This is a genomic window from Acetoanaerobium noterae, from assembly GCF_900168025.1.
Lineage (GTDB): Bacteria > Bacillota > Clostridia > Peptostreptococcales > Filifactoraceae > Acetoanaerobium > Acetoanaerobium noterae.
This window is the reverse complement of record NZ_FUYN01000003.1, coordinates 230,687-288,357: the sequence shown is the minus strand read 5'-3', so window position 1 is coordinate 288,357 and position 57,671 is coordinate 230,687. Positions and strand designations below refer to the sequence as shown.

Here is a 57,671-nt window from a genome sequence, read left to right as displayed (position 1 = left end):
CAAGTTTGAAGGCGATGTATCGAGTGTAAAGGATGCTTTAGAAATAGCTAAAGCAACAGCTCTTAAGTACATCGATGAAAAAGATATTCTAACTCATATGATATCAAGAAAAGCAAGTGAAATTGATTCGATATTAAAGCTTGGAAAATTTAAAATGAAATAGGAGGTTTGGCATGAAAGCATTAGGAATAATTGAAACAAGAGGATTGGTTGCACTTATAGAGGCTACAGATGCTATGATAAAATCTGCAAATGTAGAAGTAGTAGGAACAGAAAAAATAGGTTCAGGTCTTGTATCTGTAGTAGTACAAGGAGAAGTAGGAGCGGTAAAGGCAGCAGTTGAAGCTGGAGCTGAAAGCGCTCAAAGATTAGGTGAGGTTGTGGCAGTTCATGTAATTCCTAGACCATCAATGGGACTTGAGCAATTACTGCCTGCAATTAAGTAGGTGTTTGCGTGAAAACATATGAAGCAGTAGGCGTTGTAGAGACGTTATACTTTACTGTAGCAATTGAAATGCTAGATGAAATGTTAAAATCCTCAAACGTAGAATTTCTAAGAAAAGAGACTACTCTAGGAGGCAAACTGATAACCCTATTTGTAGGAGGATCTGTTTCTGAAGTGTCAAACGCTATAGAGTTAGTAAAAAAACTAGGAGAAGGTAAGCATATAAATCACCTCAAAAATGCAATTGTGATTTCTAAACCTCATCCTGAAATACTAAAATATGTAATATCGAGTGAAAAAATTATAAATGAAGAAACTTTGAAGGTAAATAATTAATTTACTGTATCTGAGAGGAGATAAATAAATGGAAGCTTTAGGAATGATAGAAACTAGAGGATTAACTGCAGCAGTTGAAGCGGCAGATACAATGCTAAAAGCAGCAGATGTAAAGGTGATTGGAACTGAGAAAATAGGCTCTGGACTAGTTACAATAGTAGTGCAAGGAGATGTAGGAGCAGTAAAAGCAGCGGTAGAAGCTGGAGCTGAGAGTGCTCAAAGATTAGGAGAAGTAGTAGCTGTCCATGTAATACCTAGACCATCTGAGGATGTAAAAAAGGTATTACCTATAATAGGATAGTGATATATCATGGATAAACATGATTTGAAAAAGGAAATTGCAAAGCTGGTTATGCAAGAGCTAAAGACCAGTGGCTTACTAATAAATGAGTATAATAAAGTACCAGTTTCAGTATCTGCAAGGCATCTTCATCTATGCAGGGAAGATTTAGAAGCTTTATTTGGAAAAGGCTATGAGCTTACAGTTGAAAAGGAAATCTCTCAACCAGGTCAATATGCAGCAAAGGAAAAGGTTACCTTGATAACTGATAAAGGAAAAATAGAAAATATCAGAGTTTTAGGGCCTCTAAGAAATAAAACTCAAATAGAGCTCACGAAATCAGAAGCTAGAACGCTAGGACTTAATTTAGAGGTTAGAAACTCAGGTGACTTAGCCAACACCTCTGGAGTGACTATAAAAGGTCCAAAGGGTAGTATTGAGCTAAGAGAAGGGGTAATCATAGCGGATAGGCATATACACATGACTCCAGAGGATGCAGAAAATTATGGTGTAAAAAATGGACAAAAGGTATCAGTGGTTGTCAATGGTAAAAAAGGCGGAGTGTTATCAAACGTTACTATACGTGTAAATCCACGCTATAAGCTGGATTTTCATATAGATACAGACGATGCCAATGCATTTTTAATCCAAAACGGCGATTTACTAGAGCTGGTGAAATGAGAGGAGGGCAAGATTCATGTTACTTGGTAAAGTAAAAGGAAATATAATTTCTACCAGAAAGCATGAAAGGCTTGTCGGATATAAACTACTGATTGTAGAGCCTTATTACGGAAATAAAAAAGATACACTAATTGCGGCAGATAGACTAGGAGCGGGACTTGGAGAGTTAGTTCTTTTAAGTCAAGGAAGCCCAGCGCTTAAAGCTCTTGACAACGATGCACCTATAGATGCCGTAGTGGTTGGAATTGTAGATTCAGAGCCGGACAAAGGGTGATTCTAATGATGGAAAATTTAGTGAAGGTATTGGCTGTTGCTGATCCAGCAGTAAATGTATACGTGAAATCAGAATATTCGATTCTAAATAAGTTTAAGGCCACTCATGGAATTGATGTAGAATTTGACATTATTCCTTTTGAAAACTATTATGAAAAGCTCATGAAAGCATTTGCTGGCGAGCTGGATTATGACATAGTTATGGTGGCTGGACATCTATGGCTTAAGGATTTTGTTGCAAAGGACTATTTAGCTCAGCTAACAGAGCCCTCAGATAAAGCTTATGACGAAATGGATATAACTGAGGTTGTAAGAGATGAAATGAAGATAGATGGGAAAAAATATCTTTATCCTTCATTTTGCGATGGACATATAATGCTATATAGAAAGTCTATGATAGAGCCTGTATATGGAAAAATAAATAAAAAATCCATAACTACAGATGAATATCTAGATATAGCAAGAAAATACTATAAGGAAACTTCAAAGCCTTCAGTGGCTATGAAAGCTCATGAATCTGAGATATTTTTAGATATTCTTCCTTTTATAAGAAACGAAGGAATTGAACCGTTTGATGAAAATACTCATATGCCACAGCTAGATGATATAGGTTGTCTTAACGCACTAAATAAATATTTAGAACTTAAATCCTACGCAGTGTCAGGGACAGAAAATTTTGCAAATGATGAAGTAAGAAAAGCATTTCAAAATAAAGAAGTCCCTATGACAATCACCTGGGGAGGACAACTGGGTATGGTTATGGATGAAAACTGTATAGATAAAGAAGATGTTGGATTCTTAGCCCTAAATACTAGCTGGAACGTAACCTGGAGCTTTGGAGTATCAAAAGCTTCATCTAGAAAAGACAAAGCAATAAAACTACTTGAATATCTTACTAGTAAAGAAGTTGATAAGTATGTTGGAAGCTATGCAGGCTCTCCTGTTAGGAAATCAACATATGAAGCAGATAAAGATAATTATCCTTGGTATGAAATTCATTATGATTTGGTAACTAAATATGCAAAGCCTTTGCCAAAGATGCTAAATGCTGGAAAGCTCATGGAACCTATATACAAAGGAGTATATAGTGTGTTTACAGATAAAGCTTTGCCTGCGAGTGCTTTAAAGAATATGCATAATCAAGTTATGAAGCTGAAAATGGAGGAATCTAAATGAAACTTATAGTTATAGGTGGTGTAGCTGCAGGAATGTCTGCTGCATCAAAGCTAAAAAGATTAGATCCCCAAGCTCAGGTTGTAGTTTATGAAAAAGGAAGTTTTTTATCTTATGGAGCCTGTGGTCTTCCCTATTATGTTTCAGGAGTCAATGACGACTACAAAAAAATGATAATAAGAACTCAGGAAGATTTTGAAAAAGCTGGAATTAGTACATTTACAAATCATGAAGTAATAAAAGTAGACCCTCAAAACAAAACTATAATGGTAAGAGATTTAATCTCAAAAAGCATGTTTATAGATAAATACGACAAGCTCATGATTTCTACGGGAGCTCATCCTATAGTTCCAAACTTTAAGGGAAAGGATTTATCTGGAGTATTTGTACTCAAAACCTTAGAAGACGGAATAAAGCTAAGAGAAGCAGCTTCAAAAAGCGAAGTGAGAAATGTAGTCATAGTAGGCGGAGGCTATATTGGAATAGAACTGGCTGAAGCGATGGTAGAGCTTGAAAAGAATGTAAAAGTGCTTGAAAAAAGTGAGAGAATTCTAACCTCTTTTGATAAAGAAATTTCTGAAATTGCAGAAAAAACTCTAAAAAATCATGAAGTAGAGCTCTTGCTAGATGAAGAGCTTGAAATTATAAAAGGCACAGAAACTGTAACTGGAATAAAAACATCTAAAGGTGACTACGATGCAGATATGGTGATTTTATCAATAGGAGTAAAGCCATCTACAGACTTTCTAAAAGGCTCAGGTATTGATTTAGCTAAAAATGGTGCAGTAATTATCGATAGAGAGATGAGAACAAGCGTAAGTGACATCTACTCTGCTGGGGACTGTGCGGAGGTTTACCATATGGTAAAAGAAGAAAATTCCTATATTCCACTGGGAACTACAGCAAACAAATGCGGTAAAATTGTAGGAAATAATTTATCTGGTCAGCATCAGAAATTTATTGGAGCTTTAGGTTCAGCAGCTATCAAAATAATGGATATGGAGATGGCAAGAACAGGTATAGGAGAAAGCGAAGCAAAGGCTATGAAGCTTGATTATGATACGGTTTTTGTAAAAGACTATAACCATCCTCCATACTATCCAAATAGAGAAGCATTATATATTAAGCTGATATATGAAAAGCGAACTCATAGGATACTTGGAGCTCAGATTGCAGGAAAGCAAGGAGCTGTTCTTAGAGTGGATATGTTTGCTATAGCTATCCAAGCAAAAATGACAGCAGAAGATATAGGGATGGCTGATTTATGCTATGCACCACCATTTTCTGGTGTATGGGATGCTGTAAATATAGCGGCAAATGCTGTAAAGTAGGTGAAAAATGACAGCAAATAAAATTAAAACCTTGAAAGAGGCAGTAAATTTAATTGAAGATAAGATGACGATAGCAATAGGAGGCAACGTGCTTCACAGAGCTCCGATGGCTTTTGTTAGAGAGATAGTTAGAAGCAAAAAAAGAGACTTAAGAATAGTAAAAACAGCAGGAGCCCATGATGTGGATTTACTTTGTGGCTCTGATTGCGTGAGTATAGTTGATGCAGGCTTTATAAGCTATGAAACTGAGTTTGGACTTGCTAATCATTATAGAAAAGCTGTGGAAACTGGAAAAATAAAAGCCAATGAACATGCTTGCTATACTGTTATGTGCGCTCTTAGAGCTGCTAAAGCAGGACTTAACTTCATGCCAGTAAAAGGATTAGTTCATAGTGATTTAATTGCGGAAAACGATTATTTTAGAAAAATAACAGATCCTTTTAGTGGTGAAAGCGTGACTGTAGTAAAAAGTATAAATCCAGATGTTGCAGTTATTCATGTTCATGAATGCGACAAGGAAGGAAATGCTGTTATTTATGGTCCTAAATTCGATGACGAATTAATATCTCTTTCAGCAAAAAGAGTAATTTTGACAACAGAGAAGCTTGTTAATAAAAGCAAATTTTCTAAGCAAATGCAAAATATAGCTATACCTGGTTTTCTCGTAGATTCTATAGTTGTTATTCCAAAAGGAGCATCACCATGTAGCTGTCCTGGACTATATGACATAGACGAAAAGATTCTAAAGGACTTTACAAGTAATTGTTCTAAAGAGCATATAGAAAAATATTTAGCATATTATGAAGCTAAAGATTCTGTAAAGGGGGCGTTTTATAGTGTATAGTACCTCGTATACTGCAAATAAGCCTCATCATCCAGCAGATATAATGATATGTGCAATAGCTAGGATGCTGAAAAACGATGAAACTATCTTTCATGGAGTTTCCTCTTCGCTTCCTATGGTGGCTATGAAGCTAGCAAAAGCTTTATATGCTCCAGATGCTGTACTTTTAAATATCCCTGGCGGAGTGAATTCCTCATCATTTAAGACATCTGAGTATTCATCAGCAGGAGAAGAGCTTTGGGATAATTCTGAAGCAATATTTCCACTAGAAAAAATATTTGACCTTTCTATGAGAGGTGGCTTAGATGTAGCTTTTTTAAGCGGAGTCCAGTTCGATGCAAGTGGCAATGTCAACGCATCTGTAATCGGAAGCTACTCAAAGCCTAAGGTTAGATTGCCAGGTGGAGCTGGTAGCGCTGTACTTATCCCAACAGCAAAAAAAGCTATAATTTGGAGAACTAAGCATGACAAAAGAACCTTTGTAGAAAATGTTGATTTTGTTACTACAAGAGGAAATATTCATAAAATAGTTACTCCACTTTGTATATTTGGTTATGAGAATTCTAGATTATATCTAGATAGCATCAGCCCAAATACTACGATAGAAGAAGTAAAAGCTAATACTGGATTTACAATATTTGAAGAAACTGTTCCAACCATTATGGAGCCTACAAGAGAAGAGCTAAGCTTAATAAAGCGTATTGATCCAAAAGGTGTGCGTTATAAGGAGTTTTCTAAGTAGGAGATGTAGCATAAGCTACTATTACTTTGATGGATACTTAAATTTATCCATAGATAATTACAAGGAGGAATAAAAAGTGAAAAGAAAATTATCGTTTTTACTAGTATTGGTAATGGCAGTAGCATCTCTAGCAGGCTGCTCAGGCGGCGCTAGCACAGATGAAGCAAGTGGTGATTCAGCTGTAGCAATGTACGAAGGTACACCATTAGCTGAAAAAGGCGACATAAAAATCGCTGTAATTAGAAATCTAGGCGCTGACGAGCATACAGCTCAGTTTTTAGCTGGAGCAGTTGAAGAAGGTAAGTCATTAGGATTTGGTGTTGATACATTTACAACAGATGGAAACAACGCAAAGTTTGAAGACATATTCAACCAAGTTTTACTAGGTGACTATGATGGAATAGTTGTATCTCATGGACAAGACAATGCTCAGGCTTTAATCGAGCAAGCAACAGAAAAAGGTATACCTGTAGTAGCATTTGATACAAATGCTGAGGTTGAAGGCGTAACAACTACAGCTCAAGATGATTTTTCACTAGCAAAGTTATCTTTAGATGCACTTATTGCAGCTAACCCTGGAAAAACTCCAAAAATTATCAAAATGTGGGTAGCTGGATTCCCTCCAATGGAGAGAAGAGAGCAAATCTATCAAGAATACGTAAAAGAAGGTAAAATTGAAGAAGTAGCAGTTGTAGGTGAAGTAGGAGACTTTACAAACGTTGCAGGGCTTAATGCAAATGCTATAGGCTCTTTATTAACAAGATTCCCTAAAGGCGAAGTAGATGCTATCTGGGCTAGCTGGGATGCATTTGCTACAGGGGCGTTTACTGCACTTAACGAAAATAACAGAACTGAAATCAAAATCTTTGGTATCGACGTTTCAAATGCTGACCTTCAGATGATGCAAGCAGAAAACTCTCCATGGGTACTTACTGCAGCTGCTGATGCTAAGCTTGTAGGAACACTTAACGTTAGATTACTAGCTAAGAAAATTGCAGGAGAAGAAACACCAGCAACATATGAAATACCAGCAACTACTATAGCACAAGAAGATTTAATGAAAGCAGGCGGACAAGTTACAGTTGAAACTCTAGCAGACGTATACGATACTTGGGGTAAATCAGAGACATTTAACGAAGATTGGATGAAACAAATCAAAGGAAGCAATTAAATTTGACTGCGGAGAAGGAGGAGTTATTCTTTCTTCTCCTCTATTTACTATTTGGATAAAACGATTTCTTACACTTTTAGAACCTTGATATTAAATTGAATTTAATTGGTCTTATATATAAAATAAGATATTAATATAAAGTTTCAAAAATATAATTTGAGGTGATTTAAATTGGAAACCTTTAAAGTAGAAATGCAGGATATTTCTATTGAGTTTCCAGGAGTAAAGGCATTAAAGGGAGCAAAGTTTGCCACACATGGAGGAACTGTTCATGCCCTTATAGGTGCCAATGGTGCTGGAAAATCTACACTTATGAAAATTCTATCAGGTGCCTATTCTCACTGGAGCGGCAATATAATGATTAATGACAAGCAAGCTAATATTAGAACGACAAAAGAATCAAAAGATTATGGGATACAGATAGTTTATCAAGAGGTAGACGTGGCACTTATTCCTTACCTTACTGTAGCTGAAAACATACTGCTAGATCAGATGGTAAATGAAATGGACCATAAGCATTTTGTAAACTGGAGAGAAATAAACAGAAAAGCTAAAGAAGTTTTAGAGCATCTTAACTTAAATATCCCAGTAAGCAAAAAAGTTGAAGAGCTTTCTCTTGCTCAAAAGCAAATGATTCTAATTGCAAGAGCCATAGCACAAAACTGCTCACTTCTTATACTTGATGAACCAACTGCACCATTGTCAAAATCTGAAACAGACGAGCTTTTTAAAGTAGTAGCTGAGCTAAAGGAAAAAGGAGTAGGAATTATATTCATATCTCACCGATTACCTGAAATTTTTACAATCTGCGATGATATAACAATAATGAGAGATGGCCAGTTTATTACTCAGATGAAAATTAAGGATACAAATGAAAAGCAAGTGGTTGAATATATGCTTGGAAGAAGCTTAGATGAGAGCTACCCTAAGTATGATGCCAACATCGGAGAAGTGTGCTTTAGCGTTAAAAACCTTCAGGATAACAAAACACTAAAAGGCGTTAATCTTGATATTAGAAAAGGTGAAATAGTAGGAATAGCTGGTCTTGTTGGAGCAGGAAAAACAGAGCTTTGCAAAGCATTATTTGGAGCTGAGCAAATAACTGCAGGAGAAATAACTCTAAATGGAAAAAAATTAAATCTGAAAACTCCTTATCATGCTGTTAGTGAAGGAATAGCACTAGTACCAGAGGAAAGAAGAAAAGAAGGAGTATTAGTTGAGGAGTCGGTTGTAACTAATTTAACTCTACCTAGTTTGGAGAATTTTTCTAAAAACAATTTTGTACAGTTTAAAAAAGAGCACGATGTATCGCTTAAAACTATAAAGGATTTAGGAATAAAAACTCCTCATGAAAAACAAAAGGTAGCTTATCTTTCTGGAGGGAATCAGCAAAAGGTAGCAGTAGGAAAATGGCTAATAGCAGATGCTGACTTATATATATTTGATGAGCCTACAAAAGGAGTAGATGTAGGAGCAAAATCAGATATATTCGAATTAATAGGAAGATTAGTAACTAAAGGCAAATCAGTAATATATGCAACATGCGAAACTCAAGAAATACTTGGTATTTCTGATAGAATATACGTAATGTACGATGGAAAAATAGCAAAAGAGCTGGTTACAAAGGATGCTTCTGAGGATGAAATCCTATTTTATTCAGCAGGAGGGAATTAATAATGAACACTAAGACAAGTTCAAAGCAAAATAAAAAATTTAGTTTTTTTGATTTTCTATACAATTATGGAACACTTCTAACAATTGTAGTGATTTTTGCATTTTTTACAATTGCTACTGATGGAAGATTCATGCAGGCTGCCAATCTAGTAAATATACTAAGAGCTATGTCTATAACAACTGTAATAGCTACAGGTGTTATGATTTCCCTTGTAGTTGGAGGATTTGATTTATCAGTAGGCTCAGTTGCATCTATGACAATGGCAGTATCTACAGCTATGTTTGTTTGGTATGACCAGAATATATTTGTAGCTATAGCAGCTTCTGTAGTAATAGCGGCAGTAATAGGTTATTTGAACTCTATTCTTATAATCAAAGGAAGAATTCCAGATATGCTTGCAACCTTAGCTGCAATGTTTATATTCAACGGAGTTTCTTCAACTTTTTCTCAAGGTAAAATCATATCTCAAAATATGATAATGGCAGATGGAACTACTTCTACTGGACTTATAGCTCCAATGTTTAGAGAGCTTGGAAAAGTTCCAACAATAATAATTATAATGGCATTAATAATGGTTGTAGTACATATATTCCTAAAATATACTAAGCATGGAAGATATATGTATGTAGTAGGTGGAAACAAGGAAGCGGCAAGACTATCTGGAGTAAAAGTAAATAAATATATTATTGTTGCCTATGTTATGTCAGCTATATTAGCTGGAATAGGAGGAATTTTACTTGCGGCTCGTATAGGACAGTCAAATCCGTCAGGTGGAGCTGGATATCTAATGGAATCAGTAGCTGCGGCATATATAGGTTTTTCTGTAGCAGGAGCTGGAAAGCCAAATGCTATAGGAACTTTCTTTGGAGCACTACTTATGGTTGCACTTTCAAATGGTCTAGTTATGCTTTCAGTTCCATATTACTCAATGGATATAATTAAAGGAGCAGTTCTAGTACTAGCACTTGGATTAACATATTATAAAAACGAAGCGTAGAATGGAGGAAATACGATGAATTTTGATAAGTATTTTACTATGAGCGAGGCTGATGCAGCACTATACGCTAAAACAAAATTGGATTTCTTTGGAAAAGACGAAGAACTAGTTTGTAAGGAAATTGGAGATGGAAATCTAAACTATATATTCAAAATCGATTCGCTTTCTACATCGAAATCTCTAATTATAAAGCAATCTGGTCCAGTTGCAAGAATTTCAGATGAGTTCAAACTATCAGCCGATAGGAATAGAATAGAATATGAAATTCTAAAATATCAGAGCACTTTAGCTCCAGGATTAGTGCCAGAGGTTTACAGCTATGACCCTATTATGAATTGCACATCTATGGAGGATTTATCTGACCATGTGATTATGAGAACTGAAATGATTAATCATAAGCAATTTAAAAAATTTGCTGATGATATTACTACATTTATGGTAAATACACTACTTCTTACTTCTGACGTGTGTATGGAGCATAAAGCAAAAAAAGAGCTGGTTAAAAACTTTATCAATCCAGAGCTTTGCGAGATATCAGAAGATCTAGTATACACAGAGCCATTTAGTGATATAAACAATAGAAATGATATCTTTGCTCCAAATGTTGAATGGGTAAAAGAAAATATATATTCAGATGAAGCTTTAAAGCTAGAGACAGCAAAGCTGAAGTTTGATTTTATGAACAATGCTCAGGCTCTTGTTCACGGAGATCTTCATACAGGCTCGATATTTATTAAAGAGGACTCAACAAAGGTAATCGATCCAGAATTTGCTTTTTACGGACCGATGGGCTATGACATTGGAAACGTAATAGCTAACCTTATGTTTGCTCTTGCAAATGCTCAGGCTTATGAAAAAGCTGAGCAAATTAAATGGCTAGAGAATACAATAGTAGAGGTAATAGACCTGTTCAAAGAAAAATTCTCTAAAGCATGGGATGAAAAAGCATCAGAATATACAGCAAAATATAAAGGCTTTAAGGAATATTATCTAGATACTGTACTTCGCGATACTGCAGCAGTTGCAGGATTAGAAGGAATAAGAAGAATCGTAGGAATAGCTCATGTAAAAGATATAACTTCAATTCAAGATGAAGAAAAGAGAACCAAAGCAGAAAGACTATGCATGCTTGCTAGCAAAAGCTTTATCATGAAAAGAGAAGAATTAAAAACAGGTAAGGATTTCTTGGAAGTAATAAAGCAAACTACAGTGAAGCTTTAATAGGAGGAAAATATGTCTAATAATGTGCTTAACTTTCAGTCTGTAAGACTGGATGAAGATAAAAATGTACTTGTGATTTTAGATCAAACAGTGCTTCCTAATTCCACTTCGTACCTTGAGCTAGAGACAGTTGAGGATGTGTGGGATGCGATATATAAGCTACAAGTAAGAGGAGCACCTGCTATTGGAATAGCTGGAGCGTATGGAGCTTATCTTGGAATAAGCAAAAGCACCTGCGAAAATTATGAAGACTTTTATGCTGAGTTTATGAAAGTTAAAGAAAGAATTGCATCATCAAGACCAACTGCTGTAAATTTATTTTGGGCACTAGACCGTATGGAAGCTTGCCTAAAGCAAAATAAAGATAAAGCTGTACCAGAAATTATCAAAGCACTAAAAGCAGAAGCTCATTTTATTAGAGATGAAGATGAAAAGGTGTGTAAAGCAATAGGAGAATATTCACTTTCACTTTTAAAACCTGAGATGGGCATTCTTACTCATTGCAACGCTGGAACTATAGCTACGGCAAAATATGGTACAGCACTTGCACCACTTTATCTTGGAGCTGAAAAAGGATATAATTTCAAAGTATTTGCTGATGAAACAAGACCTCTTCTTCAAGGAGCAAGACTTACTGCTTGGGAGCTAAATGAAGCAGGAATAGATGTTACACTGATTTGTGACAACATGGCATCAATAGTTATGAAAAATGGATGGATAGATGCAGTGGTGGTAGGTTGTGATAGAGTGGCATATAACGGAGACACTGCAAATAAAATAGGAACATCAGGAGTGGCAATACTTGCGAAAGAATATGGAATTCCTGTATATGTTCATGCTCCACTTTCTACTATAGATTTAAATACAAAAACAGGAAAAGATATTCATATAGAGCTAAGACCTGGGGAAGAGATATACAAGACCTGGTATGAAAAGCCAATGGCTCCAGAAGGTATCAAAACCTATAATCCAGCTTTTGATGTAACAGATGCAAAATACATCACAGCTATAATAACAGAAAAAGGAATTGCATACCCTCCATATGAAGAATCACTTCCAAAGCTTTTTGAAAAATAAACCTTATTTTGAATAAACTTAGATTCTAGGAAGCTCTACTAACAATCTGAGATTGCAACGATTAGTAAGGCAATATTAAAGGACTATCGAAAATAAAAGAAAATTAAAATATATTGTTTGATTCTTGATCAAGAGCCACAATATATTGAATTTGCCTTTCTTATATTCGATAGTCCTTTTTGATTTATTATAGCTAGGCATGAGATATGGAATTTCTTCCTATTTTTTTTGCCTCATATAAAGCGAAGTCTGCTTTTTGAATGAGGTCTTCACAGCTTACATTGCAATCTTTTGTAAAAGTTGCTATGCCAATACTCACAGTCACATAATCAGAAATAGTAGATGTCATATGCTCTATTTCTAGATTTTCAATATTGGTTTTGATATTATCTGCCAATATATTAGCGGAGTACTTGTCTGTTTCAGGAAGAAGGACTACAAATTCCTCTCCTCCATATCTTGCTACTAAATCAGTTTGTCGTTTAACGGTAGATCTTAAAGTAGCTGCTATAGTTTTCAAACAAATATCTCCTTGAACATGCCCGTAAGCGTCATTGTAAAGTTTGAAGAAATCTACATCTATCATAATGATAGATAAATTAGACCAATTTCTTTTCATTCTTGCGTATTCATACATTATGCGTTGCTCTAGGTATCTTCTATTTGCGAGTCCGGTCATAGAATCAATCAAAGAATTTTTTTCTGCTATTTCTTTTTCTATTTTTAGCTTGTTAGCAAGCTCAGATGCTTTTAGCTCAGCTTTTTTCTGATCTGTTATATCGATAGTACTTGTCCTATATCCACTAAAAACATTATTCGAATCATAAATTTTTTTCCAGGAAATCAAAATCCATCTTTCTCCAAATATTTTATGATTAATTAAAAATTCATTTTTACCAGAAATTCTACTACTCAAGGCATACTTATATTCTTTAGCAAGGCTAGCTAAATTGTCTGAGATAACGATGTCTTTAAAGATGTCTTCAAGCTTAGTGGCTTCATTAGGCGAATATCCGATTATATGCTTTATCATTTCGTTAGTCCATATTAACTTTCCATTTTCATTAAACCAAGCCTCCCAGCTAGCAGAGGAAAGAGCGATAACTTTGTATTTTTGCTCGCTTTCGATTAATTTCTTTTCAGTTTCTCTTAAATCACTTACATCCCTAATTATTGATATCACATATTGCTCATCTTCGATTACTATTTTACTAGATGAAATACTTCCTAAAAAGGGCTCTCTTTCTTTGGTATATAAATAGGCTTCATAGTTTTCTAGAGTTTCACATTCCACAAGGGCATTTAAGAACAGATTCCTTGCTGAATTGTCATTCCAAATATTTAGTTCCAAAGTAGATTTATTTTGTATATCTTCAAATCTGTAGCCAAGCTTATCTATGAACTTCTTGTTAGCATGAAAAATTTTACCATCATAAAGTTTAGTTACCACAACTAAATCTGGACTGATATCTATTATATTAGAAAATTTTATTTTTTCTTTTTCGAGCATAGAAGAAAGCTTTTGATTTGTTAGAAGGATAATACCAAAGCTTCCTAGTACTGATGGCAGTAAGGCAGATAAGTCAGTCAACAGGACTATAAACTCATATAGTTCAGGTTTAGAAGGAAGAACCATGATAGTAAACAATACTCTAAAAATCCAAAATGAAATATTTATCCAGTATGTAATTATCAAAAATGAAATACTTCGATGTATCTCTGAGGTTCTATGAGAATATAAAAGTCTTAACACGAATGCTGAAAACATCAGTAAAACAATAGAAGTACTAAACATTCTAAGCGTAGTGTTGTCTGAAAACACAGATATATAAATTAATAAAAAAGAAAAAAGAGCTGATCTGTAATTACTAAACTTAAGTTTATCTTCAAAAAAACTTTTTAAAGAAATATAATAAACACCTTGACCTAGAATCAGCAATAAATTACTAGACATAATGGCATAGGGTCTAAAGGAGGGAACACTTGCAAATAAACTTAGTACGAAACCTAAAATTACCATCCCAGTCCCTGCTACCCATATTTTAAGAAAGCTATGGTTTTTATATAGCTTAATGTGATAAAACAAAACAAAAAACAACAGTACTATAGATATAATTACGCCCATTAAAAAATCATATATATTTAAATTCATACTATCCCCCGATTATTCCAAGAAAATAATCTTAAGTTATCACAGTCATGTATAAATATTAATAGTTTATACCTAGTGTACTATGTATTATATCATACTATGTCAAAAAGATTATATTATTTTATGAGAACATAGACCTATAAATTTACCTTATGTTTAAATTTAATTTAATATATATGAAAAAAATTTGCGTGAACTGTAATGATTTATAATTAAATATTCAAAAATAGTGTATATTTTTTAGATGGTTTTGAAATATTTGTAATTATTTTGTATAGAATTTCCAGATATATTTATGATAATCTCTCTAAGTGATATTAATGATTACTTAATAAATATACAGGGAGCAAAATCAATGAAAAGTATAAAAACAAAATTAATTACATTATTTTCTATTTTAATTTTGATTTCATCAATGGCAATAGGAGCATCATCGATTATTCAATCATCAAATGCTATATCTAAGGAAGCTGAAAATGGTTTAAAGCTTTTACTACATGAAGGGGCACATGTAATTGAAAGCAGAGCACTGGCTCAACATAAAGTATTAAATACACTAACTGGACTTCCAGAAATTCAAAGCATGTCATGGGAAGTTCAAAATGTATTTATAAAAGAACATTTAAAGGATACTGACTTCTTAGCCTTAGGAATAGTTTATCCAGATGGAAAAGCTTATTTTTCAGATGGTAGCATTAAAGATTATTCAAAAATGGATTTTATTCTGAAAGCCCTTGAAGGAAAAGATAGTATATCAGATGTTTTATTAGATAACTCAACTAAAGAACTTAATTTAATATATGCCTCCCCTATCAAAAAAAATGGACAAGTGATTGGCGCTTTGGTTGGAGTGAGAGATGGAAAAGGACTTAGCGCTTTGACTAATGAGCTGCATTATGGTGAAGAGGGATATGCCTATGCCATAAATAAAGAGGGTACGGTTGTAGCACATACAGACATGAACTTAGTGATAAATGGATTCAATCCCATAGAATCTGCGAAAACTGATTCAAGCTTTGAGTCAGTAGCAAATCTATTTGATAAGATTTCAAAAGAGTCAATTGGAATATCTACATATGACTACAATGGAAAAAAATTATATGCAGCCTTTACTCCCATAGAAGGAACACCATGGACTTTGATATTGACTGCGGATGAAGAGGAAGTTCTTTCTTCAGTTCCAACTATTCAAAAATCAATATTAACAATTACTTTTATAATATTGTTAATAAGTATAGTTATCACCTACTTTATAGGTAGGAATATTGCAGATCCTATAATAAATATAAAGAATTGCGCTAAAAAAATATCTGAGCTGGATATTACTGAGGATATAGAGGATAAGCTATTAAAAAAATCAGACGAAATAGGAATATTAGCAGTGTCTATGCAAACAGTAATTTTGAATTTAAGAGAAATACTAGGTAAAATGAGTATATCATCTCAAAGCTTGACCTCAGCTTCAGAAGAGCTGACAGCAACTGCTTCACAATCTTCTTATGCGGCTGAAGAAATTGCAAAAGCTATAGAACAGGTTGCACTTAGCGCATCAGAGCAAGCTCAAAGTACTGAAAAAGGAGTTTATAATGCTGTTAATTTAGGTCAGACAATAGAAACTGACATAAAATATATGGATGACCTCAACATTGCCTCTAAAAAAGTTAATGTAGCTGTAACTGAAGGGATAAAGGATATTCAATCTCTTACAGAAATTACTAATGACAGCAGTATAGCTATAAAGGCTATTCATGATGTAATAATTAAAACTAATCACAGCTCAGAAAAAATAGGTGAAGCAAGCCATGTTATAGCATCAATCGCTGAGCAAACCAACCTATTAGCTCTAAATGCTGCAATTGAAGCGGCAAGGGCAGGAGAAGCTGGGAAAGGATTTTCTGTTGTAGCTGAAGAAATTAGAAAATTGGCAGAGCAGTCATCATTATCAACGAAATCAATAGATGGTGTGGTAAAAGAGCTTCAAAGTAACGCGCAAGATGCTGTAAATACTGTGGAAAAAGTTTTAGTAATTGCAAAAGAGCAGTTTAAAGTTGTAGATAAAAGTAAAGTTAAATATGAAGAAATTGGAGATTTTATGGTTATTGCTCAAAGCTGCATTGATAATCTGAACTCTTCATGTAGAGAAATGGAGATAATGAAAAATGTGATAGTAGAAGCGTTTGAACATTTATCTGCTGTGGCTGAAGAAAATTCTGCATCCACTCAAGAAATCTCAGGCTCTATAGAAGAGCAAACAGCATCTATAGAAGAAATATCCAGTGCAAGTGAGTCGCTTGCAGAGCTAGCAGAAAACCTTCAACAAATTATTTTGAGGTTTAAAATATGATTTTTATCTTAATATAATGTGATAAATCAGTAAAATAACAATCTCGATAAAAAGCTCTATTCAATTATAATAAAATTGGCTAGAGCTTTTTTAATAAAAAGAGTTTAGCGAGATTCGTGAACAGGATTTATTGATTTAATAGGTTTAGGTATTAGCATAATGAGTGACATTAAATTATCATGAATATACATTTTTTGGAGTATAATATAAGTAAATGATTTTTTGAGATTTGAGATTAAAAAATATAAAATTTGAATAGTAATGCAATCTATTTATGCATAAGATTTGTTACAAAAATCAGGAGGTTTAAAAGCATGAATATCCATGACCCATTTGATTTATTAAGAACGAAAAAGCAATCTATCGGAACGCCTCCTGGAACTATTGATTATTCAGGAGATTATTCAGATGTAGATATAAAAATAGAGGTTATTAGATATAACAAAGATAAATTTCAAATCGATGCCGAGGCAGATATTAAAAATATAAGTAAAATAATTTCTGGTAGCGATTTCGAAGAGGAAATTATTTGGATTAATATTATAGGGCTTCACAATAAGAAGATAATAGAGCTGATTGGTAGTTCTCTAAATATCCATCATATGGATTTAGAAGATATTGTCCATGTTTCACAGTGGAGTAAAATAATAAACCATAATGATTATTTGTTTTCTATATTTAAAATGATATATCTAAATGAAGAGGAAATTATTCATGAACAGGTTTCAGTCATTGTAAAAAATAATTTAGTAATCACTTTTCAAGAAACGCCAGGAGATGTATTTGACCATATAAGAAGTAGATTAGAAAGTCAAAAAGGTCAGCTCAGATTCGAGGATTCAAGTTATCTATTTTATTCTATACTCGATGCAATAGTTGATGAATATATGCTTGTTATAAATTATATTTCTCTTAGATTTAATGAAATTGAGATGCAAATTATAGAAGAAAGAAGCCCAAATAAAGAAGAACTATATAGGCTTAGAAAAGAGCTTTTATATTTCAGCAATTCAATTTCTCCACTTCAAGATACCTTGAGAAGATTTGTAACTGAGGATAGTGCTTTTTATACTCAGGATATGTTACCTTATTATTCAGATATAAAGGACCACCTCAGCCAAATATCAGATTCAATTATGGGTTATAGAGAAATGAGCAATAGCCTTCATGAGGTTTCGATGTCAAACGTAAGCATGAGAATGAACAGAGCTATGATGACACTTACTATTTTTTCAGCTATCTTTATTCCTTTATCATTTTTGGCAGGAGTATTTGGTATGAATTTTAAGTATATGCCAGGCTTAAATGAACCAAAATCCTTTATTTACTTTGCTATATTTTGCATAACTCTAGCCTCTGGGATGATAACATATTTCAAAGCTAGAAAATGGTTTTAAAGGATATAATAAATCTACAAAAAACAATCTTAGAAATATAAATAAGGGTGGGTTAGGGATAATGAAGCAAACTACAAATACAAAATACGTTATGATGGCTATAGCGGCGGCATCTTTATATGGAGTTAGCTCTCCTGCATCAAAGCTATTGCTTGAAAAGCTAAGCCCAACAATTATGGCGTCCATGCTATATTTAGGAGCTGGAATTGGGATGCTTACACTTCAAATTATCAAAAAAATATCTAAAGCTCAAAGCTATGAAGCGAGCTTAACAAAAAAGGAGCTCCCATATATTATAGGTATGATAATCCTAGATATTGCGGCTCCTATATTTCTGATGATAGGACTTACAAAAACCACATCATCAAACGCTTCTTTATTAAATAATTTTGAAATAGTTGCAACTGCAATGATAGCATTATTTATCTTTAAGGAAGCTGTAGGAAAAAGAATGTGGACAGCTATTTTCTTTATTACATTATCGAGTATAGTACTGACCTTTGAAGATATAAGTAGCTTTACTTTTTCTGTAGGATCAGTTTTTGTTTTGCTTGCATGTGTGAGCTGGGGACTTGAAAATAATTGCACTAGAATGCTTTCAATTAAAGACCCTGGACAAATTGTAGTAATAAAGGGGTTAGGTTCGGGCTTTGGGGCTTTATTAATTGCTTGGTTATCAAAGGATATAAAAATTGATATTTCATATGCTTTGATTGCTTTGCTTTTGGGATTTGTTGCTTATGGTCTTAGTCTGCTTATGTATATTAGAGCCCAAAGAGAGCTTGGCGCGGCAAGAACAAGTGCATACTACGCAGCCGCTCCTTTTATTGGAGTGCTAATATCTTGGATAGTGTTAAAAGAAGCTATTACTCCATCTTTTCTCACAGCACTATTTATCATGCTAATTGGAACTTATTTTGCAGTGACCGAAGACCATGAGCATGCCCATATTCATACCTTAGAAACTCATGAACACAAGCATAGGCATGATGATAACCATCACACACATACCCATGCTCCAGAATTTATAGGTGAGCACAGTCATGAGCATATACATGAAGAAGTAACACATAGTCATTCACATACGCCAGAGGTTCATCATAGACACCAGCATTAGAAAGGAAAATTATGGAGCTAATAATTGCAAATTCTAAAAAAGAAAAAAAGGATTTTCTAAATTTTTATATATCTCAGTACCATAATCATGAGCTTAGAAGAGACTCTCTTTCAGGACTGCTAAAGGGCATTTTATTTGAGCAATCTGTGATGAGTAAATCAATTGAAATCGTGCCTCTTATTGTAAAAAATAATGATGAGATAGTCATGTGCTGTTTACTAGCAAAAGCATCTAGAATGCAAGAGTATTTACAAATGAGTTTTTTTGAATCCAAAGAATATTGTATAGAAGGATTCAATCTTGTATACGAAAAAGCTGAAGAAATATCAAAAAAATGGCAGACTAAGTTTATTTGCGCATCTTTAAATATACATGTCAACTATGGGCTAGGCTATTTAAAGGACTCGTATTCAAAACCCCAAAGCTTTGGTATGGCACATAATGAACCTTTTATTCACGATTACTTTGAAAGTTATGGGTTTAGCGGTATTGATATGGTGACTTTTCATAAAAATATGGAAGCTGATTTTACTTTGATTAGCGATAAATTAAGGCAAAAGCTAAAAAGTAAATACTCAGTTAGGCATGCTGATTTTAAAAATATGGAAAGAGAAGCTAAAATCTATACTAGAATTAACAACGATGCATTTAGGAATCATCCATTTTATTATAAAAGAGTAGAAGAAGAGGATTTAGAGCTTTTTAAGGATTTCAAAATGCTATTAAGACCAGAAAATCTTTTGTTTGTATTAAAAGACAATATAGAGGTTGGGTTTATGCTTTGGTATCCTGACTTTCATCAGCTGATGAGTAGCAAAGAGACAGTAGGATTAAAAACTGTAATTAATAATAAGCTCTTCAATCATAAAATTGATAAGTTCAAAATTGTTGAGATGGGCATAATAGAAGAGGAGCAAAAAAAAGGAGCCATATTAGCTTTGTTTGACTACTGCTTTACCCTTACGAAAGGGCGATATAAGTCCTTTGAGTCAGGCTGGGTACTTAAAGAAAATATAATGTCGGGAAATTTTGGCTATAAATGGGCAGATGGAGTTTGCAAAAATTACGTTGCCTATATTAAGGAGCTTTAGCATGAAAATCTACACCAGTATATCTGATGTAAAATCAAGCGAAATAGAAGAAGATATTAAGGAATTATTATTACTTTTGGAAAAAGTGAATAGTTGTGGACAACAATACTATAGCTGTGATAAAACACTGGCAGTTACATATTTGCATAAACTAAATATTTTCAATTTCAAGAAAGGCTTAAAGCTAGAGCTCCCAGTTAGAATAGTAGCAATGCCTATTTCTATGGAAATGAGCTCTGTTTTTGGAGATGAAGCTAATCTCGATAAGATATTAAAGAACATAAGTGGGTTAAGTCTTGTTTTAAACAGCGATACACCTTTTACTAATAGAGGAAGAACGCTTTCAAATTTTATGTTATATAATAAGTTCAATACCTTTGAGGATTATATGAGTTCTCTAAGAAGTAGCTATAGAAGAAGGCTAAACCTAGCGATTGAAAAAGGAAAAGACCTAAGAATAACAAGACTAGAGCCAGAAGCTTTCACTTCAGATCACTATAAGCTTTATGAGGATGTATATAAGCGCTCTGATAATAAGCTAGAGCTTCTTCATATTGAATTTTTTAGGGAATTTGACAGCGAAATGTATGAGTTTAGAAACGCTGAAAATGAAGTACTTGCGTTTGTGCAGCTACTAGAAAGAAATAATCAGCTATTATTTATTTTTTGCGGATTTAAAGAAGAAGATGTAAAAACCTATGATATCTATTACAACATGCTTTTATTTATAGTAAATCAAGGCATTAGTAGAGGCGTTTTTAGTATTAATTTTGGGCAGACTTCAGAAGAATCAAAATCCAAAATAGGCTGCAAAGAGATACCTAAATACCTATATCTTCACCATAATAATCCAGCTATTAGAGGTATATTAAAAATTCTTACTCCATATTTTTCATACAAGGGATACTCAAAAAATCACAGGGTATTTAAGGTGAAGCAATGATAGTTTTTTTAGAAAAAGTAAGAGAAAAAACCATATTTTCATTCTTTGAGCCTATAGTGACTGAACCGCTTGAGCTCATGTATATCCAGGCTATATTAATGCAGGAGAAAATAACCTCCTATATTGTAGATGATAAATTCAAGCTAGATAAGCCTAAAGGAGCTATACCGGATTTAGTAATTTTAACTGGCTACAACGTAGCTGAAAATTTAATAATAAGCAAAGCTAAAGCCTACAAGAATAAATATCCCACTGTAAAAATCATGGTCTCTGGAGTCCATGCTCAGCTCAATCGTGAAGTATTTAGAACTGAAGGGATTGACTACGTATATTTTTCTCAAAGCTTAGAGACATTTAGAACCTTTATAAAAACAGCTATAGATTTAGAAATAGATTATGAAAAAGAAGATAATAAAGATATAAATAATAAAGATATAAATAATAAAGATATAAATAATAAAGATATAAATAATAAATATATAAATAATAAAGATATAAATAATAAAGATATAAATAATAAAGAATTTAAGAGCAATTATTTTCGAAAAGGTGTAGATATTTACGATAAGCTGACTGATTCTTGGCAACTAGGGCAAGATGACGTATTGATAAAAAGTGAAAACATTTTTCCAGATAGACTGGTATTTAATGACATAAAATCACAGACAAGATATATTGATAAGACTCAGGTAGCTCTAGTAAAGTCAAGCCATGGATGCCCATATAGCTGTAGTTTTTGTTATTGCAGACTTCTAAACAATGGAATCTATCTTAAACCTGATTACAAAAGACTTATAAGTGAAATCAAGGAAATAGACTCAAGCTATATCTGGGTTATAGATGATAGCTTTTTTATAGCTAGAGAGGATGCTCTTGATTTTATTGTTAATGCAAAAAATGAGTATCTAAATAAAAGCTTAATTATATATCTTAGAGCTGATTTTATAGTTGAAAACGAAGACTTGATGAGCGAACTTAAATCCTGGGGGATAGATGAGGTTATAGTTGGCTTTGAATCAGAAGATGAAAGTATGCTAAGCGAATATAATAAAGGTCAGACTGCAAATATTTATCAAAAAGCTGTAAACATCTTAAAAAAAGAAGCTATAGAGCTTACAGCACTTTTTATAGTCGATCCTGCATATGAAATAAAAGATTTTTTAAGGCTTTACAAATATATTAAAAAGCTAGATTTAGACCTTTACACTATTTCTATAATGACTCCGTTAAAAGGAACTTTAGATTACGAATTAAGAAAGCATGAGCTTATAGAAACTGATCCAAGAAAATTTGATTTTCTTCATTTGGTGCTCAAATCGAAGCTACCAAAGTGGCTATTTTATACTTTGTTTTACCTATGTCATCTAAGGTTAATAAAATCTAAGAGAATTAGAAAAATGATAAGAGGAAATTATGAAAAGTAAAATTTGGGATTTTTGGGCAAAGCATTATCATAAGCTATGGGTGCAGAAATATTCTCTAGGACCAACTAGAAATAAAGTTAAAAAGCTTATAGAAGAGCTTTATATAAAAGAAGAGGCTTCACTTTTGGATATAGGCTGTGGAGTAGGGGAACTACTTTATGAGCTACAAGATATTAATAATATCGAAAGGCATGGCTTAGATTTTTCTGAGAAAATGATAGAGGTATCTAAGCTAAAAAATCCTAAGGTGACTCATTATAAGCTTGATGTGAGCAGTCTAGATAAAATAGAAACTAGATTTAATATAATCACTTGTACACATTCTCTCCCATACTATAATTCAAAACGAGATATACTAAAGCAAATCAATGAGCTTTTAAAAGAGGAAGGAAGAGCTATTTTTGCATTTGCAAGTGGAAATACCTTTCTTGATAGGCTCATACTTTTGTTTGTAAAGCTAAGTACTGGGCCAGCATCTTACCCTAGCGATAAGGAATTCAAAATGCTAATCAAGGATTATTTTGACATAGAAAAAAGAGAAGTAATTAAGCTAAGACCATATATGCCAACAATTGCGGTATATTCTCTTAGAAAGGTGGAAAAATGAAGGCTCTACTCATTAGGCCAAAACCAGATAAAGAAACAATAGGGCTTCAGCATGTTATGATTTGCGAGCCGTTGGAGCTGGAGTACCTAGTATCCAACGTACCAGAGGGTTTAGCTGATGAAGTAACTGTTAAAATATACGATTTTATTTTAGAGAAAAAAACCTTTGAACAAATATTACTAGAGGAGAAGCCAGATTTTGTAGGCTTTACAGGATATATAACCCATGTGAGAACCATAAAGCAGATGGCTAGGAAAGTAAAGCTGTATAATCCAAATACAAAAACAGCTGTAGGAGGAGTTCATGCTGAGGTAGTAGGTGATGATTTTCTCGATGAAAGCATAGATTTTATATTTAGAAAAAATGGCATAGCTTGCTTTAATGCTGTGCTTGAGGGAGCAGTAAAAAATCAAGATAAAGCTATAATAGATGAAAGAATTAAAGCTATAGAAAATCAGCCCTATAATTACTCCTACAAGCACCCTGATAGAAAGTCAGTAGAAAACTACAAAAAGGATTATTACTATATGTTTCATAATCCCTGCGCTCTTATTAAGACCTCATATGGATGCCCATATAATTGCAGTTTTTGTTTTTGCAAAGAAATAACTTCTGGAAAATATTATGCTAGGGATATAGAAGATGTGGTAGCTGAAATATCAAAAATACCTGAAAAAGAAATATATATAGTAGATGATGATTTTCTTTACAATGAAGATAGGCTGAAGAAATTTATAGCGCTGATAAAAGAAAATAACATCGAGAAAAACTACCTAGTGTATGGAAGAGCTGATTTTATAGCAAACAACAAGGAGCTGATAAGTGAGCTCAAAAAAGTGGGACTAAGAGCAGTTATAGTAGGGATAGAATCCATAAGAAAAACTGATTTAGATAGCTATAACAAAAAAACTACTGTCCAAATAAACGAAGCCTGCATTGAGATTCTAAGAGAGCTGGATATAGAGCTTTATGCAACCTTGATTCTTCCTATGGATTTTAATAAGCAAGATTTTAGAAATCTTACAAACTGGCTAAAGGATATGAAAATCACATTCGTAAATTTGCAGCCTCTTACTCCCATCCCAGGAACGGAGATATTCAAGGATTATGAAAAAAAGCTACTCGTAAAAAGAGAAAGCTATGAAATGTTTGACATGGCTCACGTGATATTGAAACCTCAGCATTTGAGTGTGAGAGAATTTTACAGCCAAATGCTTATAAGCTACTATAAAGTCATAATGAGACCAGCAAATTCAATTAGACTGCTCAAAAAATATGGTCTTAAAGAAAATCTAAAAATGCTAAAAGGCAGTCAAAGAGTAAGCTTACAGTATTTATCAAAGATAATAAGAGGTTAATATGAAAAAACTATTACTGATACAACCTAGCCCATATCAAAAAGACAAAACAGTGGTCAAAAAATCAAGACTCTATTTTGTTGGATTGTCACTGCCACTGCTTGCAGCTCTTACACCTAAGGACTGGGAGGTGGAGCTGATATATGAGGTCATAGAGGACATCCCTTTTGATACAGATGCTGACTTAATAGGAATCAGCACTATGGGGCATGGGGTGATTAGATCTATAGATATAGCCAAGGAATTTAGAAAAAAAGGAAAGAAAGTGATACTTGGGGGATATATGGCTAGCATAATGCCACTAGAAGCCGCTAACTACTCGGATAGTGTGGTAGTAGGAGATGCAGAGCTGATATGGGAAGAGGTACTTTCTGATTTTTGCAGTGGCAGGTTAAAAGAAATCTATGAAAAACCACTTCCAAATGGATATTTTTCTACTCCAATGCCAAGGTTTGACCTCCTAAAGGGTAAAAAAATAGGAGACTTTCTTCCAGTTCAAGCAGGAAGAGGATGTCCGAATTCTTGTAGCTTTTGTTCAGTGTCTTGCCTTTACAAAGGGAGATATATAAAAAGGCCTCTAGAAGAGGTAGTAAGAGATATAAAGCAAATTAAAGATTTAGGCTTCAAAAAAATTCTGCTGCTTGATGACAATATATTTTCTGATAGAGATTATCTTCATAAACTGCTAGATACCTTTATAGAGCTAAATGTAACCTGGATGAGTCAGTGCGAGATTACCATAGGTCATGATAATGACTTACTCCAAAAGCTTTATAAAAGTGGCTGCCAAACTCTTAGCTTTGGACTTGAGAGCATAACTAAAGAGAGTCTAGATAAAATGGACAAAAGCTGGGCAAAACCTAGTGACTATGATTACCTAATCCAAAACATAAGAAAGCATGGCATAGATGTATCAACTGAAATGGTAGTGGGAGCTGAAGGAGATACTCTTGAGTCTATAAGAAAAACTAAGGACTTTATAGAGAAGAACAAAATTTCAGTACCTAGATTTTATATACTCACACCTTTTCCTGGAACAAGATTTTTTGAGCAGATAGAAAAGGCAGGAAGGCTAGTAAATAAAGACATCTATTCCTATGACGGAACAAGTGCAGTATATAAGCCCCAGAATATGACACCAGATGAGCTTACAGCAGTATACTGGGAGCTTTATGAAAACCTCTTTACCTTTAAATCTATAATAAAAAGGAATATATTAAGAAGAGAAATGCTTAAAATGCCACATAAATATCTGTTTAACACCATTGTAAATCTCTACTACAGAGAGCAGATAAAAAGAAGAATAACCCCAAATATATTTTAGGAGTGCCCTATGAAAATTTTACTTGTAAGACCACCTAGAATAAAACAAGCAATAACCTTAAGCAACTTTATGTTTTCCGAGCCCCTTGGTTTAGAAATGATTTATAGTGTATTTGAGCAAAACCACACTGTAGAGATTTTTGATATGATGATTGAAAAGCTTTCTATAGAAGAAAAAATTCTAGATTTTGAGCCAGATAGAGTAGGAATTACGAGTCTTTGCATAGACGTACTGAAGGTTATTGAGCTAAGTAATAAAATAAAGGCATGTAATAGCAATATAATAACTTTTGTAGGAGGAACTCAGGCTCTGCTTAGTCCAGAGAGTTTTTTTGAGCCTAGCATAGATTATGTATTTAACTATACTACAAAAGATAATTTGATTAAGTTTTTAAATAACGACAGCAATATAGAAGGAGTGTACCAAAAAGAAAATTCATTCAAAGATAGCTTTCCAAAGGGAAACAATGAATATATGCTCCCAAACAGAGCCAGTACCTTGAAATACAGAGCCTACTATTCCTATTTTGGATATAGACCTGCAGCTATAATGGAGTATGGCTTAGGCTGTGAAAGTAGATGCAATTTCTGTCTCCGATGGAGGATAGAGGGATATAAAGAAATTCAGATAGATAGGGACATAACTATAGCTGACCTAAATGCCATCACAGAATCTACAATAATGTTCATAGACAACGATTTTTTATCAAGCAGACAAAAGCTCTCTAGCTTTCTAGATATTATTAAGGAGCTTGATCTAAAAAAGAATTACATAATCTACGGCTCAGTAAAAGGAGTAATAGAAACCCAGGATTTACTAAAGGAATTTGTAAGACTGGGACTTAGGGCAATTCTCATAGGTTATGAAACCTTTAAGGATGAAGAGCTTATGAACTATAATAAAAAAATTACTTCTAGCGAAAACTTTAAAGCCTCTATAATACTAAATGAACTGGATATAGATGTATGGGCTTCATTTATGGCTCATCCTGATTGGGATAAAGATGATTTTAAAAACTTTAGAGCCCATATTAAGAAAATAAGACCTCAAATAACAACCATCAATCCACTTACGCCGTTTCCAGGACTACCTTTATATGAAGAGTATAAAGATAGACTGCTATTTAGCGCTGTAGATTATGAAAAATGGAGCTTTGGACAGCTTATTATAAAGCCATCTAAAATAAGTGTCAGGAGATACTATTATGAGCTTATGATAACCTATCTGTATGTGAATTTATTTGTAAATGGCAATACAAAAATGCTCAAAAAATTTGGTCTTATGAATGTGCTAAGAATAGGCTTTGGAGCAGTGAAAGCTTCAAAAAATTATATTAAGCTAATGCTTAATGGCTAAACTATATGATTATACCTATAAAATGAAAAAGCAGGGAGCTTTAGCTCGCCTGCTTTGGTAATTTTACTATAAATTCTGAGCCCTTGGAAGCAATACTGCTTACCTGTATACTTCCCTTATGAGCTTCAACTATTGATTTTGTAATTGTAAGTCCGATTCCAGCTCCTCCTGTTAATCTATTCCTAGATTTATCTGCACGGTAGAAGCGTTCAAAAATCATAGGCAAATCCTCAGGAGAGATTCCATTTCCAGTATCTTTTATATGGATTTCAGTTTTGCCAGCTGTACTTATAATTCTTATAGCTACAGCACCACCAGAGGGTGTGTATTTGTGAGCATTTGAGAGCAGATTTACTATTACTTGGCTGATTTTATCCTTATCAGCAAAAATCATTTCCTCTTTAGCCTCAAAATCAAGCTCTATATTCTTGGCAACAAAATCATTTTCAAAATTTTTGATAATTTGACTTATTAGCTTTGAGATATCAAAATTTGTTTTGTGCAGAATGAGATTTTCACTTTCGTATCGAGCTAGTTTTTCTAAGTCTCCTACAAGTCTATTAATTCTAATTATCTCCTCATGACAGCTTTTCAGTCTTTCCGTATCAGCTTCCCATATTCCATCAATCATCGCCTCCATATGACTTTGCAAAGTAGCTAGAGGGGTTCTTAACTCATGGGCGACATCTCCTGTAAGCCTTTTTCTTAGAATCTCTTGATGCTCAAGGGTTTCAGCAAGGTTATTAATAGTTTCAGTTAGCTGGGCAGTTTCTATAGTCGAAGACTCTTCAGTTATTCTGTCATTAAAATATCCTTTTGAAATCATCTGAGCAGTATCTATTACTCTAGATATTGGAGAGCTTAGCCTTTTAGCCATTATTGAGCCGACTAAGAAGGACAATACCAAAGAAAATGCACCTACTCCCATGAGAAGTCTATTTATAGTGCTTATAAACTCAAGGTCACTGTCGTTAAAATAATATGGACCATAATAGCCTATAGTCACTGTTCCGATATCACCTGAGTCAGAGGTTATCGGATAGGAATTTTCTACATAGCTACCATCCCAATGTGGATAACGGCTATGCATATTATCGGCCATATCAGATAAAATTTCCTCACACTGAGCGTTGTCATGAGCTCTTGCATCCCATATAGTGTTTCCAGATACATCCTTTACCGTTATAATCATTCCTTGCTCTAGAGCATTTATACAGATATTTTCAATAGCCTCAGTATTCCATATTCCCCCAGCTTTGTACTGCTGACTTACCTGACTTACAACAGCTTTATTTTTTAGCTCTTGATTTTGGATTATATAGTCTCTAAAATGTTTGTCAAGAAGCTGATTCATCATAATACTGATTAAAAGCACGGATACTAAAACTACTGCTATATAAGAAAGCGATAATTTCGTCCTGAAACTATATTTCATAATAGACTCACCTTTCTACTCAATTCCAAACCTATATCCAACTCCATGGATAGTAAGTATATATTTAGGATGCTTCGGGTCTGGCTCAATTTTTTGCCTTAAATTTTTTATATGAGTATCTATAGTTCTATCGTAGCCATTAAAATTTTCGCCAAGGCTGATTGTTATGAGCTCATCTCTAGTAAAGGTTTTATCCGGATATTTTGCCATTGTAAGAAGAAGCTTATATTCATTTGGTGTGAGACTGACAATTTCGCCATATTTTTTGACCTCATATTTTAAGACATCTATAGCAAGCTCATCATCGTAAAAAGATAAAGTATTTGCAAGAGGGGCTATATTATCAGAGGAGCGCCTTAATACAGCTTCTACTCTAGCAACTAGCTGTCTTGGGCTAAAGGGCTTTGTTACATAATCGTCAGCTCCTATATTAAGGCCTTTTAGCAAATCCTCTTCTTCGACTTTTGCAGTAAGCATAATTATTGGAACCCTTGATTTTTTTCTTAGAGCTTGGCAGATTTCCTCTCCACTCATATCTGGAAGCATCAAATCAAGTATGATAAGATTAGGATTTTCATTTTCAAATTTGTCTAGAGCATCCTTTGCAGTATAAGCCTCAATGACATTAAAGCCGTTTTTCTCTAAATATGACTTAACAACCTCAACTATTTTAACTTCATCATCAACAACCAGTATTTTTCTTTGGACATTATGCATGAAAACCTCCAAAAACCATCAATGGCTTTATATATTATAAAATATAAGAAAAATCCCCTCTTTTTCAAGGGGACTTAAGCTGTATTAATTATTTTGATTATACCTCACTTAGCTAATCAATAGCAATGAATGTCTATTTTAAATCAAAAGGTTTTAAAAATTTATCAACTTCAATTTTTTTGCCGTCCTTATCCATAGTTTCTACCTTTGCAAATACCCAGCCTTCTACTTCCTGAGGATTAACTCCAGCATCAATAAACATCTGAGGATTTAAGACAAATACTATATCCTTGTCATTTGTACTGATATCCTTTGCCCACTCAAACATATTTCCATTCTCTAAGTCAATTCCGTAATGATCTAAAGCGACATGGTAACCTATACTATCTCTGCTTTTTTCCACAATTTTTTTATATGAATCAAGAGGAGTTGCTTCGCCATTATAAGTTGATTTCTCATCGCTTAAATCAGTACCTAGAATGATTTTATCTCCATATATAGCTCCTTCAGGAAGCTTGCTAATATCAAGACCAGCATTTATAAATGGCTGCGAATCAAACTCAAGCTTTACATCATAGTCAGTTGTTGATGAAAAATCCTTGCTCCATAAAAATTTAGCGCTGTTATCAGGTGCAGTTAAAATCCAACTAGAATCCTCTGAATCAGCTTCAATAGGAAGCTCATTAATAACGCTTTCAAATGATGAAATTGATTTATCAGCTACGACGTCTAGCTGTGAAGTGCACCCTGCAAATATAACAGTAGCTACAAGCAAAACTGGAATTAATATACTTTTCTTTTTCATACTATAATTCATCCTTTCAAATTTTAAATTTAATAATTATTTATAAGCCTTGAAGCCTTTGAGTCTTAAGGCATTAGCAAGAACTGAAACTGAGCTAAGAGACATAGCCGCAGCGGCAAATATAGGATTTAATAAAGGACCGCCAAACATATACAATACTCCTGCTGCTATTGGGATACCTGCAACATTGTATCCGAATGCCCAGAATAAATTTTCTTTTATATTTCGAATAGTACTTTTGCTAAGATGTATTGCAGTAGGAACATCCATTAGGTCGCTTTTCATAAGCACAATATCAGCAGATTCCATTGCTACATCTGTACCAGAGCCTATAGCTATACCTATATCCGCCTGAGCAAGAGCAGGAGCATCGTTAATACCATCTCCAACCATAGCTACTTTTTTACCTTCAGCTTGAAGTTTTTTGACTTCATTTGACTTATCTTGAGGGAGAACCTCGGATAATACCCTAGTTATACCTACTTGACTGGCGATAGCCTGTGCAGTTTTTTTGTTATCACCTGTTATCATAGCAACTTCAATTCCCATTGATTGGAGCTTTTTAATTGCTTTTGCACTGCTAGGCTTCACTACATCAGCAACGGCTATGATGCCTGATATTTTATTGTTCATAGCGACATACATAGGAGTTTTGCCTTCTAAGGCTAATCTGTCTGATTCACTATCTAAATCTCCTAAAGCTATGTTTTTGTCATCCATAAGTTTTCTATTTCCAATTAGTACATTTTCATTATTTATAGTGACTTCTATTCCGTGACCGGGGATAGCATTAAAGGCTTCTACTTTAAAAAATTCCACTGCTTCTCTTTCGGCTTTTTTAACTATAGCTTGACCAAGAGGATGCTCAGAGCCTTTCTCTCCAGAGGCAGCAATTTGAAGGAGATAATCTTTACTGATTTCTTTCATATTTATAATATCTGTAACTTCAGGTTTTCCCTCAGTTATGGTTCCTGTTTTATCAAAGATTATAGTATTAATCTTGTGGGTAGTTTCAAGAGCCTCTCCACCTTTGATGAGGATTCCATTCTCTGCTCCTTTACCAGTGGCAACCATTATAGCTGTAGGAGTAGCAAGCCCAAGCGCACAAGGACAAGCAATAACTAAAATTGAGATAAATATAGTAAGAGAAAAAACTAGCGACTGGCCACTTATAAACCAACCAGCAAAAGCAAGGATAGCAATTACTACTACTATAGGAACAAAATAACCAGAAACTATATCAGCCATTTTTGCGATAGGGGCTTTTGAGCCTTGAGCATCCTCAACTAGCTTGATAATCTGAGCTAAAGCCGTATCACTTCCGATTTTAGTGGCTTTGAAATAAATCATTCCATTTGTATTAATACTTGCGGCATAAACCTTGTCTCCAGCTTTTTTATCAACAGGCATACTTTCTCCTGTTAGCATGGATTCGTCAATTGCTGTATTACCTTCTATGACCTCTCCATCAACAGGGATTTTTTCTCCGGGCTTTACAAGGATTATATCTCCGATTTCTACATCCTCTATAGGAATTTCAATTTCTTTTCCATCCTTAATAATAAGAGCAGTTTTTGGAGCTAAGCCCATCAGCTTCTTGATAGCCTCTGAGGTTTTACCTTTTGAAACTGCTTCTAGGGATTTACCTAGTAATATCAAAGTAATGATAACTCCAGCAGTTTCAAAATATAGTTCATCAACTGCCATGAAGTTACCTATTGATATCTGGTATGCTGAATATAAGCTATAAGCAACTGCAGCCGAAGTACCTATAGCAATAAGGGAGTCCATATTTGGACTTCTATCTAGCAAAGCTTTGAAGCCGACTGAGTAAAATTTATTACCTGCGATTAGTATAGGTATTACAAGCCCAATTTGTGTAAGCGCAAAAACTAGAGGATATTGCATTGGATTTAAAAAGCTAGGTATAGGAAATGATAGCCATGAAATCATTGGAACCATAGCGATATAAAGTAAAGGCAGTGCAAAGATTGCTGAAACTATAAATTTTTTCCAAAGAGTTGCTATTTCTTTTTCTTTGCGAAGCTTGTCTTCGTCTATTGCGGCTTTTTTTTCTGTATTTAGAACCTCGTAGCCTATTCTTTCTACTGTTTCTTTAATTTTTGTGATTGATACAGTTTGATTATCGTATTCGACTAATAGTTTTTCTGTAGCAAAATTTACAGCGGCAACTGAAACACCTTCCAGTTTTCCAATCATTTTTTCAATACGGCTGGCACAAGCAGCGCAGCTCATCCCGCCTATTTTTATCGTTTCTTTTGTCATCATTGTCACCTCTTAGGATTTAATTTTATTTTGAAAGTGAATATTATTTATAAAGCTTTAAAATTATTTAATGGCATGAAAGAGGGGCTTCATTTTCCATTGTTTCAACGTTGTTAATTTCAGCTTCGCTTGCATCACCTATATTATCTACTACTACAATCTTACTTGTAATCATACCCATCCAGCAGCTGTACTCGAATGTACCCGACTTTGTTGGGGTAAATTCAATTACATTTTCGCCTGGCTTTAGCTGAAGCTCTTTACTAAATTCAGGAATTATAAGTGCATTATTACAGCCATTTATATCACTGCTTTCAGCAGTTATAGTCCATATCACAGGAACGCCTTTCTGAACAGTAATAGGTTCATATCTGCCTGAAGCCAAACTAGTTGTGACTCTTTGGATATTTCCGTCAATTACAGCTTTTTCTGTGGTTTGAGTTACTGTAACTGGATTAAAAGCTTCTGATGATGAGGATATTCCTGATAACGCTAAACCTCTATCAGCCATGATAAAGCCGAGCACTATAACTAGTGCAGCACTTATTTTCATCATTTTGTGTGTAAATTTTCTGCTAAGAAGAGAGCTTACTGCTCCTAGACCAAACATAAGTGGAACTGTGCCTAGGCTGAAGAAAAACATGGATAGAGCACCAGTTAGAAAGCTTCCAGTACCAAGAGCGTAAAGTTGCATCGCTTGGAGTGGACCACAAGGCATTAATCCGTTTAGAAGTCCTATATAAAACGGGCCAGACTCTTTATCACTGTTATGGATTTTGCTTGCAAAGAATTTAGGCATCCTAGGATTAAATTTTCTAAGCCAAGGAAATACATTTAACATATTAAGCCCCATCACAATCATCAAAAGACCAGATATAATTGCAACTACACCCTTTGCAGGCCCAGGAAAGCTTATAACTGAACCTAAAGCACCAACAATACCACCAATTAGTGTATACGAGACAACTCTTCCACTGTTATACAAAAAACTTGGCTTAAACTTTGAAAATTTGTCTGAGGAGTCATTGACTTTATTGTAGGAAATACATGAAGATAAATTGATTCCTCCACACATAGTAAGACAGTGAAGAGAAGTGATAAGTCCTACAATGAAAAGCACACCGTATCCCATGTTTGGATTTACTTCTGGTATGAAATTAAAACCAATTGTGTTGCTGATGATAATATATATGGAAAAAATTATTATCCCAATTCCTAAAAAATCGCTAGTGGAAAGCTCTTCCTTTGATTTTTTTGGTTTACTAGGTGAAGCAATTTGATTTTCTTGAGAAGTAATTACTTCATAGCCTATATTTTCAATATGGTCGATAATCTGGTTTAGCGAAATTAAATTATCGTCATATGTAATATAGATAGTAGAGCTCTTGTATTTGGCTTTAATTTCAATAATTCCATCTACTTTGCTTAGTGCATTTTCTATTATGACCTCACAGTTAGAGCAGGTCATACCTTCTATTTGAAGCACCTTACGTATTAATTTTTGATTCATTTTACTCCCCCTAGCATTTGGATTAAACAATAATATTTTTTGATGCTATCAATTTATCATAGGGATGTGAAGATTTTATGAAGAACAAAATTTTTATTTAGAAAGAAATAATCTATTTTGATTGGCAAATTCTAATTTATGATATTATTAAAATAAGAAAAATTTTGAAATAGAGTAGGAGAGCAGGTATGGATAATAATTACACTAAGCTTAATTCAGAATTTATTGATAAGTGGGCAAATGAAGGATGGGAATGGGGGCAGCCCATAGACCATGAGACTTTTGAAAAAGCAAAGAATAACGACTGGTCAGTTGTTTTAACTCCTACAAAGCCAGTACCAAAGGAATGGTTTTGTGATATGAAAGGAGCTAAGGTGCTTGGACTTGCTTCTGGAGGAGGACAGCAGATGCCAATATTCTCTGCACTAGGGGCAGAGTGTACAGTGCTAGATTATTCCGAAAAGCAGCTACAAAGCGAAAAAGAAGTTGCGAAAAGAGAAAGCTACGAAATTAATCTAGTTAAAGCTGACATGACTAAGCCATTGCCATTTGAAGATGAAGCCTTTGACCTAATATTTCATCCAGTTTCAAATTGTTACATTGAAGATGTGGTTCATGTTTGGAAGGAATGCTATAGAATTCTAAAAAAAGGAGGAATTCTTTTAGCAGGATTAGATAATGGGATTAATTTCATTTTTGATGATGAAGAAGAAAAATTAATGAATAAATTGCCATTTAATCCACTTAAGGATAAGGAGCTATATGAAAAATCATTAAAAAATGATTGGGGTATCCAATTTTCACATACTATAGAAGAACAGATAGGTGGACAGCTACAAGCAGGGTTTATTCTAACTGATATATTTGAAGATATAAATGGACAAGGAAGACTTCATGATTTTAATGTACCTACATTTTATGCTACAAGAGCAGTAAAAAAATAGCTAATATAAATATAATTTGTCTAATAACAATAAAATTGAGGTGACCTATGAAAAATTACTATACTACAAGATTAGTTAAATCAGAGGACTTGAATCATCATGGAACATTATTTGCAGGAAGAATGAGTGAATGGTTTGTAGAAGGGTGCTTTATCGCAGCGGCAAATCACCATGGAAATCCAGAGGAAATAGTCTGTGTAAAGCTTCATGGAATGAAATTTGGAAAACCAGCTAGAAAAGGACAAATCATTCAGCTTACAACTCAGGTGGTACTAACTGGAAATACTAGTATGACTGTATATGGAAAAGTGACTGAAATAGATGGAACAGAAATATCTGTAGACGGGTATATTACCTTTGTGTGTGTAGATGAAAATGGCAAGAAAAAACCTCATGGCATTCCTACACCTGTTCCTCAAAATGATGAAGAAGCAAGAATAATAGAAATAGCTAAAAACTTAAGATAGTATATTTTTTTAAAAATGGAGGTTGCTATTATGGAAAGGAAAATAAAAAATCAAGTAACAGGATTTAGAACTAAAGATGGAGCAGGTGTAAGTTTAGTAAGAGTGCTTGGAAACCAGACCACGGATGAATATGATCCTATATTAATGCTAGATTCATTTGACAGCATAAATCCAGAAGATTACATAGCAGGATTTCCACTACATCCGCACAGAGGAATAGAAACTATAAGTTATGTATATAAAGGTCAAATGACACATAAAGACAGCCTTGGAAACGAAGATACAATAAAGGATGGAGAAGTTCAGTGGATGACTGCTGGCTCTGGAATAATGCATGAAGAAAAATTGCCAGCATCAGAGAGAATGCTAGGAGTTCAGCTATGGCTCAATCTTCCTGCAAAAGACAAAATGGTTCCTCCAGCATATAAAAGCATTAAAAATTCTGAGATTCAAGAGATAACTCTAGATAATGGAAAACTTAGACTCTTGGCAGGAGAGTATAATGGAACCACAGGATATAAGAGTAAATATTTGCCACTAGATTATTATGATATCCATCTAAATCCAAATTCAAGCATAGTGCTAGATACGGATAGTAATCGCTCAATAATGCTTTTTACTTTACTTGGAGATGCCTATATTTCTGGAGAATTAATAAAAGAAAAAACAGCTGTAAAGCTAAGCCAAGGGAATTCAGTTGAAATAAAATCAACTGATACAAAAGCCCAGGTTTTATTTGTAAGCTCAATTAGACTAGATGAATCGATTGCTTGGGGCGGACCAATAGTAATGAACACAAAAGATGAACTTAACAAAGCTTTTCAAGATTTAAAGGATGGTACATTCTTAAAAACTGGCATACAATATTAATGAAATAGAAATTAAGCATTAATAAATTAATAGTAATTTATAAATAAATATAATTTCTATCAACAACAAAAAGCATATTAACTTCTAACTATACAAAGAAGTTGATATGCTTTTTTAATATAAAAGTATTAAAGTATAGGATTTTATTGAGGTTTTAGCTGCTACTTTCCAGATATACTCAGCTCTTTTACTCTTACACTTGCGGAGCCTGTGTCTTCAGTAAGTGGAGACAGGAAAAAGTCGTTTGCTACTGCGTCTATGTCCTTTAGTAATTCGAAAAAATTACCCGATACAGTAATTTGGCTTACTGGGTTTGAAAGCTCTCCCTTATCAATACAGTAACCATGACATTGAAGAGAAAAATCTCCAGAAATAGCATTTATACCTGCATGTAAGCCCTGAAGCTCTGTAATAAATACTCCTTTATCTATAGAAGACATCAAATTCTTTAACTCTATATCCCCTGGCTCGAAGCAAAGATTGCTAGGAGCGATTTCAACTGAGCTTTTATAAGATGATTTTGATGCATTTCCAGTTGATTTAACCTTGTCAATTTCAGCAGTTTTGAGATTGTGCAAATAGGTTTTTAATATACCTTTCTCAACTATTGGCTTAACAAAGGTTGCTACACCTTCATCATCGAAAGCAGTAGAGCGAAGTCCGGACTTCTTATGAGGGTTGTCCGTTATTGTTACATGGCTAGAGGCAATAGAAGCATCTAGCTTTCCTATTAATGCCGATAACTTTTTTTGAACCTGCTCAGCACTAAAATGATTAGTAAACTGAGATAAGAAGCTTGCAAAAGCTTTATTTTCAAATACCACAGGACACTTAATAGAGGATATAGGCTCAGCTCCAAGCATACTAAGGGCTTCATCAGTTGCAGTTTTTGCTATTTTATCTAAAGAAAGCTCTTTAAAAGAATCAGCCATATCAAAACCTATACCAGTTCTCGTATCTTCCTTCTCCTTAGCAACTACAATCCCATAAGCATATATATGTGATTTTGTTTCCTTTACATCTAGACCTTTAGTATTTTTTATCCACTTTGTGTAGGTGGTTTCAACATAGCTGTTGTTTGACAATCTTACAATTCTAGAATCTGTCTCTAAGATTGTTTTTTCTAAATCAATCATAAATTGAATTTTTCCCTCTATAGATACATCCTTATCTACAGAGGGAAATTCCATAAATTTATAGTCTCCACTTCCATCGTGTAAGCATACAGGGTCAGTAGACTCAATTGCAAAAGCATTTTCATAAGCTGCATTTACAAGCATAGCAATTGCATCATCATCGAAAGCTTCAGTAAAAGAATATCCCATTTTACCATTGATTATTCCTCTATAGGATAGACCACCTTGCTCAGAAAGTTTGAATTTATCAACTTCACCTTGGTATACAGAAAGGTTTAAGCTTTCTGCTGTTTCATAATAGATTTCTTGATTTTCAAAGCCTTTATTTTTACCTGCTTCAAACAATTTATCTGTCCATGTATTTAGCATATAGCCTACTCCTTTCCTCCAACTGTAATTTCAGAAACCTTAAGTGCAGGCTGACCTAGTCCAGCTGGGATAGAACCACTGACAGATCCACACATGCCTTCTCCTGAATCAAAATTATCACTAACCATTTCTATCTTTTTAAGAACATCCAGACCAGTTCCTATCAGCGTTGCTCCTTTGATAGGTTCCTCTATTTTTCCGTTTTTCACTAGGTAAGCCTCTTGGACTGCAAAATTAAATTCTCCAGTCGCAGTATTTACAGAGCCACCACCTAGATACTTTGCATATACGCCATAATCAATAGAAGAAATCATATCTTCAAACTTACTATTTCCATTTAGAATGTAAGTATTAGTCATTCTAGAGGTAGGAGCAAATTTATACGATTCTCTACGACATGAACCAGTAGCTGGCATATTCATACGCCTAGCATTTAGCTCATCTACCATATAATTTTTTAAGATTCCATTTTCTATTAATAGATTTCTAGTAGTTTTATTGCCTTCATCATCAAAGCTAAGTGAACCCCATTCATTTTGGACAGTGCCATCATCAACTGCAGACACTACAGTAGAAGCTATTTGCTCTCCAAGCTTTCCAGCATACACTGAATTTCCCTTTGCAACAGAAGTTGCCTCTAGTCCATGCCCACAAGCTTCGTGAAATATTACTCCACCAAATTTATTATCAAGCACTACAGGAAACTTTCCACTTGGAGATGATTTTGCATCTAGCATAGTTATAGCAACTCTAGATGCTTCATTTGCGATATCTTCTACAGATATTTCATCATAAAGCTCGAAACCTTTTCCAGAGCCTTTTCCAATCATTCCATGCTCCATTTTTTCATCACGCTTGGCAACTGAATTCACGATAAATCTAGTTCTAGTTCTGCTATCTTGCACAAATTTGCCATTTGAATTTGCGATTAGGACATTTTGAGTATAATCAAGATAATTAACTCTCACTTGATGAATTAAATTTGAGTATGAAGAAGCTGATTCATGAGCCTTTCTCATAAGCTCGATTTTTACTGATTTTTCTACATCCTGAGGTGATATCATAACAGGATGAATAACGCTAGGGCTTTCAATAACAAAATCAATATTTAAGTTTTGAGCTACACCTTTTAAAGACTTAGAAGCATTTTGTGCCAATTTAATAAGAGTATCTCTGTCTTTTTTATGAGAATAGGTATATACGCTGTTAAATCCATTAAAAATCCTTATACCCACACCACCAGTTCTTCCAGTGAGGGAGCGTTCTATTTTACCTTCTATCATTCCTATAGTATTATCGATTCTGTCTTCTACAAAAATCTCAGCAAAATCACCACCAAAAGACAGTGCTGCTGTTAGCACATCGTGTACCAGTCTTTGATCTAGCATAGGATTCTCCTTTTTATAAATTTTCGAATAATTCAATATTTATATTATTGTAACCAATAATCATAAACATAACAATAATAATTTAAAACATATAAAAAATATTATATGAAAATATCCTGCTTAATAACTTTTTTATGTAATATTATAATAGGGAGAATGATAATATTACATTATCAAATTAGTAACTTTAATTAATAAATTTAATTCATTTTATAGTAAGCAAAGTTGTGTATAATAAATTTATTCAAATTTTTAATAAGACCTCGTATATTGGAAATAAATATTACTTGTTGTATTCACAATAAAAAGAAGGGATGATAGAAATGAAATATATTGATATGCACTGCGATACAATACTTACTGTTCCAGATGATGGCAGCTCTGAATTACTTATTAACAATCCAAAAGCAAGTGTGGATTTTGACAGATTAAGACAATCTGATGCTATGGCACAATTTTATGCAATTTTTCTTATGAATGAAGAAATGTTTAAAGAAGAAGGTAAAAAGTACATTCCTGATGATGAGTATATTCTTAGGTCTGTTAATATGCTAAAAGAAGCAGTCAAAAATACAAACTATATGGAGATGGCATATAACTATAATGATTTGATGAATAATAGCTCAAATGATAAAATCTCAGCTTTACTCACCATAGAAGATGGACGTTCAGCTACTAGCATAGAAAAAATTAAACACTACCATGATTTAGGAATACGCCTTATTACACTTACTTGGAATTTTGAAAACAGCATAGGATATCCTAACTCTGATGACAAAACTATAATGCAAAAAGGACTGAAAAACTATGGATTTGAAGCTGTAGAATACATGAATGAAATAGGTATGCTTGTAGATGTTTCACATCTTTCAGATGGAGGGTTTTATGATGTAGCAAGCATAGCAAAGAAGCCATTTGTAGCATCTCATTCAAATTCAAGAGCACTATCACCACATAATAGAAACCTTACAGATGAAATGATTAAAATAATAGCAGAAAAAGGTGGAGCTATAGGTCTAAACTTTGCACCAGAGTTTTTAGCTAAAGATATTACAAATACACATTGTAAAATAGAGCTTATGATAAATCATCTAAACTATATTAAAAATATAGGTGGAGAAGATGTAATTGCCCTAGGCTCAGATTTTGATGGAATACAAGGCAACTTAGAAATAAGTGGTTCTCACGAAATGCCAAAATTATTTGATGCATTAAAAAACAATGGATGGAGTGAAACACAGCTAGAAAAATTGACACACCAAAATATGCTAAGAGTCATAAAAGAAACCTTGAAATAATAATTAGCTCTAGGATGTATGCGACATAAATGTGCATATATTGTCGGATTTGATTTTCTTGCTTTTGATAATATTGATATAGAAAGGAGGTCGTTTTATGGATACCTTGACGAGCATGAATAAAGCTCTAGAGTATATTGAAGAAAATTTAACTGATGAGCTCGATTATAGTCAAATTTCTAAAATAGCATTTTGCTCAGAATATCATTTTAAGAGAATGTTTTCATTTTTAGCAGGGATAAGTTTAGCAGAGTATATTCGAAGAAGAAGGCTAACTTTAGCAGCGATTGAATTAAAGAACAAGAATTTAAGAATTATCGATATAGCCGTAAAATATGGATACATTTCGGCGGATTCATTTAGTAGAGCTTTTCAAAATCTACACGGAATATTGCCTTCAGAAGCTAGAAAAGAAGATGCTCAAATAAAAGCGTATCCGAAGATGACCTTCCAGCTATCAATTAAAGGAGGAAATGAAATGAATTACAAAATCGTAGAGAAACAATCATTTAAAATAGTGGGATTTAAAAAAAGAGTGTCAATGGTATTTAAAGGTATAAATCCTGAAATTGCAGATATGACGAGCCTTTTAACACCAGAAATTATAAAGCAGCTTAAATCAATTTCAAATGTCGAACCACTAGGAATAATAAGTGCATCCACAAATTTTTCCGAAGAAAGAATGGAAGGAAAAGGTGAGCTCGATCATTATATTGGAGTAGCTAGTAATAGCGATGACACTGCTTCCTTTGATGTATTAAATGTAAATTCAGGAACTTGGGCAGTATTTGAAGCAATTGGACCGTTTCCAGAGACTTTGCAGGATGTTTGGGGAAGAATATATTCAGAATGGTTTCCGTCTTCAGGCTACGAGACCGTGGTAGGACCAGAAATTTTATGGAATGAAAATCCCGACACTGGAAATCCAAAATATAAAAGTCAAATTTGGATTCCAGTGAGGAAGAAAGCTTAATAGAGAATTATTTCTTGGCTAAGATAGTATATATTGAATCATTGATTCTAGTGATTTTTGTAGATTTAAATCCAGAATTAAGCAGTGATTGTTCAAGGTCAGTTGATGATATTCGTATATCCATAGGAGGTCCTTCTATTATTTTCTCGTCCTTTTCGTACTCGAGGCATAGTAGATGGCCTCCTATTTTAGTTACCTCATAAAGCTTTGAAAGTACTTTTGATAATGACTCTACTTCGTGTAGTATAAGTGATGCCATGACAAAATCAATGCTTTCGTCTTCTAAAGATAATGCTTCAATAGTAGACTCAATGAGCTTGATATTTTGCAAATCTTCTTTGATAGCTTTTTCCGATATGACATTTAGCATACGGCTGTCAAAATCAAGAGCATAAACTGTTTCTTTAGTCTTTTTTGCCATAGGAATAGTAAAAAAACCAGAACCAGCACCAATATCCAGTAGAGTATGACTCTCTTTTATAGGCATTTCATCTATTAGCACTTCAGGAGGAAGGAGTCTTTCTCTTTGCTTACTCTCTAAAAATGCAATTTTATTTAAAAACTTTTGATCTTCATCGTGCGATTTTTTTATCTTATTCATATAAACCTCCTAATAATATATAATACAGAGTGTAAATGTCTGCAATTGTCTTAAAAAATTAAGCAGCATGCTTCACTGCTTTAGTATTTTAAACATTAGCAACATCTAAAATAAGCTTTTCCTTAAGATATGTCACCATTTTTTCTTCTGCTTCTTGCATAGCAAGCTCAATTTTGCATAAGTTGTCTTCATTTAATTCGCAGGTAAATAATGCGTTACTACCTTCAATAGCTTGAATTACGTCATAAAAACTAATCTCAGATTTAGGTTTTCTTAGACTATACCCCCCATTGACTCCCGGTGAAGATTGAATAAGATTTGCTTTAACAAGCTGGGTTAATATTTTAGAAAGATAGGTAGGTGAAATATTCATATGGCTTGCTAGTGGAGAAAGGCTAAAGTTTTCCTTCCCATCCTGCGAAACAAAATAGGTCATAATATGCAAAGCATAATTTGTTGCTTTTGTATATTTCATGATTTTCCTCCAAGAAAGATATTACAGACTGCATTTATCCATAATTATAATCATAAGATTAATAACTGTCAATAAGTATTTAGTGATGAGAAAGGTAAACTATAGTAAAATAGATATACACAGCATTATAATATTTTTACCAAACAACAAAAATGATATCATAATGCTAATTTTGTGAGATGAGGAATTTTAAATATGAATGGAACACAAAGAACTAATATACAAATTGGATCAAAAGTTATGGTAGTACAAAAGCAAGACCAAAGAACAGGAAAATTAACTGAAGGGGTAGTAAAAAGAATCCTCACCAATTCAGCTAATCATCCTCATGGTATTAAGGTAATGCTAGAAAGTGGAATAGTGGGCAGAGTTAAAGAAATACTATAGTAAAAGGGAGGAGTCTTTATGAGTAAAGAAAGCAAAAGAGTTATAAGAAGATTAATGCCAGATGATATGGATACCTATGTGGATATTTACCTTAATGCATATCCAGCAGGCAAGGATATTTCAAAGGAGTGTTACGATAAATATTATAATCGCAATATGCAGTCACTACTAGAATATGACCATGTGAATTTTTATGGATTATTTGAAGATGATGAGCTTATATCGATTATGAAATTAATAGATTTTGATATTAATCTATTTGGTCAAATGAACAAGGCTACTGGGCTTATGTCTTTAGCAGTTCATCCTCTTCATAAGAAAAAAGGTGTAGCTAGAGATATGGTGAAATTCTTTGAAGATTATACCGTAAGTTCTGGTGGACTTTGCTCAATGCTCCTTCCATTTAGAATAGAATATTATAGAAAAATGGGATATGGCTATGGAACAAAGTTAGACGAATATAGAATACCTACTTTGCAGCTTCCGTCTTGCAAGGATATATCTAATCTAAGACTGATAAAAAAAGATGAAATTCATAAAGTGATTTCTTGTTATTCGAGCTTTGTAAGTAGTTATCATGGTGCAGTATGTAAATTTGAAGAGGAAATTAGAGAAATAAATGAAGACGATGAAACTAGAAGAATAGGTTATTTTGAAGCAGAGGAATTAAAAGGCTATGTTGCATTTTGCTTTACAAGAGATAGTGAAGTGAACTATACATTAAATTCAATGATAGTATCAGAGCTGGTATATAGTGATGGAGAGGTTCTTAAGAAGCTATTAGCTGGACTTCGCATGCAGGCGGATTTGGCTCAAAATATAGTCATAAGAACTGGGGAAGCTGATTTCTATCATTTACTTGACTCACCAGAGGATACCTCAGGCAATTATATTAACTACGGCTTCATCCAAACAAATATATCAGCTATAGGAAATATGTACAAAATACCTAATGTAAAAAGCTTTGTAGATAAAACTAGCTATAGAAAATTTCCAGCAGATAATATAAAAATAGGCTTTACAGTTTATGATGAATTCAAAGGTGAAAATCATAGCTTTGCTATATTATTTAGTACAGATGAATCGAATTCATACAGCTCTTGGAGCTTTGAAAGTGAAAATATTGATTCAGATTTAGAAATAAAAATTAAGCTGTCAGACTTATCTTCTTTATTTATGGGAAGTGCTGATTTTGCTCCTATGGTAAGGCTTGGAATAGTAAGTATAAGTGATAAAAGCCTCACAGAAAAAGTAGATAAATTATTTCATTTAAGCCAAAGACCATTTACAAATACCGACTATTAAAACTAAATAATGGCAAGTATTTTTCTTAGCTTTGATATGAATTATTAGATTTTTATGACTAGCATTGGGTATAATAGTTAAAGGAAAACGGTTGCATAAAAAATGAAGTTTGGGAGGAATTTATGGTTGAATGCAATAACTATAAACAACTAGAAGAAATAGAAAATCTCCAAAAAACTCTAACTAAATATATGATGTATTATAAGTTTGGAATGGAGGAAATAAATACTAAAATCAGTATACTCCAGCAGGAATTTCAATATGTTCATTCATACAACCCAATAGAGCATGTAAAATCTAGGCTAAAAACTCCTCAAAGCATCATCAACAAGGTGCATAGAAGAGGATATGAATTCACTATAGATTCAATTCGAAAAAATGTGCTAGATATAGCTGGAATTAGAATCATCTGCTCATTTACATCAGATATTTACAGTGTATCAAAAATGCTAGTAAACCAAAGAGATATAGAGGTAGTAGAATACAAGGACTATATAAAAAATCCAAAGCCAAACGGCTACCAGAGTCTTCATATGATACTAAAAATACCTGTTTTTATGTCAGATAGAGTTGAGGAAGCCTTTGTAGAAGTACAAATTCGAACTATAGCTATGGAATTTTGGGCGAGTTTAGAGCATAAAATATACTATAAATACGATAAAGAAATACCAGAGAACTTAAAAAACGATTTAAAAGATGCAGCAGATCAGATTTCTCAGCTGGATTATAAAATGGAGCAAATTCATATGCAAATGCAAAAACTCAAATTTGAAAATGACAATAAAGAACAAAGTTGTGAAATCACTGAAGATGATGAATTCCAAAAATTGACGAATAAATATATCAGTATGCTATTTAGCAATTCTATAGATAGTTAGATTAATTTAGATAAATTTATTTGTTTTTGGTATAATATATTTTGCAATTAGAAATTTATTAGGAGGAAACAAAAAATGATACCAACACCACATATTGAAGCTAAAAGCAAAGAGGAAATAGCGAAAACCGTTCTTATGCCAGGAGACCCTTTAAGAGCGAAATTTATTGCAGATACATTTTTAGAAGATGTAGTTCAGTTCAATGGAGTAAGAAATGTTCTAGGATATACTGGAACCTACAAAGGAAGAAGAATATCAGTAATGGCAAGTGGAATGGGTATGCCTAGCATCGGAATCTATTCGTATGAGCTATATAAATTTTATGAGGTTGAAAATATAATCAGAATAGGCTCTTGCGGAGGATATACAGCAGATGTAAACCTATATGATGTAATCCTAGCAAAGGATGCATGGAGTGAGTCAAGCTATGCAAAGGTTCAAGGCGGATATACTAAGGATGCAATAGAAGGAAGCAAGGAGCTTAACGATAAGCTAAAAACCTATGCTGACGAGCTTGGAATTCCTATGCACGTAGAAAGAATACATTCATCTGATGTTTTCTATAGAGAAACTTCTGATGAGTATAAGGAAATATACTCAAAGCATGGATGCGTGGCTGTAGAGATGGAAGCTTTTGCACTTTTCCATAATGCAAAGGTACTTGGAAAAAATGCAGCTTGCCTTCTTACAGTGTCTGATAACCTAGCAACTCATGAAGCTACAACATCTGAGGAAAGACAAAATGCATTTACCAATATGATGAAGATAGCGCTGGAACTTGCTGAGTAATAAGCTGAAAAATCTACCCCAAAGTCCAGGCGTATACTTGATGAAGGACAAAAATGATGGGGTAGTATATATTGGAAAAAGTAAAAACCTAAAAGCTAGAGTAAGAAGCTATTTTACTAAAGGTGAAAAGCCAGAGAAAATAATTAGAATGGTGCATAATCTAAAAGATGTAGACTGGATAATTACTGATACTCATATGGAAGCTCAGATACTTGAATGTGCTTTGATAAAAAAGCTAAAGCCGATATATAACGTTCAGTTTAAAAATCACCAGAACTATTTCTACTTAAATGTAGGAACTGACAGTAGAAAAAAGCCATTGCTAATATACTCTGAAAAACAGCCCTTTGACAGCTATGGAGCATATAGAGGGCGCTCATTTGTAAATCAACTATTAAAACAGCTTGAAAACATTTATCCTATAACAAAGGATAGTGGTAGATATATATTTGATTACAATGTATTTCCTATAAAAATGAATGATAAGGAATTTCTAGAAAATAGAGCATCTTTAATTGAAATTTTAGGAAATGAAAAAGCTAATGCTAATTTTATATCTGTAGTTAGGAAAAAAATGATAGAGGCAAGTAAAAATCATCGTTTTGAAACAGCAAAAGAATTTAGGGATATAATAAGTGGCTTAGAATATCTATATAATAATAATCTAAAGTCTAATTATAGAACTATGAAAAAAGCTGTAGTAGTAGGAGAACAAATAGATAGAGGAATAAAACTATTCTACATTGTGTCAGGACTTATAATCCTAAAAAGAACTTATGATGATTTGACTGATGAAGATATAATAAAATTTAAAGCTGAGGGTAAAGCTTTAGCTAAAATAAGAGCAAGCTTTACAGATGAAAAAAGAAGTTTGGATTTTAGAAAAATAGTAAGCCTAGAGCTTCAAGACCTAGCTTCAAAAGGAACAGTTTTTTTAGAATACAAATAAAACAATATTGAAATAAAAAAACAGGTTTAGCTTAAACTGAGTTTATGCTAGCCTGTTTTTTATTGCGAATAGTACAAGAAGGTTTACATTGTTCCGATATAGGAACAATATGGACATTTTTAAGTTAATAATTGACCTGTTTTTAAATGTACGCTATTATGTACATAAGAAAAGGAGGTGTTGATGTGATTAATACGAATGTCACTAATTTTAGAAAAAATTTATTCAATATCCTAGAACAGACCATAAAATATAATGAACCAGTAAATATAAGTACAAAAGATGGAAATGCAGTTATAATAAGTGAAGAAGACTATAATGGTTTGATGGAGACTTTGTATCTTTGTTCAATTCCAAATATGAGAGAAAAAATCATGAGCAGTATAAATACCTCTGTAGATGAATGTGTAGCAGAAGACGAGGTCGATTGGTAATGTATAAAATTGTTTATGACAAAAGAGCATTAAAGGACATTCCAAAGTTAAAATCAACCAATCTTGACAAAAAAACTAAGTCATTAATTGATATATTAAGACTTAATCCTTATCAATCTCCACCGCCAGATGAAAAATTAGTTGGTGACCTTGAGGGAGCATACTCAAGAAGAATTAATATACAGCATAGACTTGTGTACCAGATTTTAGAGGATATAAAAACAATTAAAATAATCAGCATGTGGTCTCATTATGATTCTAATTTAAAAAGTAGTATTTTTGAAAATATAATCTAAAATTATAAATCCTAGATGGTTTAACCTTTACAGAAATGTAAATGGATAAAATAATCTAGGATTCTTTATTATTTATACTAAATTATATATAGCGACAAGGAATTTTAATTATGTTTATTCTAATAGAAAAGTAGTTTTAGTTATCTTTGCTAGTTTATAAATTCAATTTAATTCCTTATAACTTATGATAGAATTATATTAAGTTATGACGAAGATTAAGGAGATATCATGGAGAAAATAATCAATAAGTTTTTATTAGAATATAGAAATAAAAATAAAAAAAGATTTGATTTGCAATCTCTAGAAAAATATATAATGGCAAATTATAAAGATAATCAAACATATTTAAAGCACGGAGGTTATAAAGCATTTTATAGTCAAATGGTGCTTTTAAAAGAAAATAATATTATAAAAGAGATAGCTTCGTCTATGTACAATGGATATAATCCGCCATTAAAAACTAAGTGGCAGATATTATCACAGGTAAATAATTCTAATTGGGATAAGTCAAAAATCCTTAAATTATCTAACTATCTAGATTTTAGCTATTACATCAAAAATCCATCTTATCAAACTGATGTAGAATGGGAGTATATAGAAAATATTTATAAATTTTTAGTATCAAGAGATAAAAGAGAATGGGCAAGTATAGAAGAACGCTCATTAGAGCTTTTTTATGATGAAAAATATCTTAAAAATAAAAAGGATATTACTAAAGGCAAGTATGGAATATTAAACCGATTAAAAATAACTAGAGAAGATTTAAAAATGAAAAAATATGGTGAAATGTTTATATATTGGAATAAAGGAGTAGAACATATTAAAAAAGTAATAATATTAGAAAATCATTCTACCTTCTTTACATATAAAAGAGCTGCGCAAGTTATGGGAGATATTTTTGGGTTTGTACCAGATGCGATTATATATGGAGAAGGTAAGAAGATAGAAGATAGCCTATCGTTTATCGACGAAATAACAGACTCTTTGGAAGTGGAGATACTGTATTTTGGAGATATAGATGCTGAGGGATTAGGTATATATTACAGACTAAAAGATAAATACAAAGATTTGAATATGAGCTTGCAATATGAGGCCTATAAAAATTTACTAAATCTCTGCACTAGGAACTATCCAGCTGAAGGTCAAAATAAAAACGAAATTTATTTAGAGGCTTTTTTACAAGATATGAAGCCATATTTAGAAAGTTCTAAATTAGAAAAAATAACTGAGATTTGGAGCAATGATTTTAGAGTGCCACAAGAACTAATAGACTATGAATATTTGATGAAGGTGAGAGCATGATTATCGAAAAAGGATTTTTTAACAGAATGAAAAAACTTCAAATTATTCGTATGCTTGGTTCAGGTATGGATATAGGAGAACTAAATGAGTACGCATATGAAATTAGCTTTTTGCTAATTCAAAATATTTTTCTAAAAGAACTCAGTGAGGATAGTAATAGAACCAGAAATGATATGATTTTTATCACTGAAAAAATTCTAGCCACTATGAAGCTGAACTACACGCAAGAAATAGTTGAAAGAATAGTAGACGGAACTCTTTGGTATAGAGACCCTACAAAACAGGAAGGATTTAAATCTAGGATTTATGATGAATCAAAAGGGAATAAGCAGGACTATATATTTAGATATTTTAAAGTTGATAGAGAACATAGCAGGTGGGAACAAGGCGGCTCTACAGTTTACATGTTAACTGAGGAAAGCCAAGAAATGGTTTTTATTACTAGAGAAATTTTAGAGGAATTTGGATTTGATTTAGAGCAGTTCTACACACTTCAATTGATAAAAACAGGAAATTTTTCTAAGGCAAAAAATAGCATAGACAACCTAATAGCTAGAGTAAAGACTCTTATAAACAGAGAAAAAGAATATAAAACAGTGATCATAAGAGAACCGCAAAATATATTTTTTGATAGAAATATAAGAGGAAAAAAGTCAGAGGATGAAATTAAAGAACAATTCGAAGAGGAACAAAAAGTTTTTGCAAATATGTTTTCTTGGAAAAATAGATACAACAGTCTACCAGATGAAAAAAAGATAGAAGCAGAAAGAATGTTTGAAAAATTAGAGCGAGCAAGGTTATTACATGATAGTTTAGCAAAGCATGTTATGGAAAATTTAGCACTTGAGCTAGAAATAAGAGTGAAATATCCAGAAAGTTTTTGGAATATTTCTAGCTTTAGCTTTAAAAAGGATATCTGGCAAAATAATATTGTAAAAAATGGTTTAAATAATATAGATGACATTGAAAAAATAATAGCACCTTTATTTTCACCAAAAAAAGATTTCATTTATCCTCTTGATTGGGCATGGGCTGAGCAAAATATAAAACATAAGAAAACTCTAAAACCCAAGATAGATGATTTTATTGAGGAAGATTGGAAATTTAGAGAAATAGACTGGGATTTATTAGTAGAGCTTTATGAAGAAGTATTCATGTCACTAGTTGAAAAAGGGAAATTTTCTATACTCGAATTAAATGAAAAAAATGAAGAGGTTAAAGCAAAATGGCTCAGTCAAAATGAAAATATAGATTTATTTATGATGTTTGTGATTTCTAGCCTTAAATTAGATGTGAATCACAATGGTGATGATGAAAGATTAAAGCTGTATAAAAAGCTATGTGAGAAAAATCCTATATTTATAACATTAGATGGAAAGAAAATTTTATCCAAAATAGAAGATACAAATGAACCTTTTTCATGGAAAGAACTATTCATCTCTCCATATACCATTTATTTAGAGGAGTGAAGATATGAGCTATACCAGTGAAGATATAAAAAAAGCAAGTGAATTATTTTTTTATTTATTAGATAAGAAGATTGTGCCTTCAAGTGATGTACTTGCAAATGAATATTATGAAAACAATGCTATAAGCGAAATTGTAAAAAATATGGCAGAAGAGGGCGGGTTAACTGTTCTTAGTACTAGGCAAAATCTTCATCTGGTTTCAAGAGGAGAAGGCTCTATTTTTGCAACTACATATACACAAATGAAAGAAAAATATAATAAACTCTATAGGAAAAAACATTTCTATCTAGCTAATATAATAATCTGTGTTTTTCTATCTGAAATAGATAGAGATAATGATATTTTTTTTAAATATGAAGATTCTGGTATATCCTATTATAAGCTAGAAGAATTAATAACAAACACCTTGGACTCGTGGAAAAAAAGAAGTGAAAAAGAAGATAGCTTTTCTAAAGAATTTGCAATTGCAATAGATGAAATACATTATCTATGGACAGTTGAAATGTCGCATTCCAAAGAATTGAAAGATAAAGCTGGGTTTAGCCTTTCATCGCAGACTAGGCTAGGGTTTATTCATGAAGCTCTTAAACCTTTAGTGCAAGAAAATTTAATTATAGCTTTAGAAGAGGAAAATAGAATTATTCCTAAATATGAATTATATGAACGGCTTGAAAATCTTTATCATGGGGGAGATAGATACGAGGAAATTCAAGAGCTGATTAAATATAAAAAGGAGGATGAAGATGCCAAAACTATCTAAAATTAGGCTTACTGGATGTAAATACGATGGACTTAGAAAAGAACATGAAAATTCGATTTTTGACTTGACTAAAGATGGTAAAGTAGATCATACCTTATTTACATTATTTAATGGTGGAGGAAAGGGAGTAATGATGCAGCTTATTTTTCAGCTGTTACTACCTGAAACTAAGTGGGGAAAAAGCAATGGGAATAAGATTATTGGTATGTTTTATGACCAAAGAAAAAACTTACATTCTTTCACATTTCATGTAGTTTTAGAATGGGTATTAGACACGGTACCAGAAAAAAGACTTATTAATGGGATAGCATTTAAATCTTCAATAAAAAACACAGGTTCAGATGAAGAAGAAAGTGCAGGACTAAATTATTTTTTATATACATATGAGCATGAAAATGATGGATATTTTACAGTAGAAAATCTACCATTATACGACTTGGAGAACAAAAAAGCAGTAGAGCTTGAAACTTTAGAGAAGTTTATAGATGACAATAAGCGTATATTTACGAAATATAGTCAGTCTAGTGCTAGAAAAAAAGATGGCCCTTACTATAGCTATTTAGAAGACCGAGGGATTTATAGAAGTGAGTGGATTAATCTAAAAAGCATTAATAAATCTGAAGGAGGAGTAGGAGATTATTTTATTGGAGCAAATGACAATAAATCTATTTTCGATAAAATCATCTTGCCTGCAATTAGTGAAAATATACGAAATTATATTCATGACGGTGAAAATAACTTGATTGAGATGTTTAAAAGCAATCTATCAATCACGAAAGATTTGCCAGTATTAATCAAACGTGAGAGTTCATATAAAAATCTACAAGAATATATAAAACCTCTTATAGCAAATGCTGATGCAGGCTCTAGATATATAGATAGAAAAAATAGATTGATAATAAAGGGCAATAATATATATTTCACCCTAAAAGAGGAAGAAAATTTTGTTGCTCAGGAGTTAGAAAAACTAAAGACTGATTTAAAAAGGGCAGAAGATGAAAAATATGAACTGGCATTTAAAAAAGATAATCTTGAGTATAATCAGCAAAGAATAAAGTTAATATCAAAAGAAAATGAAGTCAAGAAATTAGAAAAGCAGCTTAGTGAGAAAGAAGAAACAATAAAAGCAGAAAAAGAATCCCTAAAATTATATGAAATAAATGAGTTACTTTATGAGAAAAAACAAACTGAGCAAAGCCTCGTAGCTAAAACAAAAGAAAAAGAGAGTTTGATTGAAGACCTAGATATTAAAGACATAAAAGATAAAGCAAAGTCATTAGACAATGCAATAGAATTAGAGTGGGAAAAAAATGTGGCTATATGGAAAGAAAATGAAAGAAGCTATGAAAGCTATATTAATTATGTTCAGGGAGCTATAGAAGAATATAAAAATAAAAAGAATAATTACGAGCTCAAAATCAAAGAACTAGATAAAAAAATAATTGAATTTGATTTTAAAGAAAAAGACCTATTAAAAGATAAACTTAAATTAGAAAGTCAGTATAGTTTACTAAGTCTTGAATTTCCAGAACGAATTCTTGAAGATTTAAATATAATTCAAAATGATATTCAAGAAAATATAGAAAAATATACAGAAGAAAAAGAAGATTATAATAAAAGATTATTTATGCTAAATACTAGTATAGGAATACTAGAAAGTAAGCTTGAAGAATATGAAATCAAAATGGATAAATTAAATCAAGAAATACTAAAACAAGAAGCTTTTGAAAAAGAAACAGTTAAAAAATTATCTAAAATTTTATTAGAAAATAACGATGGCAGCCTAAGAAACAATTTATGGTTCAGTAAAAAGTTAGAAGAAATAGAAAATAAAGAAAAAGAAAAAAATCATAAATTAGAAGAAATACAAAGGCTGATATGGGAAAAGAATATAGATAGAGCATTGAACAAATACGATTTTTTTATTGCAAATAAAGACATAACTCTTGTAAAAGAAATGGTTGAAAACCTAGGCATACATGTTGAGACAGGAAGCGAATTTATTAAAGAACTTGATGATGATGCCAAGCTTACGATATTAAATGATTATCCTGGCTTTATATATTCAGTTGTAATTGGAAGTGAGAAAGATTGGCAGCTTATCGAAACTAATATAGATAAATCAATATTCTTAAATAATATGGTGCCTATTTATATTCGCTCCGAAATGAAGGGAAAAAATAATCTTATTAAAACTTTAGTAAATAAGGCATATAAGCTAATTGATGAGAATGACTATATCACTTGGAAAGAGGAACTAACAAGTGAAATGAGTAAAATGACGGAGATTCAAATTAGCATTAAAAATGATATTTTAAAAATGTCAGAAATAAAGCAGGACTTAAATATAATTTTAAGAACAAAGACTACTTTAGAGCTTAGAACTCTGTTAAAGGAATATGAAGAGGAAAAACAAAGTTTAATAGATGAAATCAGGATAAAAAAGCAAGAGCAGCTCAGTATTGACAATAATTTAAATCAGGTAAGATACGCATTGAAAGAGGAAGATAAAAAGCTGGTGGACTCAAAAAAATCTATAATTGAAATGAAGTCATATCTAAATAAAAGTAAAGAGCTTTATGAGGAAAAAATAATAGTAGATAAAATAAAAATAGACATATTAGATTTGGAAAAAGGCAAAAGAGAAGTTGAATTAAGCATAGAAGATGTAGAAGGCAAAAGAAGCATGATTAAAGATTCATACAGTAAATGGAAGCTAGAAATTGAAAATGATATAAAGCAGATAAAAGATATTTTTAATAAAGCATCCTATGAATTTGGGGTAAGAACTAGTGAACTTACTGATAAAATTCCAACTTTACTTATACAAAATATTGCCATCATGAGCCTAGTAAATCAAAGAAAAATATTAGAAGAAGATATTTCTAGTAAAAATAATAACATAGCATTACTAGACAAGGATATAAAGCATCTAAATCTTGAACTGAAAAGGCATATCGGTGATTTAAATAAGATAAGTAAAGATTGGAAGGACTATCCTAGGCTAGAGAATTCTCTAAATGAAATTCAAATAAAAATAAGTCAGCTAAAAATCATACTTGGTAACCTAGAAATTGATAGAAGCAGTATTAAGTCAAGCTATGATACAAGTAGAGGGAGTATTTTGGCATTTAAACAGCAATTAGAAGCAAAAGAAAATCAAATATATGATAAGCATAAAAAATCAGTAGTATTTATTGAAATTCAAGATACAGAGATGAATCTAGATGTAGCTATAATAAATATTCAAAGTGATATGGATATAGTGAGTAGAGATATTCAATTAAATAATAAATTTTACTCAGTATGCATCGATGGTTTAGAGAAATATAAAGATTATAAAGCCAAGCTTGATATAAATATAGCTAAAATAAAATCAATATATACTCTCGATTTTTCTAAAGGTAAAGAAGATATTGCTTTAAAAGAAAGGATAAAGGAAAATTTAGAAAATATAATACAAGATTGGTTAAATGAATTTGATGACAATGAACGCAAAATTAAAGAAAAAATAGACGATGGAGAAAAAAGAAGAAGCGATTTTATTAGAGAAATCAACTTGAAATTAGAAGAAGATAAGTTAAAAGAAAAAGTTATATCTACAATTAAAGAAGCAAATATATTAAATTTTAAAAGTAATCTTATTTCTTTTACTAGTATGGAAAACCATTTTCAAAAGGAACTTATGAATTTATCTAAGGATAAACAAAAAGCTGAAGAAGCTATGAAAAACTGGACAAGTAGAGCATCTATACATATCATACGAATGATAGATTCATTAAAAAGCATGATTGCATCAATGAATTATACAAATGACCAAGGTCATATTTTCCCGCTTGTAAAACTTAAAGGCATGGAAAGATTACCTAAAGAAGAAGCTGAAATAATCTACTTGCTAGAGGAATATTTCGTCCAGGCTATATCCAAAATTTTAGAAAAGAAAGAAGACATTTCGAAAATAGACGACAAAGTATACAAAGAGCTGATGGATGATACGGTTTTATATTCTAAAGCGCTTCAAGGCAGATATCCAACATTACTTGTATATAAAATGACTGAAAAAAACGAGTTTAGATATGCCAGAGCTAGGGAAGAATATTACACAACATGGGAAGCAATAAATAAAGGCGAAGGAGACTTACCTGAAGGTTCAGGAGGACAGACTCTTTCTGTAAACACTTTCGTAATAATGATGATTATGAGTTATAAGAAGAAAAATATAGGAAATGAAAATCCATCTACAGTTTTAGTACTAGATAATCCTTTTGGTAAGGCTTCAGCAAAACATGTATTAGATCCTATATTTGAAATAGCAGATAAACTTAATTTTCAGATGATTTGCTTCGCAGCTCCAGAAATTATAAAAGTTGAAATCAGTGAAAGATTTCCAGTATTTTGGGAACTGAAATTAGATAATGGAAAAGTAATACATGGAGGAAGAGTTATAAAAACATAACAAAATTAAACGTTTGAACGCTAATTTAAAAGGAGTTATCAGAAAGTAAATTTCTATATAACTCCTTTTAGCAATTTTGTGATAATATCAAAAAATACGTTTTATAATTATTTGTTGTTTTTTACTTGATTTCAAAAGTACAAGTAATTACAGCAGTAATTTCTTTGTCTATAGAGGAAGTATCATTAATACCATAATCAGAGATTTCATTTGAATATGGTGGGGTTATCTGAAATACTCCAACAGATGCACTCTTAAGTTGCCCTGCTGATTTTCCAGATGATTTTAGCATAGCATCTGCTCTAGCTTTAGCATCTAGAGTAGCCATCTCTATCATGTGAATTTTTTTATCGGCTAGCTTGGTGTAGAAATACTGTGGTGGATAGGATTCAAAGGTTATTCCTTGATTTATCAGCTCAGTAGAAATTCTAGATATTTCTGCAATTTTGTCCACATCATCAGAGCGGATTTCCACAGTTTGTGATAATCTGTAGCTTTCTATTGAGTTTGAATACATACCATTTTGCATGATAGCATTTATAGGCATGGTACTTACGCTTGAAAAGATTAAGTCCTTTTCAGAAAATCCTTTTGAAATAAGAAAGTCCTTAACTTGCTGGGCGGTAGATTCCAAATCCTGATACGCAGTTTGTAATTCTACATTGTTTGAACTAAATGATCCAGACCAAACAGCATAATCTGATTTAATCTCTTCCTTTGCTGAGCCTTTAAGTGAAATTTCATTTCCAGATGATCTGATGCTCTTTATTCCTTGTGTTAACACAAAAGCTGATGCAAATAAGGATATTCCTAAAATAATTGATACGATGATCCATGCAGAATTTTTTTGCTCCATAACATCGAACTTCCTTTCAAAATTAGTTTATTAGAAACAAGTACAATAATAGCCCAATTAATTCCTGAAGAGAATGAACTAAAAATTAAATATTTGATAGAGAAAATGAACTATAAAATATAATATCTAGATTAATTTATGATAAAATCATAATAACACGAAAGCCAAAGTTAAAATTTACAAAAAAAATAAGATTAATAGAGTGAAATAAAGCTATTATCTAAAGGGGTAAATAAAATTTATAAATTTTTAAAGATAAATAATGGCTAATCTGATAAAATCATCTGATAGGTGGTGCTCAATGAGAAAAATAGAAAACATCATAAAATTTAGTGTAGGATTAGTATGCATAGCTTCTATTGTAGCTATTGTGTCTAATTTTATTTTAGTGCCACAAATAAAAACCTACTATGAATCAAATAGATCCTTAGTAGATGAAATAAGCGTTCTTCACGCAGAAACTAGGCTTCCTATAGCAGTAATAGAAAATATAAAAACTCAAGTAGAAAAAGATGAATCTGCAAAAATGAATGATGCTCTAAAAAATGCATATGCAAAAAATAAGCTCATAATACAAGTGAATATAAAAAAGTTTAATAAGCTTTATGGGGAGCTGGGGGATAATCTTACCAAAATAGACAAGCAGACACTAGGAAGACATAGCAATAATTTGGCACCTATGAAAAGCACGGTTGATGAACTAACAGATAAGCTAAATGATATAAATTCTACGGTATCTGTGGCTTATATAGTTGATACTGATGTCGAAAAACTAGCTAAGCTTTTTGCAGAGCAAGATAAATCTATAAAAAATCTAATAGAATATCAAAAGAATATTGAGAATTTAATGGTTAAAGATATTACTTTAATTATAAATGCAGTCATAATTACCCTGATAGGAATACTGTTTTTATTAGGAGTAGTAATACTTCGTTTTATTCAATACGATTTTTCTTACATGATGAAAAGCCTAAAGGTAATATCAAGCCGTAAAAATTTAGAAGACTCACTTCCTAAAATAAAGCCATATTTTGATGAAGAAGTTCAAATGATGGATTATGTAGAAACAATAACTGCAGAAAAAAACTTCTCAGATGAAATAAGCACCTTACTAACAAAGTACTATATAGTAGATGATGTAGTAGATGCTTTATTTT

At 32.6% G+C, this 57,671-nt stretch carries 53 protein-coding genes (2 of these 53 running past the window's edge); 42 read left to right on the top strand and 11 right to left on the bottom strand.

Annotated features, from left to right (window positions below; all coding sequences use genetic code 11):
- The 15 genes from B5X47_RS07570 to mtnA all read left to right on the top strand — a co-directional run.
- Window positions 1–163 carry the 3' portion of a BMC domain-containing protein gene (locus tag B5X47_RS07570; RefSeq protein WP_013360894.1) on the top strand. It extends 161 nt beyond the left edge of the window, so 163 of the gene's 324 nt are visible here — the last part of the coding sequence; its start codon lies beyond the left edge, outside the window; its stop codon occupies window positions 161–163.
- 10 nt (window positions 164–173) lie between these two features.
- Window positions 174–446, top strand: coding sequence for a BMC domain-containing protein (locus tag B5X47_RS07565; protein WP_013360895.1), 273 nt, complete (start codon window positions 174–176; stop codon window positions 444–446).
- Between the two features lie 8 nt (window positions 447–454).
- Entirely contained in the window at window positions 455–781 is a 327-nt protein-coding gene (locus B5X47_RS07560) for a BMC domain-containing protein (protein ID WP_079589557.1), read from the top strand.
- Between the two features lie 28 nt (window positions 782–809).
- Window positions 810–1,082, top strand: a complete 273-nt coding sequence (locus B5X47_RS07555) for a BMC domain-containing protein (protein WP_013360897.1) — start codon at window positions 810–812, stop codon at window positions 1,080–1,082.
- A gap of 9 nt (window positions 1,083–1,091) precedes the next feature.
- Window positions 1,092–1,742 (top strand): phosphate propanoyltransferase, encoded by a 651-nt coding sequence (locus B5X47_RS07550; RefSeq protein WP_079589556.1) that lies wholly within the window; start codon window positions 1,092–1,094, stop codon window positions 1,740–1,742.
- A gap of 16 nt (window positions 1,743–1,758) precedes the next feature.
- On the top strand, window positions 1,759–2,016 hold the full coding sequence (locus B5X47_RS07545) for a EutN/CcmL family microcompartment protein (RefSeq protein WP_013360899.1): 258 nt from the start codon (window positions 1,759–1,761) through the stop codon (window positions 2,014–2,016).
- Window positions 2,017–2,021: 5 nt separating this feature from the next.
- Window positions 2,022–3,191 (top strand): ABC transporter substrate-binding protein, encoded by a 1,170-nt coding sequence (locus B5X47_RS07540; protein WP_079589555.1) that lies wholly within the window; start codon window positions 2,022–2,024, stop codon window positions 3,189–3,191.
- On the top strand, window positions 3,188–4,519 hold the full coding sequence (locus B5X47_RS07535; RefSeq protein WP_079589554.1) for a CoA-disulfide reductase: 1,332 nt from the start codon (window positions 3,188–3,190) through the stop codon (window positions 4,517–4,519). The genes B5X47_RS07540 and B5X47_RS07535 overlap by 4 nt, the downstream gene beginning before the upstream one ends.
- 7 nt (window positions 4,520–4,526) lie before the next feature.
- Window positions 4,527–5,363 (top strand): CoA transferase subunit A, encoded by an 837-nt coding sequence (locus tag B5X47_RS07530; protein WP_079589553.1) that lies wholly within the window; start codon window positions 4,527–4,529, stop codon window positions 5,361–5,363.
- Window positions 5,356–6,105 (top strand): CoA-transferase subunit beta, encoded by a 750-nt coding sequence (locus B5X47_RS07525; RefSeq protein ID WP_013360903.1) that lies wholly within the window; start codon window positions 5,356–5,358, stop codon window positions 6,103–6,105. Before B5X47_RS07530 ends, B5X47_RS07525 begins: the two co-directional genes overlap by 8 nt.
- 76 nt (window positions 6,106–6,181) lie before the next feature.
- Entirely contained in the window at window positions 6,182–7,276 is a 1,095-nt protein-coding gene (locus B5X47_RS07520; protein WP_079589552.1) for a sugar ABC transporter substrate-binding protein, read from the top strand.
- 171 nt (window positions 7,277–7,447) lie between these two features.
- Window positions 7,448–8,950, top strand: a complete 1,503-nt coding sequence (locus B5X47_RS07515) for a sugar ABC transporter ATP-binding protein (RefSeq protein WP_200805098.1) — start codon at window positions 7,448–7,450, stop codon at window positions 8,948–8,950.
- 2 nt (window positions 8,951–8,952) lie between these two features.
- A complete protein-coding gene (locus B5X47_RS07510; protein WP_079589551.1) occupies window positions 8,953–9,948 on the top strand; it encodes an ABC transporter permease in 996 nt (331 codons plus the stop codon).
- A 15-nt stretch (window positions 9,949–9,963) separates the two neighbouring features.
- Complete coding sequence (gene mtnK / locus B5X47_RS07505; RefSeq protein WP_079589550.1) at window positions 9,964–11,169, top strand: S-methyl-5-thioribose kinase; 1,206 nt, start codon at window positions 9,964–9,966, stop codon at window positions 11,167–11,169.
- A gap of 12 nt (window positions 11,170–11,181) precedes the next feature.
- On the top strand, window positions 11,182–12,246 hold the full coding sequence (mtnA, locus tag B5X47_RS07500; protein WP_013360908.1) for an S-methyl-5-thioribose-1-phosphate isomerase: 1,065 nt from the start codon (window positions 11,182–11,184) through the stop codon (window positions 12,244–12,246).
- 193 nt (window positions 12,247–12,439) lie between these two features.
- Here mtnA and B5X47_RS07495 read toward each other — a convergent pair whose 3' ends face one another.
- On the bottom strand, window positions 12,440–14,398 hold the full coding sequence (locus tag B5X47_RS07495) for a diguanylate cyclase (RefSeq protein ID WP_079589549.1): 1,959 nt from the start codon (window positions 14,396–14,398) through the stop codon (window positions 12,440–12,442).
- Window positions 14,399–14,753: 355 nt separating this feature from the next.
- Between B5X47_RS07495 and B5X47_RS07490 the strand changes: the two genes are divergently transcribed.
- The 10 genes from B5X47_RS07490 (at window position 14,754) to B5X47_RS07445 (ending at window position 27,359) form a co-directional block, all read left to right on the top strand.
- Window positions 14,754–16,742, top strand: coding sequence for a methyl-accepting chemotaxis protein (locus B5X47_RS07490; protein WP_079589548.1), 1,989 nt, complete (start codon window positions 14,754–14,756; stop codon window positions 16,740–16,742).
- 314 nt (window positions 16,743–17,056) lie between these two features.
- Window positions 17,057–18,139 (top strand): magnesium/cobalt transporter CorA, encoded by a 1,083-nt coding sequence (gene corA / locus B5X47_RS07485; protein ID WP_079589547.1) that lies wholly within the window; start codon window positions 17,057–17,059, stop codon window positions 18,137–18,139.
- A gap of 61 nt (window positions 18,140–18,200) precedes the next feature.
- The gene (locus tag B5X47_RS07480; RefSeq protein WP_079589546.1) at window positions 18,201–19,256 is read left to right on the top strand and encodes a DMT family transporter; all 1,056 of its coding nucleotides are present in this window, start codon (window positions 18,201–18,203) and stop codon (window positions 19,254–19,256) included.
- A gap of 11 nt (window positions 19,257–19,267) precedes the next feature.
- On the top strand, window positions 19,268–20,347 hold the full coding sequence (locus B5X47_RS07475; RefSeq protein ID WP_079589545.1) for a hypothetical protein: 1,080 nt from the start codon (window positions 19,268–19,270) through the stop codon (window positions 20,345–20,347).
- 1 nt (window position 20,348) lies between these two features.
- Window positions 20,349–21,290 carry a GNAT family N-acetyltransferase gene (locus tag B5X47_RS07470; RefSeq protein WP_159446431.1) on the top strand — a complete coding sequence of 314 codons (942 nt, stop codon included), beginning with the start codon at window positions 20,349–20,351 and terminating at the stop codon, window positions 21,288–21,290.
- Window positions 21,287–22,714, top strand: coding sequence for a B12-binding domain-containing radical SAM protein (locus tag B5X47_RS07465; RefSeq protein WP_079589543.1), 1,428 nt, complete (start codon window positions 21,287–21,289; stop codon window positions 22,712–22,714). The genes B5X47_RS07470 and B5X47_RS07465 overlap by 4 nt, the downstream gene beginning before the upstream one ends.
- Complete coding sequence (locus B5X47_RS07460) at window positions 22,704–23,321, top strand: class I SAM-dependent DNA methyltransferase (protein ID WP_079589542.1); 618 nt, start codon at window positions 22,704–22,706, stop codon at window positions 23,319–23,321. Before B5X47_RS07465 ends, B5X47_RS07460 begins: the two co-directional genes overlap by 11 nt.
- Window positions 23,318–24,679 (top strand): B12-binding domain-containing radical SAM protein, encoded by a 1,362-nt coding sequence (locus B5X47_RS07455; protein ID WP_079589541.1) that lies wholly within the window; start codon window positions 23,318–23,320, stop codon window positions 24,677–24,679. The genes B5X47_RS07460 and B5X47_RS07455 overlap by 4 nt, the downstream gene beginning before the upstream one ends.
- A 1-nt stretch (window position 24,680) precedes the next feature.
- Window positions 24,681–26,003 carry a B12-binding domain-containing radical SAM protein gene (locus tag B5X47_RS07450; RefSeq protein ID WP_079589540.1) on the top strand — a complete coding sequence of 441 codons (1,323 nt, stop codon included), beginning with the start codon at window positions 24,681–24,683 and terminating at the stop codon, window positions 26,001–26,003.
- Window positions 26,004–26,012: 9 nt separating this feature from the next.
- A complete protein-coding gene (locus B5X47_RS07445; RefSeq protein WP_079589539.1) occupies window positions 26,013–27,359 on the top strand; it encodes a B12-binding domain-containing radical SAM protein in 1,347 nt (448 codons plus the stop codon).
- Between the two features lie 40 nt (window positions 27,360–27,399).
- On the opposite strand, the gene B5X47_RS07440 is transcribed toward B5X47_RS07445, so the two are convergent.
- From B5X47_RS07440 to B5X47_RS07420, 5 genes are all read right to left on the bottom strand, one after another.
- Window positions 27,400–28,794 carry a sensor histidine kinase gene (locus tag B5X47_RS07440; RefSeq protein ID WP_079589538.1) on the bottom strand — a complete coding sequence of 465 codons (1,395 nt, stop codon included), beginning with the start codon at window positions 28,792–28,794 and terminating at the stop codon, window positions 27,400–27,402.
- A 15-nt stretch (window positions 28,795–28,809) separates the two neighbouring features.
- A complete protein-coding gene (locus B5X47_RS07435; protein WP_079589537.1) occupies window positions 28,810–29,511 on the bottom strand; it encodes a response regulator transcription factor in 702 nt (233 codons plus the stop codon).
- 133 nt (window positions 29,512–29,644) lie between these two features.
- Window positions 29,645–30,316, bottom strand: a complete 672-nt coding sequence (locus B5X47_RS07430) for a hypothetical protein (RefSeq protein ID WP_079589536.1) — start codon at window positions 30,314–30,316, stop codon at window positions 29,645–29,647.
- Window positions 30,317–30,352: 36 nt separating this feature from the next.
- Window positions 30,353–32,602, bottom strand: coding sequence for a heavy metal translocating P-type ATPase (locus tag B5X47_RS07425; protein WP_079589726.1), 2,250 nt, complete (start codon window positions 32,600–32,602; stop codon window positions 30,353–30,355).
- 67 nt (window positions 32,603–32,669) lie between these two features.
- Window positions 32,670–34,112: an urease accessory protein UreH domain-containing protein gene (locus tag B5X47_RS07420; protein ID WP_079589535.1), complete on the bottom strand. Its 1,443-nt coding sequence runs from the start codon at window positions 34,110–34,112 to the stop codon at window positions 32,670–32,672.
- A 188-nt stretch (window positions 34,113–34,300) separates the two neighbouring features.
- Here B5X47_RS07420 and B5X47_RS07415 point away from each other — a divergent pair, with 188 nt between their 5' ends.
- The 3 genes from B5X47_RS07415 to B5X47_RS07405 are packed head-to-tail and all read left to right on the top strand — an operon-like array spanning window position 34,301 to window position 36,393.
- Window positions 34,301–35,056, top strand: a complete 756-nt coding sequence (locus tag B5X47_RS07415) for a class I SAM-dependent methyltransferase (protein WP_079589534.1) — start codon at window positions 34,301–34,303, stop codon at window positions 35,054–35,056.
- A 47-nt stretch (window positions 35,057–35,103) separates the two neighbouring features.
- Window positions 35,104–35,523: an acyl-CoA thioesterase gene (locus tag B5X47_RS07410; RefSeq protein WP_079589533.1), complete on the top strand. Its 420-nt coding sequence runs from the start codon at window positions 35,104–35,106 to the stop codon at window positions 35,521–35,523.
- A gap of 30 nt (window positions 35,524–35,553) precedes the next feature.
- A complete protein-coding gene (locus B5X47_RS07405) occupies window positions 35,554–36,393 on the top strand; it encodes a pirin family protein (protein WP_079589532.1) in 840 nt (279 codons plus the stop codon).
- 161 nt (window positions 36,394–36,554) lie between these two features.
- Here B5X47_RS07405 and B5X47_RS07400 read toward each other — a convergent pair whose 3' ends face one another.
- Window positions 36,555–37,898 carry a TldD/PmbA family protein gene (locus B5X47_RS07400; RefSeq protein ID WP_079589531.1) on the bottom strand — a complete coding sequence of 448 codons (1,344 nt, stop codon included), beginning with the start codon at window positions 37,896–37,898 and terminating at the stop codon, window positions 36,555–36,557.
- A 5-nt stretch (window positions 37,899–37,903) separates the two neighbouring features.
- Window positions 37,904–39,286 (bottom strand): TldD/PmbA family protein, encoded by a 1,383-nt coding sequence (locus tag B5X47_RS07395; protein ID WP_079589530.1) that lies wholly within the window; start codon window positions 39,284–39,286, stop codon window positions 37,904–37,906.
- A gap of 323 nt (window positions 39,287–39,609) precedes the next feature.
- Between B5X47_RS07395 and B5X47_RS07390 the strand changes: the two genes are divergently transcribed.
- Window positions 39,610–40,584: a dipeptidase gene (locus B5X47_RS07390; RefSeq protein ID WP_079589529.1), complete on the top strand. Its 975-nt coding sequence runs from the start codon at window positions 39,610–39,612 to the stop codon at window positions 40,582–40,584.
- Window positions 40,585–40,681: 97 nt separating this feature from the next.
- Window positions 40,682–41,557 carry an AraC family transcriptional regulator gene (locus B5X47_RS07385; protein WP_079589528.1) on the top strand — a complete coding sequence of 292 codons (876 nt, stop codon included), beginning with the start codon at window positions 40,682–40,684 and terminating at the stop codon, window positions 41,555–41,557.
- 7 nt (window positions 41,558–41,564) lie between these two features.
- On the opposite strand, the gene B5X47_RS07380 is transcribed toward B5X47_RS07385, so the two are convergent.
- Together B5X47_RS07380 and B5X47_RS07375 are read right to left on the bottom strand one after the other, a co-directional pair.
- Window positions 41,565–42,158 (bottom strand): class I SAM-dependent methyltransferase, encoded by a 594-nt coding sequence (locus tag B5X47_RS07380; protein ID WP_079589527.1) that lies wholly within the window; start codon window positions 42,156–42,158, stop codon window positions 41,565–41,567.
- An 88-nt stretch (window positions 42,159–42,246) separates the two neighbouring features.
- The gene (locus B5X47_RS07375) at window positions 42,247–42,633 is read right to left on the bottom strand and encodes an RrF2 family transcriptional regulator (protein WP_013360936.1); all 387 of its coding nucleotides are present in this window, start codon (window positions 42,631–42,633) and stop codon (window positions 42,247–42,249) included.
- Window positions 42,634–42,828: 195 nt separating this feature from the next.
- Here B5X47_RS07375 and B5X47_RS07370 point away from each other — a divergent pair, with 195 nt between their 5' ends.
- The 11 genes from B5X47_RS07370 (at window position 42,829) to B5X47_RS07320 (ending at window position 55,658) form a co-directional block, all read left to right on the top strand.
- Window positions 42,829–43,020 carry a YwbE family protein gene (locus B5X47_RS07370; protein WP_013360937.1) on the top strand — a complete coding sequence of 64 codons (192 nt, stop codon included), beginning with the start codon at window positions 42,829–42,831 and terminating at the stop codon, window positions 43,018–43,020.
- An 18-nt stretch (window positions 43,021–43,038) separates the two neighbouring features.
- Entirely contained in the window at window positions 43,039–44,325 is a 1,287-nt protein-coding gene (locus B5X47_RS07365; RefSeq protein ID WP_079589526.1) for a GNAT family N-acetyltransferase, read from the top strand.
- A gap of 122 nt (window positions 44,326–44,447) precedes the next feature.
- Window positions 44,448–45,203: a GTP pyrophosphokinase gene (locus tag B5X47_RS07360; RefSeq protein WP_079589525.1), complete on the top strand. Its 756-nt coding sequence runs from the start codon at window positions 44,448–44,450 to the stop codon at window positions 45,201–45,203.
- Between the two features lie 75 nt (window positions 45,204–45,278).
- A complete protein-coding gene (deoD, locus tag B5X47_RS07355) occupies window positions 45,279–45,992 on the top strand; it encodes a purine-nucleoside phosphorylase (protein WP_242951022.1) in 714 nt (237 codons plus the stop codon).
- A complete protein-coding gene (locus B5X47_RS07350; RefSeq protein ID WP_330395752.1) occupies window positions 45,982–46,941 on the top strand; it encodes a GIY-YIG nuclease family protein in 960 nt (319 codons plus the stop codon). The genes deoD and B5X47_RS07350 overlap by 11 nt, the downstream gene beginning before the upstream one ends.
- Before the next feature lie 185 nt (window positions 46,942–47,126).
- Entirely contained in the window at window positions 47,127–47,375 is a 249-nt protein-coding gene (locus B5X47_RS07345) for a type II toxin-antitoxin system Phd/YefM family antitoxin (protein ID WP_013360944.1), read from the top strand.
- Window positions 47,375–47,671, top strand: coding sequence for a Txe/YoeB family addiction module toxin (locus B5X47_RS07340; protein WP_079589523.1), 297 nt, complete (start codon window positions 47,375–47,377; stop codon window positions 47,669–47,671). The genes B5X47_RS07345 and B5X47_RS07340 overlap by 1 nt, the downstream gene beginning before the upstream one ends.
- Before the next feature lie 228 nt (window positions 47,672–47,899).
- The gene (locus B5X47_RS07335) at window positions 47,900–48,973 is read left to right on the top strand and encodes a Wadjet anti-phage system protein JetD domain-containing protein (RefSeq protein ID WP_079589522.1); all 1,074 of its coding nucleotides are present in this window, start codon (window positions 47,900–47,902) and stop codon (window positions 48,971–48,973) included.
- On the top strand, window positions 48,970–50,442 hold the full coding sequence (locus B5X47_RS07330; RefSeq protein WP_079589521.1) for a hypothetical protein: 1,473 nt from the start codon (window positions 48,970–48,972) through the stop codon (window positions 50,440–50,442). The genes B5X47_RS07335 and B5X47_RS07330 overlap by 4 nt, the downstream gene beginning before the upstream one ends.
- Before the next feature lie 4 nt (window positions 50,443–50,446).
- Window positions 50,447–51,202 carry a DUF6063 family protein gene (locus B5X47_RS07325; RefSeq protein WP_079589520.1) on the top strand — a complete coding sequence of 252 codons (756 nt, stop codon included), beginning with the start codon at window positions 50,447–50,449 and terminating at the stop codon, window positions 51,200–51,202.
- Entirely contained in the window at window positions 51,186–55,658 is a 4,473-nt protein-coding gene (locus B5X47_RS07320) for a coiled-coil domain-containing protein (protein ID WP_079589519.1), read from the top strand. The genes B5X47_RS07325 and B5X47_RS07320 overlap by 17 nt, the downstream gene beginning before the upstream one ends.
- Window positions 55,659–55,779: 121 nt before the next feature.
- On the opposite strand, the gene B5X47_RS07315 is transcribed toward B5X47_RS07320, so the two are convergent.
- Entirely contained in the window at window positions 55,780–56,514 is a 735-nt protein-coding gene (locus B5X47_RS07315; RefSeq protein ID WP_079589518.1) for an SIMPL domain-containing protein, read from the bottom strand.
- 301 nt (window positions 56,515–56,815) lie between these two features.
- Between B5X47_RS07315 and B5X47_RS07310 the strand changes: the two genes are divergently transcribed.
- Window positions 56,816–57,671, top strand: partial view of an HD-GYP domain-containing protein gene (locus B5X47_RS07310; RefSeq protein WP_159446430.1) — the start only. 1,049 nt of this gene lie beyond the right edge of the window; only the first 856 of its 1,905 coding nucleotides appear in the window; the start codon lies at window positions 56,816–56,818; the stop codon falls past the right edge of the window.

Bases quoted from the DNA above. Each gene is read 5' to 3' on its own strand.
- B5X47_RS07495 (WP_079589549.1), bottom strand. From the start codon at position 14,398: ATGAATTTAAATATATATGATTTTTTAATGGGCGTAATTATATCTATA.
- B5X47_RS07445 (WP_079589539.1), top strand. From the start codon at position 26,013: ATGAAAATTTTACTTGTAAGACCACCTAGAATAAAACAAGCAATAACC.
- B5X47_RS07475 (WP_079589545.1), top strand. From the start codon at position 19,268: ATGGAGCTAATAATTGCAAATTCTAAAAAAGAAAAAAAGGATTTTCTA.
- B5X47_RS07430 (WP_079589536.1), bottom strand. From the start codon at position 30,316: ATGAAAAAGAAAAGTATATTAATTCCAGTTTTGCTTGTAGCTACTGTT.
- B5X47_RS07435 (WP_079589537.1), bottom strand. From the start codon at position 29,511: ATGCATAATGTCCAAAGAAAAATACTGGTTGTTGATGATGAAGTTAAA.
- B5X47_RS07390 (WP_079589529.1), top strand. From the start codon at position 39,610: ATGAAATATATTGATATGCACTGCGATACAATACTTACTGTTCCAGAT.
- B5X47_RS07545 (WP_013360899.1), top strand. From the start codon at position 1,759: ATGTTACTTGGTAAAGTAAAAGGAAATATAATTTCTACCAGAAAGCAT.
- B5X47_RS07415 (WP_079589534.1), top strand. From the start codon at position 34,301: ATGGATAATAATTACACTAAGCTTAATTCAGAATTTATTGATAAGTGG.
- B5X47_RS07425 (WP_079589726.1), bottom strand. From the start codon at position 32,602: ATGACAAAAGAAACGATAAAAATAGGCGGGATGAGCTGCGCTGCTTGT.
- B5X47_RS07380 (WP_079589527.1), bottom strand. From the start codon at position 42,158: ATGAATAAGATAAAAAAATCGCACGATGAAGATCAAAAGTTTTTAAAT.
- B5X47_RS07320 (WP_079589519.1), top strand. From the start codon at position 51,186: ATGCCAAAACTATCTAAAATTAGGCTTACTGGATGTAAATACGATGGA.
- corA (WP_079589547.1), top strand. From the start codon at position 17,057: ATGAATATCCATGACCCATTTGATTTATTAAGAACGAAAAAGCAATCT.
- B5X47_RS07465 (WP_079589543.1), top strand. From the start codon at position 21,287: ATGATAGTTTTTTTAGAAAAAGTAAGAGAAAAAACCATATTTTCATTC.
- B5X47_RS07490 (WP_079589548.1), top strand. From the start codon at position 14,754: ATGAAAAGTATAAAAACAAAATTAATTACATTATTTTCTATTTTAATT.
- B5X47_RS07460 (WP_079589542.1), top strand. From the start codon at position 22,704: ATGAAAAGTAAAATTTGGGATTTTTGGGCAAAGCATTATCATAAGCTA.
- mtnK (WP_079589550.1), top strand. From the start codon at position 9,964: ATGAATTTTGATAAGTATTTTACTATGAGCGAGGCTGATGCAGCACTA.
- B5X47_RS07360 (WP_079589525.1), top strand. From the start codon at position 44,448: ATGGTTGAATGCAATAACTATAAACAACTAGAAGAAATAGAAAATCTC.
- B5X47_RS07330 (WP_079589521.1), top strand. From the start codon at position 48,970: ATGATTATCGAAAAAGGATTTTTTAACAGAATGAAAAAACTTCAAATT.
- B5X47_RS07325 (WP_079589520.1), top strand. From the start codon at position 50,447: ATGAGCTATACCAGTGAAGATATAAAAAAAGCAAGTGAATTATTTTTT.
- B5X47_RS07370 (WP_013360937.1), top strand. From the start codon at position 42,829: ATGAATGGAACACAAAGAACTAATATACAAATTGGATCAAAAGTTATG.
- B5X47_RS07400 (WP_079589531.1), bottom strand. From the start codon at position 37,898: ATGCTAAATACATGGACAGATAAATTGTTTGAAGCAGGTAAAAATAAA.
- B5X47_RS07420 (WP_079589535.1), bottom strand. From the start codon at position 34,112: ATGAATCAAAAATTAATACGTAAGGTGCTTCAAATAGAAGGTATGACC.
- B5X47_RS07410 (WP_079589533.1), top strand. From the start codon at position 35,104: ATGAAAAATTACTATACTACAAGATTAGTTAAATCAGAGGACTTGAAT.
- B5X47_RS07470 (WP_159446431.1), top strand. From the start codon at position 20,349: ATGAAAATCTACACCAGTATATCTGATGTAAAATCAAGCGAAATAGAA.
- B5X47_RS07480 (WP_079589546.1), top strand. From the start codon at position 18,201: ATGAAGCAAACTACAAATACAAAATACGTTATGATGGCTATAGCGGCG.
- B5X47_RS07440 (WP_079589538.1), bottom strand. From the start codon at position 28,794: ATGAAATATAGTTTCAGGACGAAATTATCGCTTTCTTATATAGCAGTA.
- B5X47_RS07530 (WP_079589553.1), top strand. From the start codon at position 4,527: ATGACAGCAAATAAAATTAAAACCTTGAAAGAGGCAGTAAATTTAATT.
- B5X47_RS07365 (WP_079589526.1), top strand. From the start codon at position 43,039: ATGAGTAAAGAAAGCAAAAGAGTTATAAGAAGATTAATGCCAGATGAT.
- B5X47_RS07405 (WP_079589532.1), top strand. From the start codon at position 35,554: ATGGAAAGGAAAATAAAAAATCAAGTAACAGGATTTAGAACTAAAGAT.
- B5X47_RS07510 (WP_079589551.1), top strand. From the start codon at position 8,953: ATGAACACTAAGACAAGTTCAAAGCAAAATAAAAAATTTAGTTTTTTT.
- B5X47_RS07375 (WP_013360936.1), bottom strand. From the start codon at position 42,633: ATGAAATATACAAAAGCAACAAATTATGCTTTGCATATTATGACCTAT.
- B5X47_RS07450 (WP_079589540.1), top strand. From the start codon at position 24,681: ATGAAAAAACTATTACTGATACAACCTAGCCCATATCAAAAAGACAAA.
- deoD (WP_242951022.1), top strand. From the start codon at position 45,279: ATGATACCAACACCACATATTGAAGCTAAAAGCAAAGAGGAAATAGCG.
- B5X47_RS07335 (WP_079589522.1), top strand. From the start codon at position 47,900: ATGGAGAAAATAATCAATAAGTTTTTATTAGAATATAGAAATAAAAAT.
- B5X47_RS07550 (WP_079589556.1), top strand. From the start codon at position 1,092: ATGGATAAACATGATTTGAAAAAGGAAATTGCAAAGCTGGTTATGCAA.
- B5X47_RS07540 (WP_079589555.1), top strand. From the start codon at position 2,022: ATGATGGAAAATTTAGTGAAGGTATTGGCTGTTGCTGATCCAGCAGTA.
- B5X47_RS07340 (WP_079589523.1), top strand. From the start codon at position 47,375: ATGTATAAAATTGTTTATGACAAAAGAGCATTAAAGGACATTCCAAAG.
- B5X47_RS07315 (WP_079589518.1), bottom strand. From the start codon at position 56,514: ATGGAGCAAAAAAATTCTGCATGGATCATCGTATCAATTATTTTAGGA.
- B5X47_RS07385 (WP_079589528.1), top strand. From the start codon at position 40,682: ATGGATACCTTGACGAGCATGAATAAAGCTCTAGAGTATATTGAAGAA.
- B5X47_RS07395 (WP_079589530.1), bottom strand. From the start codon at position 39,286: ATGCTAGATCAAAGACTGGTACACGATGTGCTAACAGCAGCACTGTCT.
- B5X47_RS07455 (WP_079589541.1), top strand. From the start codon at position 23,318: ATGAAGGCTCTACTCATTAGGCCAAAACCAGATAAAGAAACAATAGGG.
- B5X47_RS07555 (WP_013360897.1), top strand. From the start codon at position 810: ATGGAAGCTTTAGGAATGATAGAAACTAGAGGATTAACTGCAGCAGTT.
- B5X47_RS07565 (WP_013360895.1), top strand. From the start codon at position 174: ATGAAAGCATTAGGAATAATTGAAACAAGAGGATTGGTTGCACTTATA.
- B5X47_RS07535 (WP_079589554.1), top strand. From the start codon at position 3,188: ATGAAACTTATAGTTATAGGTGGTGTAGCTGCAGGAATGTCTGCTGCA.
- mtnA (WP_013360908.1), top strand. From the start codon at position 11,182: ATGTCTAATAATGTGCTTAACTTTCAGTCTGTAAGACTGGATGAAGAT.